At 48.6% G+C, this 56,168-nt stretch carries 54 protein-coding genes and 1 tRNA gene (2 of these 55 cut by a window edge); 28 read left to right on the top strand and 27 right to left on the bottom strand.

Annotated elements, in window-relative coordinates; genetic code table 11:
• The 3 genes from HMPREF2871_RS03075 to HMPREF2871_RS03065 form a co-directional block, all read right to left on the bottom strand.
• Positions 1–81, bottom strand: partial view of an MMPL family transporter gene (locus HMPREF2871_RS03075; RefSeq protein ID WP_049344006.1) — the start only. The gene continues 2,238 nt to the left of window position 1, outside the view; only the first 81 of its 2,319 coding nucleotides appear in the window; its start codon is at positions 79–81; the stop codon falls past the left edge of the window.
• 93 nt (positions 82–174) lie between these two features.
• The gene (locus HMPREF2871_RS03070; RefSeq protein WP_004520076.1) at positions 175–792 is read right to left on the bottom strand and encodes a 4'-phosphopantetheinyl transferase family protein; all 618 of its coding nucleotides are present in this window, start codon (positions 790–792) and stop codon (positions 175–177) included.
• Positions 793–844: 52 nt separating this feature from the next.
• Positions 845–1,357, bottom strand: a complete 513-nt coding sequence (locus tag HMPREF2871_RS03065) for a hypothetical protein (protein WP_224783355.1) — start codon at positions 1,355–1,357, stop codon at positions 845–847.
• 199 nt (positions 1,358–1,556) lie between these two features.
• On the opposite strand from HMPREF2871_RS03065, the gene HMPREF2871_RS03060 reads away from it, so the two are divergent.
• Positions 1,557–1,649 (top strand) — tRNA-Ser (locus HMPREF2871_RS03060).
• Positions 1,650–1,729: 80 nt separating this feature from the next.
• Positions 1,730–2,290, top strand: a complete 561-nt coding sequence (locus tag HMPREF2871_RS03055; RefSeq protein WP_004520078.1) for a pseudouridine synthase — start codon at positions 1,730–1,732, stop codon at positions 2,288–2,290.
• A 55-nt stretch (positions 2,291–2,345) separates the two neighbouring features.
• On the opposite strand, the gene HMPREF2871_RS03050 is transcribed toward HMPREF2871_RS03055, so the two are convergent.
• Positions 2,346–3,152 carry a DUF4198 domain-containing protein gene (locus tag HMPREF2871_RS03050; protein ID WP_003685136.1) on the bottom strand — a complete coding sequence of 269 codons (807 nt, stop codon included), beginning with the start codon at positions 3,150–3,152 and terminating at the stop codon, positions 2,346–2,348.
• Positions 3,153–3,303: 151 nt separating this feature from the next.
• Positions 3,304–4,680 carry a DNA repair protein RadA gene (radA, locus tag HMPREF2871_RS03045; protein ID WP_049344004.1) on the bottom strand — a complete coding sequence of 459 codons (1,377 nt, stop codon included), beginning with the start codon at positions 4,678–4,680 and terminating at the stop codon, positions 3,304–3,306.
• A 79-nt stretch (positions 4,681–4,759) separates the two neighbouring features.
• Between radA and HMPREF2871_RS11855 the strand changes: the two genes are divergently transcribed.
• Genes HMPREF2871_RS11855 through HMPREF2871_RS03030 form a run of 4 tightly spaced genes read left to right on the top strand, consistent with a single transcriptional unit; the run spans position 4,760 to position 9,047 of the window.
• Complete coding sequence (locus HMPREF2871_RS11855; RefSeq protein ID WP_168163337.1) at positions 4,760–4,936, top strand: hypothetical protein; 177 nt, start codon at positions 4,760–4,762, stop codon at positions 4,934–4,936.
• 59 nt (positions 4,937–4,995) lie between these two features.
• Positions 4,996–6,120 carry a DNA cytosine methyltransferase gene (locus HMPREF2871_RS03040; RefSeq protein WP_049344002.1) on the top strand — a complete coding sequence of 375 codons (1,125 nt, stop codon included), beginning with the start codon at positions 4,996–4,998 and terminating at the stop codon, positions 6,118–6,120.
• A complete protein-coding gene (locus HMPREF2871_RS03035) occupies positions 6,117–7,157 on the top strand; it encodes a restriction endonuclease PLD domain-containing protein (protein ID WP_049344001.1) in 1,041 nt (346 codons plus the stop codon). The genes HMPREF2871_RS03040 and HMPREF2871_RS03035 overlap by 4 nt, the downstream gene beginning before the upstream one ends.
• The gene (locus HMPREF2871_RS03030) at positions 7,158–9,047 is read left to right on the top strand and encodes a Z1 domain-containing protein (protein ID WP_049344000.1); all 1,890 of its coding nucleotides are present in this window, start codon (positions 7,158–7,160) and stop codon (positions 9,045–9,047) included. It begins immediately after the preceding gene.
• 69 nt (positions 9,048–9,116) lie between these two features.
• Here HMPREF2871_RS03030 and HMPREF2871_RS03025 read toward each other — a convergent pair whose 3' ends face one another.
• Together HMPREF2871_RS03025 and HMPREF2871_RS03020 are read right to left on the bottom strand one after the other, a co-directional pair.
• On the bottom strand, positions 9,117–10,589 hold the full coding sequence (locus HMPREF2871_RS03025) for a S41 family peptidase (RefSeq protein WP_049343998.1): 1,473 nt from the start codon (positions 10,587–10,589) through the stop codon (positions 9,117–9,119).
• A 215-nt stretch (positions 10,590–10,804) separates the two neighbouring features.
• Positions 10,805–12,625 (bottom strand): murein hydrolase activator EnvC family protein, encoded by a 1,821-nt coding sequence (locus HMPREF2871_RS03020; RefSeq protein WP_049343997.1) that lies wholly within the window; start codon positions 12,623–12,625, stop codon positions 10,805–10,807.
• Positions 12,626–12,799: 174 nt separating this feature from the next.
• Here HMPREF2871_RS03020 and HMPREF2871_RS03015 point away from each other — a divergent pair, with 174 nt between their 5' ends.
• From HMPREF2871_RS03015 to HMPREF2871_RS02985, 7 genes are all read left to right on the top strand, one after another.
• Positions 12,800–13,345: a CreA family protein gene (locus HMPREF2871_RS03015; protein WP_049343995.1), complete on the top strand. Its 546-nt coding sequence runs from the start codon at positions 12,800–12,802 to the stop codon at positions 13,343–13,345.
• A 30-nt stretch (positions 13,346–13,375) separates the two neighbouring features.
• Positions 13,376–13,924 (top strand): YqgE/AlgH family protein, encoded by a 549-nt coding sequence (locus HMPREF2871_RS03010; RefSeq protein WP_049322876.1) that lies wholly within the window; start codon positions 13,376–13,378, stop codon positions 13,922–13,924.
• Entirely contained in the window at positions 13,917–14,372 is a 456-nt protein-coding gene (ruvX, locus tag HMPREF2871_RS03005) for a Holliday junction resolvase RuvX (protein ID WP_003680463.1), read from the top strand. The genes HMPREF2871_RS03010 and ruvX overlap by 8 nt, the downstream gene beginning before the upstream one ends.
• A 170-nt stretch (positions 14,373–14,542) precedes the next feature.
• Positions 14,543–14,965, top strand: coding sequence for a YidB family protein (locus HMPREF2871_RS03000; protein ID WP_049343994.1), 423 nt, complete (start codon positions 14,543–14,545; stop codon positions 14,963–14,965).
• 149 nt (positions 14,966–15,114) lie between these two features.
• Positions 15,115–15,663: a carboxymuconolactone decarboxylase family protein gene (locus tag HMPREF2871_RS02995; RefSeq protein WP_039862234.1), complete on the top strand. Its 549-nt coding sequence runs from the start codon at positions 15,115–15,117 to the stop codon at positions 15,661–15,663.
• Positions 15,664–15,787: 124 nt separating this feature from the next.
• Positions 15,788–16,879, top strand: a complete 1,092-nt coding sequence (locus HMPREF2871_RS02990) for an acyl-CoA dehydrogenase family protein (RefSeq protein ID WP_049336464.1) — start codon at positions 15,788–15,790, stop codon at positions 16,877–16,879.
• An 85-nt stretch (positions 16,880–16,964) separates the two neighbouring features.
• The gene (locus HMPREF2871_RS02985; RefSeq protein ID WP_003747315.1) at positions 16,965–17,135 is read left to right on the top strand and encodes a rubredoxin; all 171 of its coding nucleotides are present in this window, start codon (positions 16,965–16,967) and stop codon (positions 17,133–17,135) included.
• A 53-nt stretch (positions 17,136–17,188) separates the two neighbouring features.
• Here HMPREF2871_RS02985 and dapC read toward each other — a convergent pair whose 3' ends face one another.
• Both dapC and HMPREF2871_RS02975 read right to left on the bottom strand, forming a co-directional pair.
• The gene (gene dapC, locus HMPREF2871_RS02980) at positions 17,189–18,379 is read right to left on the bottom strand and encodes a succinyldiaminopimelate transaminase (protein WP_004520092.1); all 1,191 of its coding nucleotides are present in this window, start codon (positions 18,377–18,379) and stop codon (positions 17,189–17,191) included.
• A 387-nt stretch (positions 18,380–18,766) separates the two neighbouring features.
• Positions 18,767–19,126 (bottom strand): MerR family transcriptional regulator, encoded by a 360-nt coding sequence (locus tag HMPREF2871_RS02975; protein WP_004520095.1) that lies wholly within the window; start codon positions 19,124–19,126, stop codon positions 18,767–18,769.
• 79 nt (positions 19,127–19,205) lie between these two features.
• On the opposite strand from HMPREF2871_RS02975, the gene HMPREF2871_RS02970 reads away from it, so the two are divergent.
• Positions 19,206–19,586, top strand: coding sequence for a carboxymuconolactone decarboxylase family protein (locus HMPREF2871_RS02970; protein WP_004520096.1), 381 nt, complete (start codon positions 19,206–19,208; stop codon positions 19,584–19,586).
• Between the two features lie 115 nt (positions 19,587–19,701).
• Here HMPREF2871_RS02970 and HMPREF2871_RS02965 read toward each other — a convergent pair whose 3' ends face one another.
• From HMPREF2871_RS02965 to HMPREF2871_RS02955, 3 genes are all read right to left on the bottom strand, one after another.
• On the bottom strand, positions 19,702–20,874 hold the full coding sequence (locus HMPREF2871_RS02965) for an NAD(P)H-dependent flavin oxidoreductase (protein WP_004520097.1): 1,173 nt from the start codon (positions 20,872–20,874) through the stop codon (positions 19,702–19,704).
• A gap of 340 nt (positions 20,875–21,214) precedes the next feature.
• Complete coding sequence (locus HMPREF2871_RS02960) at positions 21,215–21,895, bottom strand: YiaD family glycine zipper/OmpA-like lipoprotein (protein WP_004520099.1); 681 nt, start codon at positions 21,893–21,895, stop codon at positions 21,215–21,217.
• A gap of 218 nt (positions 21,896–22,113) precedes the next feature.
• Positions 22,114–22,989: a YoaK family protein gene (locus HMPREF2871_RS02955; protein ID WP_003747306.1), complete on the bottom strand. Its 876-nt coding sequence runs from the start codon at positions 22,987–22,989 to the stop codon at positions 22,114–22,116.
• A 160-nt stretch (positions 22,990–23,149) separates the two neighbouring features.
• On the opposite strand from HMPREF2871_RS02955, the gene HMPREF2871_RS02950 reads away from it, so the two are divergent.
• The 4 genes from HMPREF2871_RS02950 to HMPREF2871_RS02935 all read left to right on the top strand — a co-directional run bounded on the left by HMPREF2871_RS02950 (position 23,150) and on the right by HMPREF2871_RS02935 (position 28,294).
• Complete coding sequence (locus HMPREF2871_RS02950; RefSeq protein ID WP_004520101.1) at positions 23,150–23,539, top strand: hypothetical protein; 390 nt, start codon at positions 23,150–23,152, stop codon at positions 23,537–23,539.
• A 123-nt stretch (positions 23,540–23,662) separates the two neighbouring features.
• A complete protein-coding gene (gene ribF / locus HMPREF2871_RS02945) occupies positions 23,663–24,589 on the top strand; it encodes a bifunctional riboflavin kinase/FAD synthetase (protein WP_004520102.1) in 927 nt (308 codons plus the stop codon).
• Between the two features lie 138 nt (positions 24,590–24,727).
• A complete protein-coding gene (ileS, locus tag HMPREF2871_RS02940) occupies positions 24,728–27,520 on the top strand; it encodes an isoleucine--tRNA ligase (RefSeq protein WP_049336469.1) in 2,793 nt (930 codons plus the stop codon).
• Between the two features lie 78 nt (positions 27,521–27,598).
• A complete protein-coding gene (locus HMPREF2871_RS02935; protein ID WP_210397478.1) occupies positions 27,599–28,294 on the top strand; it encodes a hypothetical protein in 696 nt (231 codons plus the stop codon).
• A 72-nt stretch (positions 28,295–28,366) separates the two neighbouring features.
• On the opposite strand, the gene HMPREF2871_RS02930 is transcribed toward HMPREF2871_RS02935, so the two are convergent.
• The 3 genes from HMPREF2871_RS02930 to HMPREF2871_RS02920 all read right to left on the bottom strand — a co-directional run bounded on the left by HMPREF2871_RS02930 (position 28,367) and on the right by HMPREF2871_RS02920 (position 29,401).
• Entirely contained in the window at positions 28,367–28,759 is a 393-nt protein-coding gene (locus HMPREF2871_RS02930; protein ID WP_004520107.1) for an MliC family protein, read from the bottom strand.
• A gap of 241 nt (positions 28,760–29,000) precedes the next feature.
• Positions 29,001–29,126 carry a type B 50S ribosomal protein L36 gene (ykgO, locus tag HMPREF2871_RS02925; RefSeq protein WP_003685279.1) on the bottom strand — a complete coding sequence of 42 codons (126 nt, stop codon included), beginning with the start codon at positions 29,124–29,126 and terminating at the stop codon, positions 29,001–29,003.
• Positions 29,126–29,401: a type B 50S ribosomal protein L31 gene (locus HMPREF2871_RS02920; protein WP_049328620.1), complete on the bottom strand. Its 276-nt coding sequence runs from the start codon at positions 29,399–29,401 to the stop codon at positions 29,126–29,128. Before HMPREF2871_RS02920 ends, ykgO begins: the two co-directional genes overlap by 1 nt.
• Before the next feature lie 173 nt (positions 29,402–29,574).
• Here HMPREF2871_RS02920 and HMPREF2871_RS02915 point away from each other — a divergent pair, with 173 nt between their 5' ends.
• Complete coding sequence (locus tag HMPREF2871_RS02915) at positions 29,575–31,071, top strand: TrkH family potassium uptake protein (protein ID WP_049336472.1); 1,497 nt, start codon at positions 29,575–29,577, stop codon at positions 31,069–31,071.
• A gap of 54 nt (positions 31,072–31,125) precedes the next feature.
• Here HMPREF2871_RS02915 and galU read toward each other — a convergent pair whose 3' ends face one another.
• The 4 genes from galU to ampD form a co-directional block, all read right to left on the bottom strand.
• Positions 31,126–31,989, bottom strand: coding sequence for a UTP--glucose-1-phosphate uridylyltransferase GalU (galU, locus tag HMPREF2871_RS02910; RefSeq protein ID WP_049336474.1), 864 nt, complete (start codon positions 31,987–31,989; stop codon positions 31,126–31,128).
• Between the two features lie 126 nt (positions 31,990–32,115).
• A complete protein-coding gene (gene ligA, locus HMPREF2871_RS02905) occupies positions 32,116–34,584 on the bottom strand; it encodes an NAD-dependent DNA ligase LigA (RefSeq protein ID WP_049343992.1) in 2,469 nt (822 codons plus the stop codon).
• A 139-nt stretch (positions 34,585–34,723) separates the two neighbouring features.
• Positions 34,724–35,992, bottom strand: coding sequence for a cell division protein ZipA C-terminal FtsZ-binding domain-containing protein (locus tag HMPREF2871_RS02900; RefSeq protein ID WP_004520113.1), 1,269 nt, complete (start codon positions 35,990–35,992; stop codon positions 34,724–34,726).
• A 175-nt stretch (positions 35,993–36,167) separates the two neighbouring features.
• Positions 36,168–36,734, bottom strand: coding sequence for a 1,6-anhydro-N-acetylmuramyl-L-alanine amidase AmpD (gene ampD / locus HMPREF2871_RS02895; protein WP_039862241.1), 567 nt, complete (start codon positions 36,732–36,734; stop codon positions 36,168–36,170).
• Between the two features lie 115 nt (positions 36,735–36,849).
• Here ampD and mltG point away from each other — a divergent pair, with 115 nt between their 5' ends.
• From mltG to HMPREF2871_RS02880, 3 genes are all read left to right on the top strand, one after another.
• Positions 36,850–37,845 (top strand): endolytic transglycosylase MltG, encoded by a 996-nt coding sequence (mltG, locus tag HMPREF2871_RS02890; RefSeq protein ID WP_004520116.1) that lies wholly within the window; start codon positions 36,850–36,852, stop codon positions 37,843–37,845.
• 67 nt (positions 37,846–37,912) lie between these two features.
• A complete protein-coding gene (gene tmk / locus HMPREF2871_RS02885; protein ID WP_004520117.1) occupies positions 37,913–38,539 on the top strand; it encodes a dTMP kinase in 627 nt (208 codons plus the stop codon).
• Between the two features lie 263 nt (positions 38,540–38,802).
• Complete coding sequence (locus tag HMPREF2871_RS02880) at positions 38,803–40,083, top strand: malic enzyme-like NAD(P)-binding protein (RefSeq protein WP_079453975.1); 1,281 nt, start codon at positions 38,803–38,805, stop codon at positions 40,081–40,083.
• A 301-nt stretch (positions 40,084–40,384) separates the two neighbouring features.
• Here HMPREF2871_RS02880 and HMPREF2871_RS02875 read toward each other — a convergent pair whose 3' ends face one another.
• The 7 genes from HMPREF2871_RS02875 to HMPREF2871_RS02845 form a co-directional block, all read right to left on the bottom strand.
• Complete coding sequence (locus tag HMPREF2871_RS02875; protein ID WP_049343990.1) at positions 40,385–41,728, bottom strand: aldehyde dehydrogenase family protein; 1,344 nt, start codon at positions 41,726–41,728, stop codon at positions 40,385–40,387.
• 79 nt (positions 41,729–41,807) lie between these two features.
• A complete protein-coding gene (locus HMPREF2871_RS02870; protein ID WP_004520122.1) occupies positions 41,808–42,467 on the bottom strand; it encodes a MarC family protein in 660 nt (219 codons plus the stop codon).
• 1 nt (position 42,468) lies between these two features.
• Entirely contained in the window at positions 42,469–43,620 is a 1,152-nt protein-coding gene (gene rodA, locus HMPREF2871_RS02865; RefSeq protein WP_049336483.1) for a rod shape-determining protein RodA, read from the bottom strand.
• On the bottom strand, positions 43,613–45,661 hold the full coding sequence (mrdA, locus tag HMPREF2871_RS02860; RefSeq protein ID WP_049336484.1) for a penicillin-binding protein 2: 2,049 nt from the start codon (positions 45,659–45,661) through the stop codon (positions 43,613–43,615). Before mrdA ends, rodA begins: the two co-directional genes overlap by 8 nt.
• A gap of 4 nt (positions 45,662–45,665) precedes the next feature.
• Positions 45,666–46,166 carry a rod shape-determining protein MreD gene (mreD, locus tag HMPREF2871_RS02855; protein ID WP_049336486.1) on the bottom strand — a complete coding sequence of 167 codons (501 nt, stop codon included), beginning with the start codon at positions 46,164–46,166 and terminating at the stop codon, positions 45,666–45,668.
• Positions 46,167–46,170: 4 nt separating this feature from the next.
• Positions 46,171–47,013 (bottom strand): rod shape-determining protein MreC, encoded by an 843-nt coding sequence (gene mreC, locus HMPREF2871_RS02850; protein ID WP_049336487.1) that lies wholly within the window; start codon positions 47,011–47,013, stop codon positions 46,171–46,173.
• 11 nt (positions 47,014–47,024) lie between these two features.
• The gene (locus HMPREF2871_RS02845) at positions 47,025–48,062 is read right to left on the bottom strand and encodes a rod shape-determining protein (RefSeq protein WP_039862245.1); all 1,038 of its coding nucleotides are present in this window, start codon (positions 48,060–48,062) and stop codon (positions 47,025–47,027) included.
• 224 nt (positions 48,063–48,286) lie between these two features.
• Here HMPREF2871_RS02845 and gatC point away from each other — a divergent pair, with 224 nt between their 5' ends.
• The 5 genes from gatC (at position 48,287) to HMPREF2871_RS02820 (ending at position 53,510) form a co-directional block, all read left to right on the top strand.
• Positions 48,287–48,577, top strand: a complete 291-nt coding sequence (gene gatC / locus HMPREF2871_RS02840; RefSeq protein ID WP_003685110.1) for an Asp-tRNA(Asn)/Glu-tRNA(Gln) amidotransferase subunit GatC — start codon at positions 48,287–48,289, stop codon at positions 48,575–48,577.
• 150 nt (positions 48,578–48,727) lie between these two features.
• On the top strand, positions 48,728–50,176 hold the full coding sequence (gene gatA / locus HMPREF2871_RS02835) for an Asp-tRNA(Asn)/Glu-tRNA(Gln) amidotransferase subunit GatA (RefSeq protein WP_049336489.1): 1,449 nt from the start codon (positions 48,728–48,730) through the stop codon (positions 50,174–50,176).
• Positions 50,177–50,273: 97 nt separating this feature from the next.
• Positions 50,274–50,894, top strand: a complete 621-nt coding sequence (locus tag HMPREF2871_RS02830) for a trimeric intracellular cation channel family protein (protein ID WP_049336490.1) — start codon at positions 50,274–50,276, stop codon at positions 50,892–50,894.
• Positions 50,895–50,995: 101 nt separating this feature from the next.
• The gene (gene gatB / locus HMPREF2871_RS02825; RefSeq protein WP_003685244.1) at positions 50,996–52,426 is read left to right on the top strand and encodes an Asp-tRNA(Asn)/Glu-tRNA(Gln) amidotransferase subunit GatB; all 1,431 of its coding nucleotides are present in this window, start codon (positions 50,996–50,998) and stop codon (positions 52,424–52,426) included.
• 79 nt (positions 52,427–52,505) lie between these two features.
• Positions 52,506–53,510 carry an FAD-binding oxidoreductase gene (locus HMPREF2871_RS02820; RefSeq protein WP_004520131.1) on the top strand — a complete coding sequence of 335 codons (1,005 nt, stop codon included), beginning with the start codon at positions 52,506–52,508 and terminating at the stop codon, positions 53,508–53,510.
• A 240-nt stretch (positions 53,511–53,750) separates the two neighbouring features.
• On the opposite strand, the gene HMPREF2871_RS02815 is transcribed toward HMPREF2871_RS02820, so the two are convergent.
• Complete coding sequence (locus HMPREF2871_RS02815) at positions 53,751–55,859, bottom strand: LysM peptidoglycan-binding domain-containing protein (RefSeq protein ID WP_049343989.1); 2,109 nt, start codon at positions 55,857–55,859, stop codon at positions 53,751–53,753.
• Positions 55,860–56,015: 156 nt separating this feature from the next.
• Here HMPREF2871_RS02815 and HMPREF2871_RS02810 point away from each other — a divergent pair, with 156 nt between their 5' ends.
• Positions 56,016–56,168, top strand: partial view of a class I SAM-dependent methyltransferase gene (locus HMPREF2871_RS02810; protein WP_049343987.1) — the 5' end (the start) only. The gene runs 507 nt beyond the window's last position; only the first 153 of its 660 coding nucleotides appear in the window; the start codon lies at positions 56,016–56,018; its stop codon lies beyond the right edge, outside the window.

Below are 56,168 nucleotides of genomic sequence, written 5' to 3'. Positions count from 1 at the left end.
TGAAGCAAAGGCATAAACCAAAAACAGGGTAAGAAACAGGATAAGGGCAGTATAGAGGCGGTTTAGGAGGCGAAGATTCATCGTTCAGACGGCCTTTTGCAAATGCTGCTGTTGGTGTGTGGAATAAGTAAAAGTCCAGTAAATTAAATCAGATTATTATTAGTTTGTCAGTTGTTAGATAGTTTGCCGGTCGGTTAAGTCATTGAGCTTGAGTGAGCCGAAAAACTGCCATTGCAGAGCGACGGTTTTTTCCTTCCAAACGCAGGCAATTGCCATCGTATCCGCCAAAATCGCGCTTGTGCCGCGCCAATCGGTTTGCTTTCCAGCGCGTAAACCGACGGGTTGCCCTGAATCGAAAACATAGCCGACCGATTTCATGTCTGACGGAAAATCCAAATTTGCCGCTTTAATCAATGCTTCTTTGAAACACCATAATCGGTAAAACGTTTCAGACGGCCAGTTTGCCGTTTCCAAATAGTCTTGTTCTTCCTGCGAGCAGATCAAAGCCGACAGCGCTTTAAAATCGCGCGGTCGGATAAATTCGATATCGACACCGGCTGTTAAGGGATGAAGCGCACACAATAAAGCGGCAAAGCCTTGGCTGTGGCTCAGCGATACAGCCGGTAAATCGGTTTGCTGTTTTAATGCTCGGCTGACTTGCCAGTCTTGACGCTGCGCCAGTTGCGGCGTGGCAGCCAAACGTTGTGAATCGGCTGCATTTAGAGACGCATGATCGTAGCAGGCGGCAAAAGACGAATCGGCCAGCAGGCAGTGAAGGGGTGTCGTATCCATAAAATAGAAAAATGCCAAACTTCATATTGAAGTCTGGCATTTTTGACATTGCTTAGTGGAAGCTGCCTTTCAAAACCACACGGCTGTTGAATGTAGCGATGTGGCATTCGTATTCGTTACCGCCTTTGGTTACTTTGTCAAAGTAGCTAACCAGATGAACGGATTTGGCTTTTTTACGAAGTGCAGTGCTTTGGAAGCGTTTAACCGCGCTCAGGAATGCGCGTTGGCAGGTTTCATCAGGGGTTTTGCCGACTGAGTTGGAGATTTGACGGGAAGTCAAAGTCGCTCCGGATGTGCTGCCGTAGTGAACGCGGATACTAGGATCCAAAGCGGATTTGGCTTCGGCAGAGTTCAAAGCTACATCGACTTTACACATATAAATGTCGTTTTGACCTTTGCCATTGACTTTATGGCCTTCACCCATGCTGCGGCAGGCAGAACCGGCGGCAGTTGTTTTTGGAGTAGAAGTTTGAGAGGAGGAAGTAGATGGTTGGGAATTGCCGGATTGTGAGCAAGCGGCAAGCATCAGGGCGGATACGGCAACCAAAGCAGAAAAACGTAACATACGAACTCCTTTGTAATAAGGGGTGTGAAAAAAGGTTTACAGAAAACAAAATCATTTTAACATATATGAAAGAAGTATAAAAATAGGATGATGTAAAAAATATTATATTTTTATTTAAATGATTTCATGGTGTTAAGAAAGTTTGGGGCGGTCATGCTTGACGAAGGAGGGCAGAAAGCGTATATTGCGGTCTTCCTTAGGAGTAATGGCTGAGAGGCTGAAGGCACTTCCCTGCTAAGGAAGCATGTGGGGTCAACCTGCATCGAGGGTTCGAATCCCTCTTACTCCGCCAAATATGAAAGACACCGTTTATACGGTGTCTTTTTTATTATCCGGAATTTCTTGGAATCCAAGGCCGTCTGAAAGTGTGAAATGAACGATTTGATTATTCTAAACAAGCCTTATGGCGTGATTTGCCAGTTTTCTGCACATGAAAAACATCAGTGCCTTAAGGATTTTGTCGAGAAACCGGGATTTTATCCGGCCGGCCGTTTGGATACGGACAGCGAGGGTTTGCTGCTGCTGACCAATAATGGCCGTTTGCAGGCGCAGATTGCCGACCCGAAATTCAAGCAGGTTAAAACTTATTGGGCGCAGGTGGAGGGTTCTCCTGATGAAGCCAAATTGGATTTATTGCGCCGTGGCGTAGATTTGGGCGATTTTGTCACCCGTCCGGCCGAGGTCAGGGTATTGGAAGAAGGTGAAGCGGATGTTTTATGGCCGCGCGTGCCGCCGATTCGCGTGCGTAAGTCCGTGCCTGATTTTTGGGTGGAAATTAAAATTTCGGAAGGGAAAAACCGCCAAGTGCGAAGGATGACTGCGAAAGCAGGCTTTCCGTGTTTACGCTTGGTCCGCGTGGCAATAGGCCGTCTGAATCTGTTTGATTTGAATTTGGAATTGGGACAATGGCGGTTTGCGCCGCATCGTCCTTAAATAGGATGAATAAAGGCCGTCTGAACTATTCAGACGGCCTTTTGTTATGGAAAAATCAATGATGTGAATGACCGATTTGGAAGGTCAAAGTGGTGTAGTTCGCCTGCTTTTGGCACACGCTTTGATCGGGGAAATCGGCTTTGTGTTCTACGCTGGCTTTCCAGAAACCTTGGCGCAATGGAATGATGCTGACTTCGCCTTTGTCATCGGTGGTATCGGAGAAGGCTTGGGCTTCGGTTTTATGGGTTTTGCTGCGGTCGCTGGTGTCGAAGCCGTCAAATGTGGCGGTAACGGTGGCGTTAGGCAGCGGCTCGCCATTGAAGAGGACGCGGACTTTGAAGCGTTCGCCGACGTGGACGTTGGCAGGGTTGTCCAAAGGTACGATTTCCAAATGTTGGCCGACTTGTTTGGTGATGATGGCGGTATCTGCGCTTTCGTGGCCGACATTGACGATGTTTTTGCCGAACATACGGGTTTGTTCGCAATAGCTTGCATCAGGCATTTCTTTGATGCTTGCCTGCTTCCAGCCCGCGCTGTTTTTTGACCAGAAAGTCGGTTGGTATTCGGCGGTTACCAAGTAGCTGCCGTCTTTGACCGGCAGTTTGCTGCGGTATTGGTAATTGTATGTACCTTTTTGAATCATGTTTTCTTTACCTTTTTCAGTCACCAGTTGCATGGGTTTGCTGAAAATGTGCAGGCGGTCTTTGGCGATGGGCTCAAGCTCTGGGAATTCGCCATAGCCCAATTCGGCTTCAAGGTATTCGCCGCCATGTGTGTGGGCGGTTTCAACCCAAACGCGGTGGGCATGTGCGGCAGTGCTGAACAGGAAGGCGGATGCGATAAGCAAAGCGGTTTTTTTCATGATTTCTCTCCGATTTTCGATGTGTAGAAAAGATAGAATAAAATCGTTCGTTATAATATAACAAAATTATTTAAATTTAAAGAGAGGCCGTCTGAAAGTTTTCAGACGGCCTTTTAGCTGATTGTTTTTTTAGGCGGATTATCGAAACGGTTTAGTCCCCGTCACGACAAACATCAATTGCTTCCTGCAAACTGCTGACGCCGTAGATTTTCAGGTTCGGAAACTCTTTGGCGTTGCGCGGCATATTGGCTTTTGGGACGATGGCGCGTTTGAAGCCGAGTTTTTCCGCTTCTTTGAGCCGCTCTTGCCCGCGTGCAACAGGGCGGACTTCGCCACTTAAGCCGATTTCGCCGAAAACCACGGTTTTTTCAGGCATGGGGCGGTTGCGGAAGCTGGAGAGCATGGCGAGGATGACGGCGAGGTCGGCGGCGGGTTCGCCGATTTTGACGCCGCCGACAGCATTGAGGAATACATCTTGGTCGAAGCAGGCAATGCCGCCATGGCGGTTGAGGACGGCGAGCAGCATGGCGAGGCGGTTTTGTTCGAGGCCGACGGTGAGTCGTTTGGGGGTGAAACCGTGTGCGTCATCGACCAGTGCCTGAATTTCGACCAAAAGCGGGCGGCTGCCTTCCTGTGTGACCAAAACACATGAACCTGGCGTGTCGTCGCGGTAGCTGGCAAGGAAGATGGCGGACGGGTTGGATACGCCTTTCAAACCATTTTCGGTCATGGCGAATACGCCCAATTCGTTTGCCGCGCCGAAGCGGTTTTTAATGGCGCGTATCATGCGGTAGTTGGAATGCTGGTCGCCCTCGAAATACAGCACGGTATCGACCATATGCTCCAGCACGCGCGGGCCGGCAATCGCTCCGTCTTTGGTAACGTGTCCGACCAGTATCATGGCGATGCCCATTTGTTTCGCCATGCGTGTCAGTTGGGCGGCGCATTCGCGTACCTGCGATACGGAGCCGGGGGCGGAAGTGATTTGGTCGGAATACATGGTTTGGATGGAGTCGATGACGACGACTTCGAGCTGATGCTGTTTTAAGGCCGTCTGAATCGCTTCCATGCGGATTTCGGCAAGCAGGTTCACACCTTCGGTGGGTAGTTCCAAACGTTGCGCGCGCAGGGCGACCTGTTGGGCGGACTCTTCGCCGGAAACGTACAGCACTTTGCGGCTTCGCGCCATTTTGGCGATGGTTTGCAACAGCAACGTAGATTTGCCGATGCCGGGGTCGCCGCCGAGCAGGATGACTGCACCATCGACCAAACCACCGCCCAATACGCGGTCAAGCTCGCCCATGCCGGTCGGATTACGCGGCACTTCGGTCGCGGTAACGGCGGAGAGGGATTGGACGGTCGAAGTGTCTGCCGCCCAAGATTGGAAGCGAGCATTTTTCGGCTCGGGCGCGGCAAGGTTTTCCTGAAGCGTGTTCCACTCGCCGCAATGCGGGCATTTACCCTGCCATTTCGGGGAAGTACCGCCGCATTCGGAACATTGGTAGATGGTTTTGGGGGCTTTTGCCATGGTGTTTTCCCTGTGGAATATTTGATGTGTGAAAAGGTCGTCTGAAAAGTGAGGAAGGTTTTCAGACGGCCTTGGGATTATGAATACTTTATTTATAATTTCAAGTATTCATCACTTGTTTAATGCAGCGGCATTTGCTGTTTTTTTGCGGCATAATAGGAAAAATTTACATGGAAATTTTAGAAAAATGATTTTATTTCAAAATAACGATGGTAAGCTTGCCTTGCCTTGCCTTGCCTTGCCTTGCCTTGCCTAGTTCTCTATTAAAATCCCTTCAAGGGTTTTTATCAAATCTATGCATAGGAGTGAAATCCTATGCCATCTAAACAAATCGCAAATTTTAATTCTTCTGACAATAAACCCAGAATTCTATCTCTATTTTCAGGATGTGGAGGTTTAGATTTGGGTTTTCACCAAGCTGGTTATGAAACTGTTTGGGCGAACGATTTTTCCCATTGGGCTTGCGAAAGTTTCCGTAAAAATATCGGCGATGTCATCGTAGAAGGTGATATTGAACAAATTGATCCGAATGATCCAACTATTCCCGATTGCGACATCATTTTAGGCGGGTTCCCTTGTCAAGATTTTTCCATGATTTGGAAACAGCCGGGCTTAGAGGGTGAACGCGGCAATCTTTATAAAAGCTTTTTACGTTTTGTAAATGCAAAAAAACCGAAAGTTTTTGTTGCTGAGAATGTGAAAGGTTTGTTGACTGCTAACAAGAAAAAAGCCATCCAGCAAATTATTACCGACTTTGAAAATTGCGGTTATTACGTTCAGGCAAAGCTGTATAACTTTGCTGAATTTGGCGTACCTCAATTTCGTGAACGTGTGCTGATTGTCGGAGTACGTTTGGATACAGGATTTGATTTTCATCATCCAGAACCGACGCACAATGAAACTGGCGAAAATGGTTTAAAACCATATGTAACTGCTGGTCAAGCGATATCTAATATTCCCAAGAATGCCAGTAATAATGAATTGTTGAAAATTAGTGAGCAAACTCGTAAACGTTTAGAACTAATCCCAGAGGGAGGAAACTATAGTGATATTCCTAAAGAACATCCTTTATATGTAAAAAGTATGTTAAGCCTTGTTTATCGTCGAATGCACCGTAATAGACCTTCTACAACGATTATTGCTGCGGGCGGCGGTGGTACTTGGGGCTATCATTTTCCTGAACCCAGAGCCTTTACCAATCGTGAACGCGCAAGATTACAAAGTTTTCCTGATGACTTTGAGTTTGTTGGCTCAACGACAGAAGTTCGTCGTCAAATTGGCAATGCGGTACCGCCTCAAGGCGTGGTTGAATTAGCAAGAACCCTCTTACCAATTTTTTCAGGCAACTATAAAAAAGTAGATTTACATAAGAAATTGAAAGCAGAGAAGGACGTTTTATTTCATGACCGACTAAGCAAAATTCGAGGGGGAAAACGATGAATACTGTTTTTTCTAATATTGCTAATGCACGAATTACAGATAAGCCATTAAATAAAGTTTGGATGGATTTATTTATGTCCGCCAATGAAATTTTAATGGCAACAGGCTATGTTTCTAATGATGCAGTCAAAGAGTTACATAAAATTTTAGAAGATAGCGAACATAACCAGAAAATCAAATTATTGGTTGGTATGCATTATTTAGAAGGGTTTAGTCGTCCTCAATACAACAGTCTTTGTGAATTAAATTATTTTTTGCAAGATAAGCAACGTGGGGCAGTATACGTTTCTCCACGTGTGAAATTTCATGGAAAAATGTATTCGTTTAAGAATCAGAATGAAACTCATGGATTGATTGGTTCTGCTAATCTTACTTGCTTTTGGGATAATACTGAGCGAACCTATGAAACAATGGTTCATTTGAATGATGTTCAGACGGCATCTAAATTACATAAAAATATAGATCAGGTTATCCAGCAATTGGGTGTGGCTATTAATCAAGTAGCAAAACCAACTGATTTTAAAGAACATAATGTTCATTTGGAGAATTGTCTGGGAGTTGAAAAAGTAAATGATTCTATACTTGAGCAACTTTTTTCACAAATATCGACTTATCACTTTGATTTACCAGTTAAAACTTTCCCAGAAAGCAGTTTAAACCGATTTTTTGCCAAAGGCCGTAAAAATAAACGCGGATTTTATTTACCTAGGCCATGGTATGAAGCAGAGTTGATTGTATCAACAAAATTTTTAGGTGCAGAAGGATACCCAAAACAAAAAGAATTTACTGTCATCACGGATGATGGTTGGCAATTTGAATGTAATACCACAGGACAAAATGGTAAAAATTTCAGTTCAAAAGGTGATCAAACCATATTTGGTAAATGGGTTAAAGGACGTTTAGAGGCGGCTGATTGTTTAAGAACAGGGGAACCTGTCACAGAAGAGACTCTACATAAATACGGTAACGATCATTTTGAGTTCCGTTCAACCGACAATCCTGATGTTTGGCTGCTCTCATTTAAGGGGAAAAACTAAATGTTGCAAACCTATTTGAATCAATTGACCCCGCCTGAATTAGCTGATTCTGTTAAAAATACCGTTGATGGTTTTATGGGGAAATTATCACAAACCGAACCGAAAATCGCTCAAAATGTTTTATTGCTGGGCAATGTTCAAAGTGGCAAAACGGCACAGGTTTTGGGTGTATTAAGTGCGCTGGCTGATGATGGCGACCACAAAGTTTTTTTGTATCTTACTACTGACAGCGTAGATTTACAGGAACAGACAGTCAAGCGCGCCGAAGCTAATCTGAAAAATTTTATTGTGTTGTCTGAAAACGATGACCGAAGTTTTATGCAGGTAATGAAGGCAAATAATCCCATCTTGGTTGTGATTAAAAAGAATGCCCGTGTATTGAAACGTTGGCGTAATTTGTTTGCCAGTCAAAGTAGCCTGAAAGGCTATCCTTTGGTTATTGTGGACGATGAAGCCGATGCGGCCAGCCTAAATACTAATGCTGATAAGCCGGATAAAGATGTCAGTACTATCAATAAACTGCTAAATGACATTAAGAATTCTTGTTGTCAAAGCCTATTTATTCAGTTGACCGCCACGCCTCAATCGCTTTTATTGCAAAATGAAGAATCTGATTGGCAACCTGAATTTATCCATTTCTTTGAAGCTGGTGAAAAATACATCGGTGGCAACTTTGTCTTTTCTGATCCTCCAAGCTATATCGTTCGCTTCATTGACAGTGAATTGGACGATATGAAAGATGCGAGTGGTGAAATTGCCGAAGGGGTAAAACAGGCATTGCACAGTTTTCTGCTTACTTGTGCAGAGTTTGCTTTATGCGGTAAAACCAATTGTAATTTTGCTTTACATCCAAGTTATAAAATCCAAGATCATCAAGCCTTTTCTCAAAAAATCCAAGCCTTTTTGAATGATTTGGTACAAGCGATTAATAGCGGGGAGAATTTTGCAGACAGCTTTAAAGAAGATTATTTGGATTTGCAAAAGACTAAGCCTGATATTCATCATTTTGAGGAAATTTATGAAAAACTAACAGAACTTTTAGAAAATAAGCAAATTTATACTCTCGTCGTTAACTCGCAGACAGAATCAGATTTTGATTTAGAAAGAGGCTTTAACATTATTATTGGTGGGAATGTGATTGGACGAGGCTTAACTATTCCAAAACTACAAACGGTTTATTATAGTCGCACTGCCAAAAAACCGAATGCAGATACTTTCTGGCAACATTCGCGTATTTTTGGATATGACCGTGATAAATCATTATTACGACTTTATATTCCGTTTGATGTCTATTACTTCTTTGTACAACTCAATCAAGCAAATAATCTGATTATTGAGCAGGCAAAAAATTCAGACGGCAATATTCAGGTTATTTATCCGAAAAATATTAATCCGACTCGAAAAAATGTATTGAAATTCGACAGTATCAATCAAATTGTGGGTGGGGTGAATTATTTTCCACTTCATCCAAACGAGGATAATTTGTTGGAGATTAACAAGATTTTGCCTTCTATTTTGAAAGATGAAATTCAATCTGATTTATATCAAATAGATATAGAAGATTTATTCTTGGTTCTAGATAAATTGGGTCATTATGTCCCAGACGACTGGAATAAGGAAAAATTTATTGCTGGTGTAGAAGCATTAAAGGCACAACGTCCAAGTTTTAAAACCTATGTTTTGATCAAAACCGGACGTAAACTTTCTCGAGCAACTGGCACAATGCTTTCGGAAGACGACCGTAAATTAGGAGAAAAATATCCTAATGATTTATTCCTTACACTTTATCAAGTAGTAGGAAATAAAGACAAAGGTTGGCAGGGAGAAGATTTTTGGTTGCCTAATATTAAGTTGCCATATAAGGGACTGGTGTATTGGGGAGTGAAATAACATAGAAAAGGTCGTCTGAAAACAATCATATCGTTTTCAGACGACCTTTTTTATTGAGAAATAACTGGTTTATTTTTTGCTGTCTTTATCTGTATCTTTTTTCGGTGCAGGTTTTTTCGCTGCCAAGCCCAAGGATTTTTGCCATTCGGCTGGATTTTTCACCAAGTCTAAGGCTTTGCGGAGCTGATCGTCTTTGGCCGGATTTGGAATACGGCGGCTGGAGATGTCTTCGTCTTTGTCTTTTTTGGACTTGTCTTTATCGGCTTTGGTTTCTGTGTTGGCAGGCGTTTCAGTGCTGCTGTTGACGTCTTGGCCGCCCAACGGATTGCCGATATGGCCGACCAAATCGGCTTCGCGGCTTTCAAAGGCTCGGTCTTTGTCTTTGACTTCAACGTCAGGAACAATGCCTTGCGCTTGAATCGAGCGGTCGTTTGGCGTGTAGTAAAGGGCTGTGGTCAGTTTGACTGCGCTGCCGCCGGAAAGCGGAATCAGGGTTTGCACTGAGCCTTTGCCGAAACTTTGTGTGCCGACGACGACGGCGCGTTTGTGGTCTTGTAATGCGCCGGCAACGATTTCGGAAGCTGAGGCCGAGCCTGCGTTAATCAGGACGGTCATAGGAATGGTTTTCAGCTCGGCAGGCAATCCTGCCAACGGGTCTTTGCCGCTGGTGGTGATGTAGTCTTCGGCAGTTGCTTTGAGTACCATGCCTTCTTTTTTGTTGCGGCCTTTGGTGCTGACAACAGTTACGTCAGGCTGCAGGAAGGCTGCGGATACGCCGACTGCACCGTTGAGCAGGCCGCCCGGGTCGTCGCGCAAGTCGAGGATGATGCCTTTGAGCGGGCCTTTGTTTTCTTTGACGAGGGCTTGTGCGGCTTCGTTGAGCGCGGCAACGGTGCGCTCTTGGAATTGGGAAACGCGGATGTAGCCGTAGTCTTTTTCAAGCAGATGGTGGCGCACGCTTTTGACTTTAATGATAGCGCGGGTCAGGTTGACGACGATGGGTTTGTCGGCATTTTTGCGTGAAAGGGTCAGGGTGATTTTGGTACCCGGTTTGCCGCGCATTTTTTTGACGGCTTCGCTGACGGTCAGGCCGCGCGTAGAGGTATTGTCGATTTTGACGATGAAGTCGCCGCTTTTCACGCCGGCGCGTTCTGCCGGCGTGTCTTCAATCGGGGCAACGACTTTGACGAAGCCGTCTTCTTGTCCGATTTCCATACCCAGGCCGCCAAATTCGCCGCTGGTGGATTCTTTCATTTCGGCATAGCCTTTTTTGTCCATATACTCGGAATGCGGATCGAGATCGGACACCATGCCTTTCATTGCGCCTTCAAAGAGCTCGGCATCGGGTTTGTCTTGGTAATAGTTGGCTTTGATTTGGCCGTACACTTCTGCCATGGTGCGGATGGTTTGCACGGGCAGGGCTTCGTTGTCTTTTTTGTCTTTTTCGGCGGCAAAACTTTGTACACTCAGGCTGAGGGCGATGCCGCTAAACGCGCCGAGAGTGTAGATTGCAACTTTTTTCAAAGTGGATTTTGTTGACATTCGTTTGACTTTCTTTTTGTGTACGGTAAGCAAAGTGGTTTTTGTTTTCTCTGAACCCGTTGACTTTATGTGATTTAAACGCTTGGAACAATAAGTTTAAGGTAAAAGTTTGTTGTTTAATGTGCTAAACAGGCGTGAAAATCGTGTTTTATTGTAGTTTATGATGAAAATTCAGACGGCCTGAAGGGGAAAATTCACTCAGGCCGTCTGAAACATCAGTTAATCCAGGAAAGCGGATTCATGACTTGTCCGTTGTAGCGGACTTCAAGGTAAAGGCCGGTTTCGCCCGACGGCAAAGTGCCGCTGGTGCCAATTTTACTGCCGGCATTGACGGCGTAATTTTGGGCGATGTCGATTTCGCTCAGGCCGGAGTAAATGCTGACATAGCCGTCGCCGTGGTCGAGGACGACCACTTTGCCGTAGCCTTCAAGCTCGCCGGCAAAAGTAACCGTGCCTGAGGCAATGCTGCTGACCGGAGCAGGAACGGTATTGTAGAACACGCCTTTCCAAACTTCGCCATCGCCGCGGTCTTGACCAAACAGGCCCGCCAATGTGCCGTTGACCGGTTTTTTCAGACGGCCTTGCATACGGCTGAAGCTGTTGGCGTTGCTGACGATAAAGCCTTGGGTGTTCGGGGCTTGCAGTTTCATGTCTTCGTCAGTCAGCGTGGACATGGCGGCGCGTTCGGCTTCGGCTTTTTGTTGGGCGGCAGCTTGCTCTTTGCGGGCTTTTTCGGCAGCAGCCAAGCGGGCTTCGGCGGCTTTTTTACGCGCTTCGGCTTCGGCTTTGCGTTGCTCGGCTTTGCGTTTTTCCAAATCTTTCAAGAGATTGTTGAGGCGTTGCTCGTTTTCTCTGTGGTTGATTTTCTTTTGCGCTTCTTTGGCCATTTGTGCGTTTTGACGGCGGCTTTCGGCTTGTTCTGCGGTATTGGTTACGCCTTGTTGACGCAATGAAGCTTGGATATTGGCTTGCAGTTTTTTCAGGTAAGCCAATTCATTGTTGATTTTTTGCTCTTGCGCTGCCAGCTCTTTCTGTTGTTTTTCCAAGTCTCTCATGACTTGGTCGTTGGCGTTGTTGATATAACGCGTGTAACGCAGAAAGCGGGTTTTTTGACCGGACTCGGCGTTTTTCAGGAAGAGGGCAACCGCATTGGGCTGGCTGTTTTTATAGTTGCCGGACACAAAACGCGAAATTTGGGCGCGCGTGTTGGAAACTTCGGCTTTCAACTGGTTGGTATCAGCATTGAGTTTTTGGAATTTTTCCCATGCATCGCGTTGTTTGCGGTTGATGCCGGAGAGGTTGTTGCGTGTTTGTTGCAGCTGTTTGAGCGTGGCATTGACATGGATAATGAAACCCTCGTTGCGTTTGGCAAAGGATTTCTTGGTTTCCATATCGTTGGCGGCGGCAGTTACGGCTGCTTTGAAATCGTTGTCGGCTGAAGAAGCGGCTTTAGGCTCAACTTTAGGCTCGGCCTTTTTGTCTTCGGCTGCTTTTTTTACTGGCTCTTTGGTTTTTTTGCCGTCTTTTTTATCTTCAGCTGCTTTTTTAGCAGGCTCTTTGGCTTTGGTTTCCTTAGGTTCTGCTTTTTTTACGGGTTCTTTGGCTTTGCTGTCTTTTTTATCTTCAGCAGTTTTTTTGTCTTGCTCTTTGGCTTTGCCGGATTTTGCGGCTGCGGCTTTTTTGTCTTTTGCCGTTTCTTTAGGCTCTTCGGCTTTACGGTTGGCCTTTTTATTGTCGGCCGAGGCCTCGGCAGCTTTAGCCGATTTGTTTTTGGCTGAAGCGCGTTCGTTTTTGTCGGCGGTTTCCTTTTCTTTGGAGGCTTTGGCTTTAACCGCTTTTTTGTCTTCCTCTTTTTCTTTTACTGCTTGTTTTTTTGAGGTTTCTTTTTTGATATCTGCCTTAGTGGCTTCTTTCTCTTTTTTCACGGGCGCAGCTTTTTTGACGGTGGCCGCTTTTTCTTTCGGCGCGTCTTTGGCAGCATAGGTTGGCAGGGAGAAACTGAGCAACAGGGCGAGAATGAGGGGTTTGTAACGCATGGTTCGATCTTGCTATCAAAGTAGGAACAATAGGACGGATTATACTGTCTGTCTGGCCGTCTGAAAATAATATCGGGTTGCAATATGGACGAACGGTCTTATATAGTAACGATAGAGTAGGCGGACGGGATTTAAGTCTGCCTGGAAACTGACAGTCTGCATCGACAGGATATTATGAAAAAATATTTATTAGTAGTGTTGGGCGCCATGGTTTTGGCGGCTTGCGGTGACAATACCGACAAAATCGGACGCGCCAGTACGGTGTTTCATATGCTGGGTAAAAACGACCGTATCGAAGTGGAAGGTTTTGACGATCCTGATGTGCAGGGGGTTGCCTGTTATATTTCGTACGCGAAAAAAGGCGGTTTGAAAGAAACGGTCAATTTGGAAGAAGATGCCAGCGACGCATCGGTTTCCTGCGTGCAAAGTGCGGAAGTCATCCGTTATAACGAGGCTGCGGTTTTGAAACCGCGACAAGTGTTCAAACGCAGCGCCAGCATAGCATTTAAGAGCCAGCAGATTATCCGCTATTACGACCCGAAACGTAAGTCTTTCGCTTATTTGGTGTACAGCGATAAAATCGTTCAAGGCTCTCCGAAAAACTCTTTGAGCGCGGTATCGTGTTTTGCCCATGCGAAAACCGATACGCCGGTACCGGCAGGCGGCGCGGTTTACGGTGCGTGCGTGGTGGACGCGTCGGTTGCCGACGGACAAAAATAATAAAATCAGCTTATAGATATTAAGAAGAATATGAATTTAGCCAACCATTTCCTGATTGCCATGCCTCATATGGATGATCCGTTTTTTACGGATACGGTCATTTATGTGTGCGAACACGATGAAGAAGGTGCGCTGGGCATCATCATCAACAAACCTTCGCCGATTACCATGGACATGATTTTCGCCGCTGCCGACCGCAATATCCCGTTGCGCCTGCAACATGAAAACGTGATGATGGGCGGGCCGGTTCAGATTGAGCGCGGCTATGTCGTGCATACGCCGATCGGCCGCTGGCAAAACAGCATGGTGGTAACCGATAACGTCGCGCTGACTTCTTCGCGCGATGTGATTGAAAATTTGTCTAAAGAAGGTGCGGTTGACAAGGCTTTGATCAGCATTGGTTATTCCAAATGGGGCAAAGGGCAGTTAGAGCGCGAACTGGCAGAAAATGTTTGGCTGACCGTCCCTGCGGACGAGCATATTCTGTTTGATGTGCCTTACGAACTCCGTTATGCCGCCGCTTTTGAAAAATTGGGTGTCAATCCGAACGCCTTGGTTTCGGGAGTCGGCCATGCCTGATGCACCAAAAGGCACGGTTTTGGCTTTTGACTTCGGCGAGGCGCGTATCGGCGTGGCGCAGGGCGATGCCGAGTTGGGCATGACCCATCCGCTGGCAACAGTAACCGGCAACAGCAATGATGAAAAATTCGAGGCCATTGCCAAGCTGGTCAAAGAATGGCAACCCAAGTATTTTGTGGTCGGCCTGCCGACGCATACCGACGGCACGGAGCATGAGCTGACCCGTTTGAGCCGTAAGTTTGGCCGCCGTTTGCACGGACGTTTTAATTTGCCGGTTTATTGGGTGGACGAAAGGATGTCTTCCTTATACGCGGAAAGCCTACTTGCGGAAGCCCAAGTATTTGGCCGAAAACAAAAATCCGTGCTTGACCAAGTAGCGGCGCAGGCGATTTTGCAAGGCTTTTTTGAAGGCGGAGCGGCCGAGTATTTCAATGGCCGCGAAGAATAGCACATGGTTCGTTATAGAGGCCGTCTGAAACTTGATTTCAGACGGCCTTGGTTTTATTACGGCTTTGAGATAAAAGAGGTTTAGTTTGGTTAAGCCTGATTTTTTCCGGCATAAATTTTGCTACACTCCGCTTTCTTTTTTTAGACATAAACACACACAAGGAAAAAGTCATGGCACTCATGGACAATCTTTTGAATGCGGCTACCCAAATGTTGGGTGGCAACAGCGGAAACGGCGCACAAGGTTCTCTGACCGATATGGCGATGGATTTGGTGAAACAGCAAGGCGGCGTAGGCAACCTGATCAACCAACTGCAACAAGGCGGTTTGGGCGATGCTCTGAGCAGTTGGGTTTCCAACCAATCCAGCAACCTGCCTGTGTCCGGCAGCGATCTGCAAAATGCTTTGGGCAGCGATACCGTGAACCAAATCGCGCAAAAATTCGGCGTGGATGCCGGCCAAGCAGGCGATTTGTTGGCAAAAGTGTTGCCAGACTTGGTCGATAAAGCGACGCCTAACGGCACGGCTCAAGATGCGGATGGCTTCGGCTTGGACGACATCGCTTCTATGCTACTGAAAAACTTTATGAAATAATGAGTTGAATCATTTGATAAGGCCGTCTGAATCCGTTCAGACGGCCTTATAACTTTTGGTTCGCGGTAAATAACCAATAAGTCTTTTTCTGATGGAGACGGATGGCTTATGATGTGCACTTCATTTCACCAGATAAGAAGGTTATACACATGTCCCGCTTGACCATACACACAGTCGAAACCGCTCCTGAAGCCGCCAAACCACGCATTGAAGCCGTATTGAAAAACAACGGCTTTATTCCTAACCTGATCGGCGTTTTGGCCAATGCGCCTGAAGCTTTGGCGTTTTATCAAGAAGTTGGCAAGCTGAATGCGGCCAACAGCCTTACTGACGGCGAAGTCGAAGTTGTCCAAATTATCGCCGCCCGTACCAACGAATGCGGTTTCTGCGTTGCCGGCCACACCAAACTGGCTACCCTGAAAAAACTGTTGTCCGAACAATCCATCAAAGCCGCACGCGCGTTGGCTGCGGGTGAGTTTGACGATGCCAAACTGAGTGCTTTGGCGACATTCACCCAAGCCGTTATGGCGAAAAAAGGCGCAGTATCCGACGACGAGCTGAAAGCATTCTTCGATGCCGGTTACAACCAACAGCAAGCCGTTGAAGTAGTTATGGGCGTTGCTTTGGCAACCTTGTGCAACTACGTCAACAACCTTGCCAAAACTGAAATCAACCCTGAATTGCAGGCATTTGCCTAATCTCATCAAAGGCCGTCTGAAAATTCAGACGGCCTTTTAGTAAAAAGCAAGGATATCCTTGTTGCCAAGAATAATTCATGAGTAGAACCATCTACGCTTCAAACCTTATTCAGAGGAAAAAATCATGACACGCGAAGCTTTACTGAACAATGTTGCCGAACTCGTTAAAAGCAAGCTGAAACCATTGGTGGACGACATCGACCGCAAAGGCCTGTACCCGAAAGAATTTATGCTGGAATTGGGCAAAATCGGCGGTTTTGCCGCAACCGGTACGGTTGAAGAGGGCGGTAACGGTTTGGGTTTGGCAACGCAAATCGCCGTATTGCGCGAAATCGGTAAAGAATGCGGCGCCACTTCGTTCAGCGCATGGTGTCAGGCGGCTTGCGCGTGGTATCTGCATCAATCCCCCAACCAAGCGGTTAAAGCCAAATATTTGGCCGATATTCTGCAGGGCAAAGTCTTGGCCGGTACGGGCATGTCCAATACCGTCAAACACCTTGCCGGTATCGAAAAACACAATCTGCAAGCCGAACGCGTCGAAGGCGGCTACAAAATCAACGGTGCTTTGCCTTGGGTATCCAATATCGGAGAAGACCACATTTGGGCAAATACCGCCCAAATCGGCGACAGCTATGTGATGTTTATCACCGGCGGTCAATGGGAAGGCGTTACCCTGCAAGATTGCCCTGAGTTCTGCGGTTTGGAAGGCACGCGCACTTACAGCCTGAATTTTAAAGATGTGTTTATTCCCGATGAAGATGTGATCGCTTCGCCTGAGCAGTTCCAGTCTTATATCCCGACCATTAAAGCCGGTTTCATCTTGCTGCAAATAGGTATCGGCGCCGGTGTGATTGACGGTGCGCTCGGCATTATCCGCATGGCCAATGTGGTGAACGCAGAAGTGAACTCATACCTCGACCACAGTTACGATGAGTTGAAAGCTGCGTTGGACGGCGCATGGGCGGAAACCGAACGCCTTGCCGATGATGCGTGGAACAATAAACCTGACACGCTGGCAACCTTGAAACTGCGTGAAGCGGCTGCTGTGTTGGCACTGAACGCCACTCAATCTGCCGCATTGCATGCAGGCGCGAAAGGCTATCTGATGCGCAGTCCGGCGCAACGCCGCGTCCGCGAGGCCATGTTTGTCGCCATCGTAACACCGGCCATCAAACACCTGCGTAAAGAAATCGCCGCTTTGGAAGCAGCTCAATAAATTCAAAATATCAACAATAAAACACACGAAAGGCCGTCTGAAAATACGGTTTCAGACGGCCTTTTTAAAATAGAAGGAATACAAAATGGCTCAATATATGTGCGGCCCTTGCGGCTGGATTTACGATGAAGATGTCGGCGACCCCGAACATGGCCTGCCGGCAGGTACCAAGTTCGAAGACATTCCCGACGACTGGAAATGCCCTGAGTGCGGCGTAGGCAAAGAAGATTTCTACCTTCTGGACTTCACCATATAAATTACCCGATTATTTAATAAAAAGGCCGTCTGAAATTTCAGACGGCCTTTGTTTTATCGGCGGTATAAAGCAACCATGGTTTCAGCCGCTTTGACGCAGCTTTCCACATCGGCAACCAGAGCGATGCGGACGTAGCCTTCGCCCGGATTGCCTTGTTCGGTATCGCGGGCGAGGAAGCGGCCGGGCAACACTTGGATAGCGGCTTTCTGCCACAGGTTGCGCGTAAATGCCAAGTCGTCGCCATCGGGAACTTTCAGCCAAATGTAGAACGACGCGTCAGGCAGTTTGACATCGAATGCCTGTTGCAAAATAGGGATGACGCGGTCGAATTTTTCTTGGTAGAGGCGGCGGTTGTCGATGACGTGTTCTTCATCGTTCCAAGCGGCAATGCTGGCGCGTTGGACGGGAATGCTCATCGCGCTGCCGTGGTAGGTGCGGTAGAGCAGGAAGTTTTTGAGCAACTCGGCATCGCCTGCGACAAAGCCGGAACGCAAACCGGGGACGTTGGAGCGTTTGGACAGGCTGGTGAACATAATAATGTTGCGTGTACCGCGTCCTAATTGCGCCGCAGCCTGCAGGCCGCCGATCGGTTTGTTGTCGTCAAAATAGATTTCGGAATAGCATTCGTCAGAGGCGATAACGAAGCCGTATTTGTCTTGCAAATCAAAAACTTCTTTCCAATCTTCTAATTGCAGGACGCTGCCGCTCGGGTTGTTTGGCGAGCAGACAATCAGGACTTTGGTGCGCTGCCATACGTCTTCAGGCAGGCTGCTCCAATCGGGGTTGAAGCTGGGCGCAGGACAGTTGGCAAAATGGATTTCGCCGCCGCCCAAAATAGTCGCGCCTTCGTAAATTTGATAGAAAGGATTGGGGCTGATAACGACCGGTTTGGGGCCGTCTGAAGCCGGATTTAAAACGGTTTGGATAAAAGAGAACAAAGCTTCCCGGCTGCCCAATACGGGCAGGATTTCATTGTCGGGATTGAGGCTCAAACCATCATAACGGCGGGCCACCCATTCGGCGCAGGCTTGGCGCAGTTCAGGCAGGCCAGCGGTCAGCGGATATTTTTCCAGTTCGTGCAGGGAGGTGGTCAGCGCGTCGGTGATGACTTTGGGCGTCGGGTGTTTCGGCTCGCCGATTTGCAGATGAATGGGCGTCACACCTTCGGGTGCATCAATGCCTTGCATGGCTTCACGCAGGCGGGCGAAAGGATAGGGTTTGAGGTGGTTCAATAATGGGTTCATGATGTTTCTGCCGATAAATTAAGGCAACAATCTTAGCATTTTTTAGATAGATTGGGACAAAAAGGCCGTCTGAAAACAGGGTTTAAATGTTTTCAGACGGCCTTTTGAATGCAGTCAAAACGGTCCCGTCATCACCAACTATTACAGCAACGTCTGCTACGGCCAGCACAGCGACCGCACCTTTTTCACCAATTCGGAAGACATCATCATCGATTATCACTGGGCGCTCAGCAATTCATGGCGTGTGAATTGTAATAATTATGTTTTGGGACGCTCGCCCCGATAAGGCCGTCTGAAAGCGCGAGCTTTAACGAAGTTGGAACACAAAAGCAGCCTGCACTTGGGCTTTCCCAAATGTGCAGGCTGCTTTTCACGCTTTTAGGCTGCTTATCCCTGCCCGCCCATCTTCTCACGATACCACGCCAGCTTCCGCTCCAAAAACGCCCAATGAGCGTCCAATTCCTGCCGTTTGCGTTTCAAAGCCGCCTGATGTTCCTGCAAAATCCGGTAACGTTCGGGGACGGTTTCATCGCCCAAATGCCGCAGCCGCGCGTATTCCTTGATTTGCGCCAGCGGCACGCCCATGTCTTTCAGCCGAAGGATGAAACCCACCCATTCCAAATCGCGCGCACCGTATTCGCGGTAGCCGTTGGCGTTTCGTTCGGGGCGCAGCAGCCCTTCCTGCTCGTAGTAGCGCAGCGTGGCGGCGGACAAACCCGTTTGCGCGGCAAATTCCTTGGTCTGCATCAAATCTCCTTGCTATAAAGTGCGCTTGATAGTTTAACCTGTCCGTGCAATTTTGCAAATTTGAGTATGGAGACGAAAAATGTTGAATCATCAGGATTTAATGGCACGCGGCTTAGCGAAGCTGAACGAAATCGACGGCGAGCAGGGCGACAAGGTGAGGCAGGCGTTGGCGGATATTTCGCCCGATTTGGGCAAATACATCATTGGTTTCGCGTTTGGCGAGATTTACCAGCGCCCGCAGCTTGATGTGCGGCAGCGCGAGCTGGTAACGCTGGCGGCTCTGGCGGCGCAGGGCGGCTGTGAAAACCAGTTGCGCGTGCATATCCACGCTTCGCTGAACGTGGGGCTGACGCGCGATGAAATTGTGGAGGCGTTTATCCAATGTATCCCGTATTTGGGTTTTCCGAAGGTGCTGAATGCGGTGTTTGTAGCGAAGGAGGTGTTTGCGGCGGCGGAGTGATGCAGGCTGCCTGAAACCTAAAAAGGCTACCTGAAAGCGCAGCTTCAACGAAGTTAAAACGGAGTTCCTGAGAAACGAAAAGCAGCCTGCACATCCACAAAACAAATTGATGCGTTTATTTGGCAGGGACGACGGGCAGGGAACCGTTCAAAAGATAATGAATGGTTTCTTGAACCGTACGGATGGCGTTGCCAAACGGCAATGGGTCTTTGCCGCGGAAAAACAGGCCTTTATCGACCTCGCCGCGGAATGCGGCGGAAAGTTGGATGTCGATACAGAATTGACCGGCTTTGGCCAAACCGTCGCGCAAGCCGCAGCTGGTCAGGCAGTTCAGGCCTTGGGTGCAACGGCGCGGATCGTTTTTGGCGTTGGCTTGCAATTTGGCCTCGCGTTTGATGTAGTTGTCGAGGAATTTGGTGCGCACGCCGCGTGCAGGCAAACCGGCAACAGACATGAATTCAACCACTTTTTCGGTTTCCGCACCGGCCAGCGTTTTCTTGAAGTTGATGTGGGCATCGCCTTCTTCGGTCACGGCAAACGCGGTACCGATTTGAACGGCGGACGCGCCCCAGTTTTTCAAGGCTGTTTTGACTTTTTCAAAGTTTGCCATGCCGCCGGCGAGTACCAACGGGATTTTTTCGCTTTCCAAGCCCAAGTTTTTGAATACTTCAAACGTTTCTTCAATAACGCGTTTGAACTCGAATTTGGCATCGTTCACGCCGTCAACGGTTGCCGCACCCAAGTGGCCGGCTGCGTGGGCTGGGTGTTCGATAACGATGGCATCGGGCAAGATGCCTTTTTTCATCCAACGTTTCAAAACGATGTTGATACCGCGTGATTCGGACAAAATAGGGAAAAGGGCGACATCTTTGTGATAGCCCTCGGCCATTTCCGGCAAGTCCAAAGGTAAACCTGCGCCCATTACAATCGCGTCTGCACCGGATTCGCAGGCCTGACGGACGTAGGCGGCATGGTCTTTGACGGCTTTCATGACGTTGACGGCGATCATGCCTTTGCCTTCTGAATCGGCTTTGGCTTTTTTGATTTCACGGTCAAGCGCGATGCAGTTGAGGCGGGTGTATTTTTCTTCGCTGGAATCGATTTTTGATTCAGCCAGCAAATCTTCGTGCAAGTGGCGCAAATCGACGCTGGCGATGGTACCTACGCCGTTTTCGCGCGCAACCGCGCTAGAGAGTTTTGATGCGGAAACGCCTACACCCATACCGCCTTGTACGACGGGGATCAGTGATTTGCCACGGATAATCAATGGGTCAAAGTTGTTTTGCATGGATGCTCCTTCATAGATTCTGGATAGTGCCGTCTGAAATCCTATGAAATGGATTGGATAACGGGCTGATGTGTATATAAATAAGTGTGTTTTTCGCCGCCGTTTTTCAGACGGCATGAGGCGTGTTTTTAAAATTTTAGGAATTATACTCTAAGTTAGTGTAAAAATTAGAGTATTAATACAGTTTTTTTAAAGAAAAAATTGAAAAGTCTTGTTAATAAAGGAATAAATTTTATGATGGGTTGGATTGAGGAGGCGAAATTGCAAACAAAATCTACAAAGAAAAAGGCCGTCTGAAATTTCAGACGGCCTTAAGTATGGGAATCGGACAGATGTCGGATTACATTTGTTTTTTAGCGGCATCAATGGCGCGTTGGTCAGGGTTGATCAAGATTTCAACGCGGCGGTTTTGTGCGCGGCCTTCAACAGTAGCGTTGGAGGCGATTGGTTGACGGGAGCCGTAACCGAAAGTGCTCAAACGGGTGCTGCTTACGCCACGGGATTGCAGGAAAGTGGCAACAGATTCGGCGCGGTTGCGAGACAATGGCTCGTTGATGGCGTCGTTACCGGTGTTGTCGGTGTGGCCGTTGATGGTCAAAGTGGTGTCAGGATATTGAACCAAAGTTTGCGCAGCGGCAGATAGGGCGCTTTGAGCATGGCCGCTCAGGGCGGCGCTGCCGGTAGCGAAGGTTACGTTTTCAGGCATAACCAGTTTGATTTGGTTGCCTTGACGTTCAACTTCGATGTTGGTGTTGGCCAGGCTTTGACGCAGTTTTTTCTCTTGGTAGTCCATGTAACCGCCGATACCCGCACCTACTGCACCGCAAGCCAATGCGGAGTTACGCGCGCCTTTACCGCCGTGGGTCAGTGCACCAACGATGCCGCAAACAGCCGCACCGCCCAAACCGTACATAGCGGTTTTGCTGGCGGATTGTTGGCCGGTAACAGGATCAGTTACACAGCCGGTGAGCGCCAAAGGAATTGCAGTGGCAATAACGGTCAGGGGTTTCAAGAATTTCATGTCGTATCCTCTTTATTAGATGACGGCCCGGGCCGTCTGAAAAAATGAATAAAAACCGCGTGGATCATTACGGATTTATGATACTCAATATCCGAAACGCAAAAGAATGGGTTTAACCCGATATTACGAAAATATTTGCCAGTTAACATAATTCTGAAGCATTTCTGCATTTCTCCGACAGTTTGGCCGTTTTGTCGCGAAATAACAAGCAAAGTTTTTTACAGTTTCTTCCGTTTTTTCTGCTTGCGGCGATACCAGTTGACGAATGCCCATTTCAATCTGACCTTGACATCGTATCCCACTGAACCTGCACCCAGTATGAGCAAAACGGCGGAAACGGGCAGGGCGAAATGATGGCCGACCAGATGATAACCCCATGCGCCAACCACGCCGCCCAGTAAAAACGACAGCATCAATCCGCTTAAAAGCCACATTTTCGGTTTGTTAACTCGGACGTGCGGTAGGCGCGGATGATGCTGTTTGGAGTAATAAAGCGCGCGTGAGATTTCAATGCCCAAGTCGGTCGCCGTGCCGGTCATGTGGGTGGAACGGATGGCGCCGCCGGAAAGAAGCGTGATAACCGTATTGTGCATACCCATAATAAAACATAATAAAAACAATGCTAAAGACGGCATAATAAAATCAGAGCCGCCAAAATCCCACTCCATCGCAGCAATACCGAACCAGCCGAATATCAACAGATAAACTGCTTCCAGCCACATGGAAAACCCAAAGCTGCCACGGAAACGCATCTGCTGCGTCCATAAAATTACCCAACCCGAATGCGCGGCACCGGCAACAAAACACAACACGCTGATGAAAGTCACCGCGGCAGACCACCAGTCTTGGAGATACAGCACATCAGCCAAAAGAGACATGGAGCCGGTTACGTGGGAAATATAGCGCGCAAAAGCAAAAAATCCCCCCGCATTAATCGCACCGGCAAGAAAGGCCATGATATAGCCCAGCCGTCTGAAACGGGCATCGGAAATATTGTGCTCGTGCAGATAAGGGCGGTCCGCCTGCCAAAACGGCGGCGTGTGTTGCCTGTGGTGGCGCAATCGGTAGGAGTGGGGCGGTTTGTCAGCGTTCATCGAGTGGGTTTGGAGTTAAACATTCATACAGGGTGTATTTTATATGCAACTGTCTGCCGATAAGAACAAATAATCTAAAGTGTTCCCAAGTTGCCACACTTGCCCATTACACAATGAGGGCGTACATTAATAGAAAGATATAAACATAAGGAAACATCCGATGAATCCTATCCGTCTGACCTTATTGTTTGGCGCCGTTGCATTGCTGGCCGCCTGCGCCACCACGCCCGAGCAAAAAGCCGCACGCGCCCAAGCGCAGAAACGCTATGAGCAGGATCTTCAAGTCAATCTTGCCGCCCAATGCGATCAGGAAACAGCCGCACTGATCCGCCGCAAATTTGACGAAGAAGGCAAACCCGGTGTGGCAACTGCGGAACAAAAAGCCTTCCGCCTCAAATATATCGACAAAGTTTCCGACCCGATGTTCCAAGCCTGCTACAAAATGGCATGGCAAAACTATATTTCCCAAGAACAGCTGCGCGAAGCCCGCTACTATCGCTATTACGACGATTGGGGTTATCCGTTTGGCCGTTATCCTTGGTGGTGGTAAGGTATTAACAAACCTTAGGGCCGTCAGAAAGCATATATTTATTGGTTTCAGGCGGCCTAAGGTTTATTGAAACGGCAATAACGTTTACAATAGCCGCCTATTCAAACACACTACCAACTACCCATGAACATCTGGCTTGGACAGCGACATCCGCCCCAATTTCCGCAAGGAGCCGCCGTAACCATTGGCAACTTCGACGGCGTACACCTCGGGCACAAACATATCCTGCAAAAACTCAAACGAGAGGCAGACCGGCGCGGTCTGCCTGTTGTCGTTGTTATTTTTGAGCCTCAGCCCAAAGAGTTTTTTGCGCGTAAAGCCGGGAAAAAGCTGCCTTACCGCATCAGTCCGCTGCGTACTAAATTGCGCCTTTTGCGTGAAACCGGCTGTGTGGATGCCATTTGGGTTTTGCGCTTTAACCAAACTTTCTCCGAGATGAGCGCACAAACGTTTATCGACCGGCTTTTGCGAAAAACGCTCAATACGCGTTATCTGCTGATTGGCGATGATTTCCGTTTCGGTGCGGGTCGGGAAGGCTGTTTCGAACTTTTGGCACAACAGCCTGATATGCAAACCGAGTGCACACCGTCCGTTATCGTTGAAGACATCCGCACCAGCAGTACCGCCGTCCGCCAAGCCCTTTCAGACGGCAAGTTGGAATACGCCAAAAAACTGTTGGGGCACGATTACGTGTTAAGCGGCAAGGTCAAGCACGGGCAAAAACTCGGCCGCACCATCAACTCGCCTACCGCCAACGTCCAGCTTCCCCCGTATCATTATGCGCTAAGCGGCGTATTTGTCGTCGAAGCTGACGGCGCATTCGGTACGCGCCGGGGCGTGGCCAGCTTTGGTTTTAACCCCACTGTCAGCAACAACCGTTCGCAAAAGTTGGAAGTCCACCTGTTCGATTTCAACGGCGATTTGTACGGCCAGCGCATCTTCGTCCGCTTCCTGCACAAACTGCGTGACGAGAAAAAATTTGAAAGTATCGAAGCATTGAAAACCCAAATTTTGCAAGATATGGAAGATGCAAAGGTTTGGAAACCATAGAAACGCTTCTATACGCTTATAAAATCAAGACAATTGGGCTACAATAAGTCCTTTGAATTCTTTCAGACGGCCTGTTCTTTTTAAAATGAGCAATCAGGCCGTCTGAAACCGAAATACCGCAACAATAGAGATTAGAAAATGACCGATTACAGTAAAACCGTAAACCTGCTCGAGAGCCCGTTTCCAATGCGCGGCAATCTTGCCAAGCGCGAGCCTGCATGGCTGAAAAGCTGGTACGAGCAAAAACGCTACCAAAAACTGCGTGAAATCGCCAAAGGCCGTCCGAAATTTATTCTGCACGACGGTCCTCCGTATGCCAACGGCGACATCCACATCGGTCATGCCGTCAATAAAATTCTCAAAGACATTATTATCCGCAGCAAAACCCAAGCCGGTTTTGATGCGCCTTATGTGCCGGGCTGGGACTGCCACGGCCTGCCCATCGAAGTGATGGTAGAGAAGCTGCACGGCAAAGACATGCCCAAAGCCCGTTTCCGCGAATTGTGCCGCGAATACGCCGCCGAACAGATTGCCCGTCAGAAAAAAGACTTTATCCGCTTGGGTGTGTTGGGCGATTGGGACAATCCTTACCTGACCATGGATTTCAAAACCGAAGCCGATACCGTGCGTATGCTCGGCGAAATCTACAAATCCGGCTATCTCTACCGCGGCGCGAAACCGGTTCAGTTCTGCTTGGACTGCGGCTCTTCACTGGCGGAAGCAGAAGTGGAATACAAAGACAAAGTATCGCCTGCGATTGACGTTGCCTATCCGTTTAAAGACAATGCCGCGCTTGCCGCCGCATTCGGTTTGTCCGACATCGAAGGCAAAGCGTTTGCCGTTATCTGGACAACCACGCCTTGGACTTTGCCTGCGAGCCAAGCTGTTTCAGCTGGCGCAGACGTGGTGTATCAATTGATTGATACGCCTAAAGGCAAATTGGTGTTGGCCAAAGATTTGGCAGAAGATGCGCTCAAACGCTACGGCTTCGCTTCAGACGACCTGAAAGTATTGGCAGAAACCACCGGCGACAAGCTGGAAAACCTGCACATGAACCATCCGTTCCTCGAACGCGATATCCTCATGCTCAACGGCGAACACGTTACCACCGACGCCGGTACCGGCTTGGTGCACACTGCGCCTGCGCATGGTCTGGAAGACTACGCTGTCTGCAATAAATACGGTATCGAGCTTTACAACCCTGTCAACGCCGAAGGCAAATACATCAGCGAAACACCTCGTGTCGCTGGTATGAGCGTTTGGGAAGCCAATCCCGTCATCCTGCAATGGCTGGGAGAAACCGGCAACCTTTTGGCAAGCAGTAAAATCGAACACAGCTACGCCCACTGCTGGCGCCACAAAACGCCGTTGATTTACCGTGCGACCGGCCAATGGTTTGTCGGTATGGACAAAGCAGGTGCTGACGGTAAAACCCTGCGCGACAAAGCCATCAAAGCCGTTGATGACACTGAATTCTTCCCGTCATGGGGTCGTGCGCGTTTGGAAGCCATGATTGAAGGTCGTCCTGACTGGGTGGTTTCGCGCCAACGCTACTGGGGCACGCCGATGACCTTCTTTGTTCACAAAGAAACCGGTGAGCTGCATCCGAACTCTGCTGAGCTTTTGGAGAAAGTAGCACAACGCATCGAAGAAAAAGGCATCGAAGCATGGTTCTCTCTTGATAAGAGCGAACTCTTGAGCGCGGAAGATTGCGAAAATTACGACAAACTTTCCGATACCATGGACGTATGGTTCGACTCAGGCTCGACCCATTATTCCGTCTTGAAACAGCGCGAAGAATTAGACTGGCCTGCCGACCTCTACCTCGAAGGCAGCGACCAACACCGCGGCTGGTTCCAATCCTCTATGTTGACCGGTTGCGCCTCATCCATGGGTCGTGCACCATACAAACAGCTGCTGACCCATGGTTTCGTGGTTGACCAAAACGGCCGCAAAATGTCGAAATCCATCGGTAACGTTGTTGCACCGCAAGAAGTTTACAACGAATTCGGCGCAGACATCCTGCGCCTGTGGGCGGCATCTACCGATTACAGCGGCGAATTGGCGATTTCCAAAGAAATCCTTAAGCGCGTAACTGAAAGCTATCGTCGTATCCGCAATACCTTGAGCTTCCTGTTTGCCAACCTCAGCGACTTCAATCCTATTGAAGATGCCGTGCAGCAGGCAGACATGGTGGAAATCGACCGCTACGCCGTGGTATTGGCACGTCAGCTGCAAGAGCGTCTGGCAGGAGATTACTATCCGCGTTATGCCTTCCACTTTGCCGTAAAAGACATTGTTTCTTTCTGCTCGGAAGACTTGGGCGCGTTCTACCTCGATATCCTGAAAGATCGCCTCTACACCACCAAAGCAGACAGCCATGCTCGCCGCAGCGCGCAAACTGCCCTGTATCACATCACACGCAGTTTGGTTCTGCTGATTGCTCCGATTTTGTGCTTTACCGGCGAGGAAGCATGGGACATCATCGGTGGCGGCGAAGAAGACAGCGTCCTCTTCCATACATGGCATGAGTTTCCATCTATCAATGAAAAAGCCGAAGCCGAATTGGTGAAAAAATGGACGGCAATTCGCGAAGCACGCGAAGCAGTAACTGCTGCCATCGAGCCTTTGCGTACGGATAAAACCGTCGGTTCTTCATTGCAAGCCGAAACCGAAATTACGGCTCCGGAAGAAATTGCCGATTATCTGAACACTTTGGGCGAAGAATTGCGTTTTGCTTTGCTGGTGTCTAAAGCAGAAGTGAAAGTAGGTGATGAACTTGCTGTGACCGCTAAAGCCAGCGATGGTGAAAAATGCGAACGCTGCTGGCACTATACCCACGATGTGGGCGCAGTTGCAGGCCATGAAACCATCTGTAAACGTTGTGCCGAAAACGTTGACGGTAAAGGCGAAGAAAGACATTACGCTTAATTGTTTGGTCTAAGATAAAGGCCGTCTGAAAACTTTGGAAATAGGTTTTCAGACGGCCTTTGTTTGACAAAAATGGAGATGAAGATGAAACAGAGGATGTTGCTTTTCGCCATAAGCCTATTGTCTGCCTGCAATAATCAGCAACAACAACCGGTTGAACCGTTACAGGAAACAATCCAGGTTCACAATATTTCGATTAATGTGATTACTCCTCAAAATGGCGTACCGATTGATTTTGAAAAAAAAGAATTTCAAGAAGTAAAAAAATTTTTCGACCAGATTCAGCAAGTAGGGAAGGTTGCGAGGGCATATTATATTTATCCCGAACCATCATGCAATACAAGGGGAAGCGGACGCTACTCTACGAAAGTATGTTCCCCGGGCTTGGTTGAAAAAACATGTTTTTTAGTGAGTATGGAACTACTCAATCCTTCTTTAATAAAACTTCCAAACGAACAGCGGTTATCGGGAAGCCTCAAATATATCGAACATCAGAAAAGAGAACTTAAGAAAAATGCCATGCCTATCGTAACATTCGATATTTTGGATGAAGGGGTAAATTATATTGTCTATGCAAAGAAATTTAGAAAATATGCCCATTCCAAACCAGAAGTTACCGCCAACCTAGCTTTAAACGGATTATTGTTTGAAGGCGTATGTATGAACAACTCTCCCACGGCAAAATTTACCTCTTGGGAAAGTACTGCAACAGTCGATTGGGTACGGGAACTGATAAAAATTAACCAACAAGCCCCCAAGCCCGATCAGCCATAAAATTAAAGGCCGTCTGAAAACCTGAAATCCGGGTTTCAAACGGCCTTTAGCTATTCTATTGCTAAGTAGAAATTAGCGGGCAGAGCAAGAAGTTTCTACTTTGTTGCCGTATGGGTCAGTGAAGCCGAAGAATGCTTCGCTGCCTTTTTGATGCCATTCAGCGCCTTTGCCGAACAGGCCTTGGTTGGCAACATAGCGTTCGCCTGAACCTGCAACGGCAGAAGACAGGGTGGCAACTTTGTCGTCAAGGCGTAATTCAACTTGATCGGTGCTCAGGTTGCGGATTTGTACAGACAGGCCGTTTTCGCAGCTGAATGATTGAACACGGGCATCATGATCGTGTGTACGGCCGTGGTCATGATTGTGCTCGTGACGGTGACCATGGTCATGTTGATGGGCTTCGGGTGCGGCACAGGCAGCGAGGCTCATGGCGGCGGCAATTGCAAGCAGGGCTTTTACTTTCATTTTTGACTCCTATGGTCAGTGTTGAAGGAAGAATGTAGCGGCATGTTATAAATATCTTTATGGCTTCACAATAGGGATAACCATTATTTACTTTTTCTTCCTGTTTCCGGGAGTATGGCAGGATTCTTTGTAGTTTTGATATAAATGATTAATGCCGTTTGAAAAAAAGCCGCACTTGCGCTAGAGGTAAACGAAAGTGCGGAAAATTCAGAGAGTTACATTGAAAGAAGGATAGGACAGCTTAACGCTGGCGTGCTTTAAAGCGGGGGTTGCTCTTGCAAATAACGTACACTTTGCCTTTTCGGCGGACAATTTGGCAGTCGCGGTGTCGTTTTTTTGCAGTTTTCAGGGATGAGAGGACTTGCATCATTTATCCTTTCTGAAGGAAGACATCATGGATTGGTAACGTTGGTTGAACTTGCTGGCGCGGCCTTCGATATTGACGTTGCGTTGTTTGCCTGTGTATACGGGGTGGGACGCGGAAGAGGTATCAAGAGAGAAGAGGGGATACTCTACTCCGTCTTTCCAAACCATGGTTTTGCCGTGGGTATTGGCACATGAACGGATGAGCCATCCTTGGTCTGCACCGCTGTCGTAAAACAGGACGGTACGATAGTTGTCTGGGTGGATATCGGGTTTCATTTCTTTCTCCAGTAAGTGTTATGGTATAACATTATACTCTTAGAAAAAGAGCAGGCAAGTGTTTTTTGGTTTTTCTTTATCACGGGGTTGCGGCATTTTGATAAAATATGCGGTTTCAGACGGCCTTTTTTTCATGAGGCCGTCTGAATATTTTATTTTCTGATGATAGGGATATGATGTATTTGTATAAGGGTTTCAGATTGGGCGGTGCGGTAAGCAAGGTGATGCCGATTGTCCATGTATTGTCCAAGCTGGGGCTGTTGTTTTCATTACTGTTGGCCGTGCCGACACTGATGTCGTATTTTTATCACGACAGCGCGTTTATCGTGTTTGCCTATACGGCTTTGACGGTATTGTTGGTGTCGTGCGTTACTTGGGTGCTGACTTTGCGTTTCAACCGTGAATTGCGGCCGCGTGACGGATTTACCCTGGTATTGATGCTGTGGCTGGCCTTTGCCGTCGTGGCGGCGATGCCGATTTATTTCTATATGCCGTCCATGAGTTTCACCGATGCGTTTTTTGAAGCGATGTCGGGGCTGACGACAACGGGGGCAACAGTGATTTCCGGCTTGGATACGCTGGATCCGTCGGTAAATTTTTGGCGGCACATGCTCAACTGGCTTGGCGGTATGGGTATTATCGTGCTGGCTGTGGCAATTTTGCCAATGTTGGGCGTGGGGGGGACGCAGCTCTTCAAAGCGGAAATTCCGGGTATGGATAAAGAAAGTAAGATGGCGCCCCGCATTTCGCAAGTGGCCAAACGGCTGTGGTTTGCTTATGCGCTGACAACTGCTGCCGCCTTTGTATCCTTGCATATTGCCGGTATGGGTTGGTTTGATGCCTTGTGCCATGCGATGTCGGCAGTGGCCTTGGGCGGTTTTTCGACACATGATGACAGCGTTGCCTATTTTGATTCTGTGGCAGTCGAATGGACGTTGATGTTTTTTACTGTCTGGGGCGGTATCAATTTCGCCAGCCATTTTACTGCGCTGGGCAACCGCTCTTTGCAGGTGTACTGGAAGGATGAAGAATGCCGCACCATGCTGCTGGTTTTGTCGGGCAGTATTTTGATTTCGGCATTGTATCTGTGGCAGCAGGACGTGTACCAAAGCCTTGGCGAAGCTTTGCGTTTTGTCAGCTTCAACTTTGTGTCCATCGGATTGGCCAGCGGTTTCTCCAATGCCGACTTTGCACAATGGCCGCTGATTGTGTCGTTGTGGATGTTTTTCCTGTCGAACGTCTTGGCAAGCTCAGGCTCTATGGGCGGCGGTATTAAAAACGTGCGTGCGTTGGTATTGTTTAAATTCAGCTTGCGCGAAATGTTGATTTTGCTGCATCCGCGTGCGGTTCGTACGGTAAAGGTCAACAATCGCTCCATTCCGGATCGCATGGCGTTGACCGTCATGTCGTTCATCTTTATTTACTTTATGACGGTCATCGTATTCAGCTTTTTACTGATGGCGGCAGGCTTGGACTTTTTATCCGCCTTTACGGCAGTCATTGCTTGTATTACCAATGCAGGGCCGGGCTTGGGTGCTGTCGGTCCGTCGCATAATTATGCCGCGCTGAGCGATGTGCAGAAGTGGCTGTGTACGGCTGTGATGTTGTTGGGACGTTTGGAGATTTTTACCGTTTTAATTTTGTTTACTCCGGCGTATTGGAAGAAATAAGTGTGAGAAAAAGGCCGTCTGAAATTTCAGACGGCCTTTTTATAATGGCTGGGCTTAAGCGTATTGCTTGAGTAATTCTTTGAATTGTTCGCCGGTTTCATGGTGTTTCAAACCGTAAGCCACGGTTGCTTCAAGGTAACCCAATTTACTGCCGCAGTCGTAGCGTTTGCCATCAAATGCATGAGCCAACACAAACTCATGGTCGAGCAGGCGCGCAATACCGTCTGTCAGTTGGATTTCGTTACCGGCGCCGCGAGGCAGGTTGGTTAATAAGTCAAAAATACGCGGAGTCAGGATGTAGCGGCCGACAACAGCAAGATTGGAAGGCGCTTCTTCCGGTTTTGGTTTTTCAACAATATTGACTACACGTTGATAGCTTTTCAGGTTTTCAACTTCAACGATACCGTAAGAGCCTGTTTGGGAAGGGTCAACGGTTTCAACGCCTAAAACGCTGTTACCGCTTTGATTGTACACATCAACCATCTGTTTCAATGCACCTTTAGGCGCATCAATCAAATCGTCTGCCAAAATAACGGCGAAAGGCTCGTTACCAACGGCAGCCTGTGCGCACAATACGGCATGACCCAAACCCAATGCTTCAGTTTGACGGATGTACATGCAGGTAATGTTGGAAGGCAGGATGTCGCGAACGTGCGCCAACAGTTTGTCTTTTTGACGCAATTCCAATTCGGTTTCCAACTCGTATGCTTTGTCGAAGTGATCTTCGATACTGCGTTTGTTACGGCCGGTGATAAACACCATTTCAGTACAGCCGGCTTCAACCGCTTCTTCAACTGCATATTGAATCAGAGGTTTGTCCACGATAGGCAGCATTTCTTTGGGGCTGGCTTTGGTCGCAGGCAAGAAACGGGTGCCCATACCGGCAACGGGAAAGACGCATTTTTTAATGGGTTTCATATTATTATCCTATTTTAACTATGGGTTTATACCCGAAAAGTGTAAAGATGTAGTCGTATGTAACAATAATACCACATGATAAAGTATCAGGCGGTTTGAAAAGGAGGATTGGTCATAGATACTGTCTTATCCCAGCAATGTCAGCAATTCTTCTTCGGTTAATATGGCCACGCCCAAAGTTTGGGCTTTTTCCAATTTACTGCCTGCAGCTTCCCCGGCGACAACGTAGTCGGTTTTTTTGGATACGCTGCCGGAAACTTTACCGCCAGCAGCCTCAATCATGGCTTGGGCTTGGTCGCGTTTGAGTGTGGGTAAAGTCCCTGTTAATACAAAGGTTTTACCTGCCACGGTTTCATTAATGCCGTCTGAAATCGTTTCATCTTGAAGCTTAGACAGCGTTTGAGCAAAGAAAGTTTTCATATTTTCAAGCAGGGCTGCATTTTGCGGTTTACTGCGCCATGTCTGCCAATCGGCAGGCAACGCTTTGTCGGTTTGCAAACCTTCTATGCTTTGTCCGGCAAGCTCCCACAATGCCAGTGCTTTGGTTTCGCTGATTTTAAAATCGGGCAGGCGGGCAATCCAGCGTTGCGGCTCGGCATGGCGCAGAGGAGGGATAGTGACAGCCTGGCTTTGCGGGGTAACACCTACAGCCAGCAGCTCGTCTATCATCGCCTGTTGTGCTTCTTGGGCAAAAAAGTGAGCGATGGAGCGAGCAACCACCGTGCCGATATCGGGCAGGCAGGCGAGGATGGGTTCGGGTGCATGGCGGACGTGTTTCAGTGTGCCGAATGCCTGTGCCAACGTTTTGGCGGTGCGTTCGCCGACGTGACGGATGCCGAGGGCAAAAAGGAAGCGGGCAAGTTCGGGCGTTTTGCTGGCTTCTATGCCTGCAAGGATGTTTTCCGCCCATTTGGTCGGCTGTTTTTTATTGTTTTTGGCAAGCAGAGTATTGCCGGTCTCGCCTTCCAAGTTTTCAATTTCACCATTTGATGGTTCTTTCTCATTAGCCGATGCTTTATCCGCTGTTTCCTTCATTTTTTGCAGGGTTGGAATATCGAGGCGGTAGAGGTCGGCGAAATGACGAACCAAATCTTGGGCAACCAGCTGCTCGATTTGTTTTTGTCCAAGTCCGTCAATGTCCATGGCTTTGCGTGAGGCAAAGTGAATTAAACCTTGCGCGCGTTGTGCTTGGCAAAGCATACCGCCGCTGCATCGGGCAACCGCTTCGCCTTCTTCGCGTTCGATTTCGCTGTGACAGATAGGGCAATGGGTAGGCAGGCGGTAAGGTTTGTGAAGCGGTTCGGCTTGCGCTTTAGAAGGTGTTTCGGCGAACAAATCGTCTTGCAGGCCGTCTGAAACGGAAATGTTGGTTTCCTGCATTGGGCGGCGTTCAAAAATGACGCGCACCACCTCGGGAATCACGTCTCCGGCACGGCGCACAACGACGGTATCGCCAACGCGTACGTCTTTACGCGATACTTCGTCCTGATTGTGCAGGGTAGCGTTGGTAACGGTAACGCCGCCGACAAATACAGGCTGCAGGCGGGCGACGGGGGTTACTGCGCCGGTGCGCCCGATTTGTACATCAATGGCTTCGACAATGGTCAATGCTTCTTCGGCAGGGAATTTGTGGGCAATGGCCCAGCGCGGTGCGCGTGAGATAAACCCCAGTTTTTCTTGTTGCGCCAAGCTATTGACTTTGACCACCATACCGTCGATTTCGTACGGCAGAGTAGGGCGTTTTTGCTGCATTTGCTCGTAAAACGCCAATACTTCGTCAATATTTTTGAAACAGCCGAAATTACCGTCAGGCAGGCTGAAGCCAAGCTCTTTACAGTAGCTCAACTCTTGCAGGTGTTCTTCCGCGACAAAACCGCCTTGTTGTCGGGCGATGGAATAGGGGAAGAAATGCAGTTTGCGCTGTGCCGTAATGCGTGAATCGAGTTGACGCAGACTGCCGGCGGCGGCATTGCGCGGATTGGCGAAAGGTTTTTGTCCGTTTTCAGCCTGTCGTGCGTTTAAGGCGGCAAAATCGGCTTTAAGCATCAGTACTTCGCCACGTATCTCGATAAGCTCGGGAATGTTTTCTCCATGCAGGCGCAGGGGGATGTTGGATACGGTTTTGACGTTTTGGGTAACGTCTTCGCCTGTGGTGCCGTCGCCACGGGTTGCTGCTTGAGTCAATACGCCGTCGCGGTACAGCAGGCTGATGGCCAGACCGTCAAATTTAGGTTCGATAACGTATTCTGGTTTTTCTCCGTTTAATCCGCCACGAACGCGTTCATCAAAAGCGTACATTTCGGCATGGTCAAACACGCCGTTTTCGTCTTGTGGCGAAAAGGCGTTGGTCAGTGACAGCATCGGTATTTCGTGGCGTACTTCGGCAAAGCCTGCTAAAGGCTCGCCACCGACACGTTGGGTCGGGCTGTCGGGCAGTTTGAACTCGGGGTAGTTTCGCTCCAATGCCTCGAGCTCGCGGAACAATTTGTCGTATTCGGCGTCGGGTACGCTGGGCGCATCTAGGGTGTAGTATTCGTAGGCGTAGCGGTTGAGGAGGTCGGTCAGGTATTTGATACGTTGTGCGGTCGGATTCATGAGCAATCGAAATAGAGTTTTCAGACGGCCTGATGATAGAGAGGCCGTCTGAAAATCGATGAATATTGAAGATGAAGGGATTTTACCTGAAAAAAGCGGATATGCCGTCATTGCATATCCGCTTTTTGATTGGGGAAGTTTAAGAGAACAGGCGCAGGGCTTGTTTGCTGCCGGGTTTGATACCGACTTTAAGCATTTCTTCCTGACGGGCCAAAACGTAGTTGCGTACGTCTTTGAGCCATTGGGTGGAAACTTCTTCCATTTGGTCGTTAACCAAATCTAAGCTGAGTTGGCCGGAAAGTTTGACAGCCAAGTCCATAAATTTGTCGAAAGTTTTTTCGCCGGCAGGAACATGCGGAATATCCAACAGCATGCTGAAGCCGCGGTAGGCTTGGTTGTCCAACAGAGGATTGGTAAACGGTTTGTTGTCCAAAGTATGGATGGAGAACAATTGAGGGTTGTTGTTGTCGCCGAAGTGGAACGCGCCGTCTTCACCCAGTTTGAAACCGGTTTCTTCCACGGCGGCACGCAATTCTACGCCGCTGATGTTGGAATGGGAAACCAAGTGAATGGCGATGGTTTGGTCAACACGCGCACAGAATTGGTCGAGAGCTTGTGCGACTTCGGTGAACGCATCCAAGTCGGTATGCAAAACTTTGCCGTCCATCAGTTGGGCAAAAGCATCAACCTGTTGGTCGAAGTGTTGCAGCTCTTCACGCGCTGCCAAACCGTTGCGGCTGACAGCTTGCAAGCCTATGACGAAGCCTTGGTAGTAAACGCCCGGAATCGGCTCGGCAACGCGGAAATGGTCGTCCATAGTGCAACCGATGATTTGGAAGCGGTGTGTGCCGGAAAGGCGCGGCAGGGCGTGCAATTCTTGGGCTTGTTTCAGGGAGATGTAGGCCATGTAGTCGAAGCGCGGGTCAAACCAAGGCAACTCGACTTGCGACAATTCGTCCAAGCTGATCAATGGTACTTGTACCACAGGTTCGGAAGCGGTTTCAACCGGAGCAGAAGCGGCTTCGGCAGGGCTAATGGTAATTTCGTTGTTTAAGCCGATAACAGTGTGTTGGATTTTTTCTTCTGCGGAAAAGTCGTCTTCCACAGTCAATTCGACATCGGTTTTAAGTTGGGCAGGATGAGCCAGTTTGGCTTTTGCCGCGTAGATTTCATCTTGCTCTTGCAGGTTGCGTAATGCCTCTTCGGTTTTTTTGTTTTTCTTGATAAACAAACCTTGGCCGCCAGTTTCTTTGCTGTCGCGGACGTGCTTGGTTTTGCTGGTCAAAAGCGCATCCTTATCGGAATGGCCGAATTGTTCGCGCACTTGTTTGCGGTATTGGTTTTCCTGGTACATGTTGTAACCGATGACCGCCAAAAGAGCGGCGAGGGCTAAGACGATGAAAATCATGGAGTAATCACTTTTTAAAAAGGCAGCATTCCGTCTTTTTCAGGGTGCGGAATCTTGCTGCATGGGAAGTTCGTTGGAGCCGGACTTTATGCGTCCGAATGAATAGCTGAATTATAACGAAAATAAACGGTTGTGACAGCATTATGTCTGCCAATCATTTCAGGCCGTCTGAAAGTTATCCGCGCCGGATGGGGAAACCTGCTTTTTGAAGGCGTGGCCAATCGAAGAAATGCCCAGGATCGGTTTTCCTGTCCGGCGCGATGTCTTGATGGCCGGTAACGGCCTGAATCGGGTAATGCTCGGAAATGGCGGTCAGCAAGGCTTGTAGGCTGGTGTATTGTGCTTCGGTAAAAGGCTCGAAATCGCAGCCTTCCAATTCGATACCGATGGAAAAGGCATTGCATTTTTCTCTGCCTTGAAACGACGATACGCCGGCATGATAGGCCATGTCGTCGCAGGAAACGAATTGGACGGTTTCGCCCTTACGGCTGATGAAAAAATGGCTGGAGACGCGCAAGGTGTGGATGATGCTGAAAAAAGGATGCTCGTTAGGGTTGATTTGGTTGGTAAACAATTTTTCCACTGCCCCTGTGTTGTACTCAAAAGGAGGGAGGGAAATATTGTGGAGGACAACCAATGAGACGTTTTCATCCGGTTCGCGCGGGCTGAAATTGGGCGAATGAGTTTGGCGTGCATTCAGCCAACGGCCGTTTTGCCAAGTGTTTTTTGAAGGGGAATTCATGGTTTCAGACGGCCTTTCGGGATAGGAAAACATACGTTGGGGAAGGTGGCAGGCTTAATGTGCTTGTTTTCGGTTATACTGTTGCCCGACACGTTCACAAACCAAGAATCCTACCATGTTGAAAAAATTGTTGAAATGGCTGGCCGTATTTTTGACGGCATTTGCCGCCGTGGTTGCCGCATTGTTGTTTGTTCCGAAAGACAACGGCAAACCATACCGTATTACCATTACCAAAAACCAAGGTATCTCTTCCGTCAGCCGCAAACTGGCTCAAGACGGCATTGTTTATAACCGTTATGTGCTGGTAGCTGCCGCATATGTGATGGGCGTGCACAACCAACTCAATGCCGGCTCTTACCGCCTGTCTGCCAAAGTATCGGCTTGGGACATTTTAAAACGCATTAAAAAAGGCCGTCCTGATTCGGTCAGCGTGCAAATTTTGGAAGGCGCGCGTTTTGCCCAAATGCGCCGTATTATCGACAATACTGCCGACATTGCCCACGATACGCGCGGTTGGAGTAATGAAAAACTAATGGCTGAAGTGGCGCCCGATGCCTTGAGCAGCAATCCTGAAGGACAGTTTTTCCCGGATAGTTACGAAATTGATGCTGGTGGCAGCGATCTTCAAATTTACAAAATCGCCTACCGTAAAATGCGGGAAAACCTGCAAGAAGCATGGGACGACCGTCAAAGCGGCCTGCCTTATAAAAATCCGTACGAAATGCTGATTATGGCGAGTCTGATTGAAAAAGAAACCGCACACGAAGACGACCGCGCCCATGTGGCCGCAGTATTCGTCAACCGCCTGAATATCGGCATGCGCCTGCAAACCGACCCGACCGTTATCTATGGCATGGGCGATGCGTATAAAGGCAGAATCCGCAAAGCCGACCTGCAACGCGATACGCCTTACAATACCTATACGCGCAGCGGTTTGACGCCGACGCCGATTGCGCTTCCCGGCAAGGCCGCGCTTGAAGCAGCGGGTCATCCGTCTGATGAAAAATATCTGTATTTCGTCTCAAAAATGGATGGTACGGGCTTGAGCGAGTTCAGCCACAATCTTTCTGAACACAACGCTGCCGTGCGCAAATATATTTTGAAGAAATAAACCGAATAGGCCGTCTGAAACATTTATAATCCCAGTTTCAGACGGCCTTTAAATTGACGATATCCATATGAAACCTAGATTTATTACCCTTGACGGCATAGACGGCGCAGGCAAGTCCACCAACCTCGCAGTAATGAAAGCATGGTTTGAGAAACACCAACTGCCCGTATTGTTTACGCGCGAACCGGGGGGTACTCCGGCCGGAGAAGCATTGCGTGAAATCCTGCTCAACCCTGCCACCCAAGTCGGCCTGCGTACCGAAACCCTGCTGATGTTTGCAGCCAGGCAGCAACACTTGGAAACAGTCATTCTGCCTGCCCTGAAAAACGGCACGCATGTCGTTTCCGACCGCTTTACCGATGCAACGTTTGCCTATCAAGGCGGTGGACGCGGTGTTCCCTTGCAAGATATTGCCACGCTTGAGCATTGGGTGCAGGGCGATTTCCGTCCAGATTTAACTTTGCTGTTGGATGTGCCTTTGGAAGTATCGATGGCGCGCATCAACCAAACGCGTGAGAAAGACCGCTTTGAACAAGAAGAAGCCGAGTTTTTCAATCGGGTGCGCGAAGTGTATCTGCAACGTGCTAACGAACAGCCGGAACGCTATGCCGTCATCGACAGCAGCCAAAGTCTGGACGCGGTAAAAAATCAGATTGAAACCGCGCTGGACAGTCATTTTGGATTGAATGTTTAAGTTTAAATAAAATGCCGTCTGAAAGAAGGGTAGTGTGGCGAAGAAATATTATTACAGAAGTTTTTAGACATAAAACCAAATAAAACGAAATATCAAAACAAATGTAATAAATATCGGTATGCGCCACCAAAAGAACATGATAAAATTACGGTCCCTTACAAAGCCGGACTGTTAACAACCCGACTTTAGAAAATTTAAACGTCTGAAGCAGCCTGTTTCAGACTTATTCGCTGTAAAATCTCTCTCGCAAACAGGATCGATAAATGGAAAATTCATTAAAAGAAGCCGCCCTGCAGTTCCACGAATTCCCCGTGCCGGGCAAAATCTCCGTTACCCCAACCAAATCTCTGGCCACGTCTAAAGATTTGGCGTTGGCGTACTCTCCGGGCGTAGCCGCTCCTTGTATGGAAATCCATGCCGATCCGCAAACTGCCTACAAATACACTGCCAAAGGCAATTTGGTTGCCGTGATTTCCAACGGTACAGCAGTGTTGGGTTTGGGCAACATCGGCGCATTGGCCGGTAAACCTGTAATGGAAGGCAAAGGCGTATTGTTCAAAAAATTCGCCGGTGTTGATGTATTCGACATCGAAATCGATGAAAAAGACCCTCAAAAATTGGTAGACATCATCGCTTCTTTGGAACCGACTTTCGGCGGTATCAACCTCGAAGACATCAAAGCGCCTGAGTGCTTCTACATCGAACGCGAATTGCGCAAACGTTGCAAAATCCCCGTATTCCACGACGACCAACACGGTACTGCCATCATTACCGCTGCCGCTGTACTGAACGCTTTGCGTTATACCGGCCGCAAAATTGAAGAAGCGACTTTGGTGTGCTCCGGCGCAGGTGCGGCCGCGATTGCCTGCTTGAACCAATTGCTGGATTTGGGTTTGAAACGCGAAAACGTGACCGTTTGCGACTCCAAAGGCGTGATTTACAAAACCCGCGAAGACAAAGACCGTATGGACGAGTCCAAACAGTTCTACGCCATCGAAGACAACGGTCAACGCGTATTGGCTGATGCCGTTAAAGGTAAAGACATCTTCTTGGGTCTGTCCGGCGCAAACCTGCTGACGCCTGAAATGCTGAACACCATGAACGAAAAACCAATCGTGTTCGCCATGGCAAACCCGAATCCGGAAATCCTGCCTCCATTGGCAAAAGAAACCCGTCCGGATGTGGTCATCGGTACCGGCCGTTCAGACTTCCCGAACCAAGTGAACAACGTATTGTGCTTCCCATTCATCTTCCGTGGCGCATTGGATGTCGGCGCGACCACCATCAACGAAGAAATGAAACGCGCCTGCGTGTATGCACTGGCTGACTTGGCAATGGAAGAGGTAACTGAAGAAGTGGTTGCTGCTTACGGTAAGAAATTTGAATTCGGTGCGGAATACCTGATTCCTACCCCATTCGATTCCCGCCTGTTGCCTCGCGTTGCTACAGCTACTGCTAAAGCAGCAATAGAAAGCGGCGTGGCTACCCGTCCAATCGCTGATTTGGATGCGTATGCTGCTAAACTGGCCGGTTTGAAATTGTAATCCGGTAAGTAGTATTTGATTGAAAATGCTGTCTGAAAGTTGTATTTCAGACGGTATTTTTGTTTATTGGGTATTTTATAGAGGGTTTAATGAAACGGTTGGAATGATGAACATGGTAAGCTGCCGATTCAAAATAGGCGTGGAAATATGAATTGCTTTCTAAAATAGGTTTCTTATTTTTGAGCCGCTTTGATTTTGCAGAATTTGTATGGGATTAAATACAATATTTTTGCCAGCTTTTTAAACAACATCAGGCCGTCTGAAATCGGGTTTTTCAGACGGCCTGAGTTAATGAAACGGTTTATTTTTGCCAATAGGTTTTGACGTTGACGAACTCGTACAGCCCGAATTCTGATAGCTCGCGTCCATAGCCTGAAGCTTTGACGCCGCCAAAGGGGAGGCGCAGGTCGCTGCTGGTGTGACGGTTGATAAAGACAGAGCCTGCTTGGATTTTTTCGGCGTATTGCCATGCGTTTGCTGTGTCTGCTGTGTAGATACAGGCGCCGAGGCCGAAAGGTGTGTCATTGGCAAGTGCGACGGCATGATCCGGATTGTTGGCGCGTAAGATCATGGCAACCGGGCCGAAGACTTCTTCGTGCCAAACGCGGCAGTTTGGATTGACTTGATCCAATACCGTGGCAGGGTAAAACCAGCTTTCTCCCTCAGGGATATAGCCGCCGCTTAAGCATTGCGCACCGTGTGTAACCGCATCTTCAACCTGCTCGTGTACGGTTTGACGCAGGTCTTGGCGGTGAAGTGGGGCAAGGGTGGTGTTCGGATCTTTGGGATTGCCGGTTTGCAGTTTGGCGCACTCGGCAAGGAAGAGTGGGATAAATTGTTCGGCAATATCTTGGGTAACAACGATGCGTTTAGCGGCATTGCAGGATTGTCCGGCATCGCGAAAGCGCGAATAGCAGGCATCGATGGCTGCGCGTTGCAGATCGGCGTCGGGTAGGATGATAAACGGATTGCTGCCGCCCAATTCAAGGACGTTTTTTTTCAGATGTCTGCCTGCATGTGCGGCCAGCAAGCGGCCGGTATGGGTCGAACCGGTAAATGCCATGGCATCGGTATCTTTAATGGCTTTAAGCGTGTCTTCATGGTTTAACCATGCGCCGATAAGCGGCAAACCTTTGGGGATGAGGCTGAAGAGGGTTTCGCTGACGCGGGCGACACTGGGCGCAGGTTTGACCGCGCAGGCATTGCCGGCGCACAGGGCAGGGATGGCAAATCGTAAAATCTGCCAAACAGGATAGTTCCACGGCATGACTGCCAAAACAACGCCCAAAGGCTCGAAACGGACTTGGCTGAGGCTGGCTTGGGTGGCGATGGTTTTATGGGCAAGCAGTTCGGGGGCAAGACGGACGTAGTAGCGGATAAGCTCGATGGATTTATTGATTTCGGCACGGCATTCGTGCAGGCAGCGTCCGACTTCTTCGCAAACCATTTCAGCAAGGCGTTCTTGGTTTTGGGTAAGGCTGTCGGCAAATTGCTGTAAGAGGGCGGTGCGCTCGGTAATGCTTGATTGAGCGAAGGTTTGCTGAAGGGTTTGGAGGCGGTTTAATTCGTCGGTAAATTCAGTGTAGTTTTGTGCCGGTCGGCGGCAAATGGTTTCACCGGTAAAGACATGGGTGCTGTGAAACATGGTTGGCTCCTTTGTTTTTATGTTTTTATGAGGCCGTCTGAAAATGTTTCAGACGGCCTTTTATTGTGATAATTGTACTTCAAGCGACCAGTTGGGGAAAAATAGATTTTAAGCCGGCAACAATAATCTCTACGGAAATGGCAGCAAGCATCATGCCCATGATACGGTTGAGGATGGTCAGGCCGGTCGTGCCCAAGCGTTTACTGATGCGTCCGGCAACGATCAGGATGAGATAGCAAATCAGGCTGACCAGAAAGCCGGAGATGATAATTAGGGCAATATCGCTGTAATTTTTGGCGGCAGAGGAGTAAATAATGACGGTAGAGATACCGCCGGGGCCGATGGTAATCGGAATGGCAATGGGTACGACGGCAATGGCTTTTTCATTGCGGCGGACTTGTTGCGCACTTTGATGTTCTTCTGAATGGGAATCAATTTTGGGTTTGGCAGGATTATCGTTGCCGTTCATTAAGGAGATGGCAATCAGCAAAACCAGAATACCGCCGCCGACTTGGAAGGAGCCGACGCTGATGCCGAGTACTTTCAACAAGATACCGCCGCCCAGTGCAAAGACGACAATCACGATGAAAACAGCCAATGCGGCAGTACGCGCGATTCTGCGCTTTTCTTTGGTGCTGTGGTTTTGTGTCAGGTCAAGATAAATTGAGAGCGCGCTGAAGGGGTTGATCAGTACAAGAAGTGCAACGAGAAGTTTGCCGATTTCTACACCTAATTCCATATTATTCCTTGCTTGCAGTTAGGTCGTCGTTGTCTATATTACGACGGCGGAGGTTTTTGTGTTCATTGGCAATACCCATCAACAGGGCGAGTACCACCATGATGGAAAGTGTAGCTGTACCGCCGTAGCTGACCAGGGGAAGGGGGACGCCGACAACGGGCAAAATACCGCTGACCATGCCCATGTTTACAAAGGCATAGCAGAAAAAGGTCATGGTCAACGCGCCTGCCAGAGTACGGCTGTAAAGGGATTGAGCTTGCGCGGCAATCCACAATCCGCGTGCCAGAATGATAAGGTAAACCAGCAGTAAAAGGATATTACCAATCAGGCCGAATTCTTCGCCGAATACTGCGAAAATAAAGTCAGTCGTTGATTCGGGAATATAGTCCAAATGGGTTTGCGTACCGTTGAGCCAGCCTTTGCCCCATACACCGCCCGAGCCGATGGCAATCATGGATTGGATGATGTGGTAGCCTGCACCTAACGGGTCTTTGGTTGGATCGAGCAGGGTGAGGACGCGGGTTTTCTGGTAGTCGTGCATGCCGTAATTCCACAAGAGCGGCAAGGCGGCTACAAAGGCAATAATAGCGGAAAAAATGGCTTTCCAAGGCAGTCCGGCAAAGAAGATGACAAAAATACCTGAAGCCATAATCAGCGCGGCCGTCCCCAGATCTGGCTGCTTCAAAATCAGGGCGACAGGAACAAGAATCAGCACGAGGGCGACAATATAATGTATCCATTTCAGACGGCCTTCATAGCGTTGGAAATACCACGCGACAGTCATGGGAATACCGATTTTCATGATTTCGGAAGGTTGGATACGGGTAAAGCCGATACTCAGCCAACGGGTCGAGCCGTTGACGGTAACGCCGGCGACTTCGACGCCAATCAACAGTAATACGCCGACAATGTAAACAGGCAGGGCGACTTTGGCAGCCGTTTGCGGCTTGAATACGGCGATAATCCATAAAAGGGCAAATCCCAAAACAGTATGGATGGTTTTGTTTTCCAATTGTCCGAACTCTTGCCCGTCTGCAGAATAGAGCAGGAACAGGCTCATGATGTAGATGGCGAGCATGGCAAAAAACAGCCAAGGGTCAATCGGGGCTGCAATGGTGGATTTGAAATTTTTCCACGCTGATGTGTTATTCATGATGAACCTCCGGCTGTGAGGCAGGGCTTGTCGGCGTCAGTCCGTAGGCAGATTGGAAAATGCTGGGAATAGGCTGATGTTTGTCCGTTGTTTCAGTTTTGGCTAAATCTGACTCAAGGCCGTCTGAAAACTGTTGCGGCTTGACGTGAAGCATATAAAAATCAGTCATTTCACGAGCCAATGGCGCGGCATACGCACCCCAACCGCCGTTTTCCAAAATAACGGCAATGGCGATTTCAGGTTTTTCCAATGGCGCAAACGAGATAAACCATGCGTGGTCGCGGTGTTGTTCGCGCAGGGCTACGGCGTTGTAGCGGCCGCCCTGTTTGATTTGTACGACCTGGGCCGTACCGGTTTTACCGCCCATCGTATAGGCGAGTCCGCCACTGATACGGTGCGCCGTACCGCCCGGTTTCAATACCTTTTCCATTGCGCGTTTGACGTATTCGAAGTTGTCTGCTTTGAACGGAATTTGACGCTCGGGATTGGGGTTGATACGGGTAATTTTGCGTGCGCCGAAATCCAATACTTCTTTGACCAAATGCGGCTGATGGACGACACCGTCATTGGCAAGAGAAGCTGTCGCATGTGCCATTTGCAAAGGCGTGTAGGCGTTGTAGCCTTGGCCGATGCTGACAGAAACCATTTCGCCGGCGCGCCATTCTTTGGCGGTAGGGTCGGAAGATTTGGCAAAGCGTTTGGCTTTCCATTCGCGGCTGGGCAAAACGCCTGCGTATTCGCTGGGCAGGTCAATGCCGGTTTTTTGGCCGAAACCGAATTGCGCCAGATACGGAGAGGCTTTATCGATACCCATTTCGTAACCCAAACGGTAGAAGAAGGTATCTGAGGATACTTGAATGGCTTTGCTCAAGTTGGCCGAGCCGTGACCGCTGCGGACGGAGTCGCGGAAGATATGGCGGCTGCCGGGTATGCTCCATGCGCCGGGAGCGGGGACGATGGTGTTTTGAGTGATTTTGCCGCTTTCCAACAAAGCCATGCCCATAAAGGGTTTGAATGTAGAACCCGGCGGATAAAGGCCTTGGGTAACGCGGTTGATCAAAGGCTTTTTCCAATCGTCATTCAGCATTTTCCAAGTGTCGCTGTCGATGCCATCAATAAAGAGGTTGGGATCGAAGGAAGGTTTGGAAACAAATGCCAAAACAGTACCGTCTTGCGGATTGATGGCCACCAATGCGCCACGGCGGTCGCCCAAGATGCGGTCGGCTTCCTGCTGCATGCGGATATCCATGCCTAGGCGCAAGGTTTGCCCCATTTTGGACGGGACATTTTTCAATATGCGGACGATATTGCCGTAAGCGTCTTTTTCGACTTCCTGATAGCCTGGGATGCCATGAAGCTGGTGTTCGTAATATTTTTCCAAGCCTGATTTGCCGATATGCGTACTGCCGCGATAGAGGGCAGTCAGGCCTTCTTCTTCCAGAATTTCTTTGTCTTTATCGCTAATACGGCCGATGTAGCCTAAGAAATGGGAGGTCAGCTTGCCGTAAGGATATTCGCGAAATGTGCGTGAGTTGACCTCTACGCCTTTGAATTCGCGCAGATGCACGGACAAACGGGCTGCCTCTTCATCGGTCAGCCTGAGCTTGAGTGGGATATTTTCAAATTTTCGATAGCTTTCGCGGTATTTTTTGAAGCGTTTTAAATCTGTCGGCGTGATATCGACGTATTTTTTCAATGCTTCAATGACATCTTCCATCTTACCTTCGATGCGGCTGGGAATAACTTCGAGCGAAAAGACTGGATAGTTTTTGGCCAAAGGAACGCCGTTGATATCGACGATTTCGCCACGTACGGGCGGAGTTGGAATCAGGGTGATGCGGTTACTCGATGCCTGACCGGAAAACTCATTGTGTTGAGTCACTTGCAAGTAAAAGAACCGCGCCAGCAAGATGGAAAAGAAGATGACAATCAGGACAAAAGCAACGAGCAGGCGCAATAAAGCGTCGGCTTGTGCAGCCTGAGCAGAAGGTTTTTTGGTATGTTGACCACCGGAAAGACGGCGTGGAAGAATCGGTTTCATCTTTTCAGTGGGAGCGGTAAATACGGGTCACAATCAGCATCAGCTGGCTGAGTATCGGCCAAAGCAATGCGCCGACAAATGGGGCAACAAAGCCTTGCAAAGTAATGACCTGATGATTGAGGAACAGACGGGCAACAGTTAAGACGGCCTGATTGAGAAGCAGCGCAGCCAAGACAGCGGCCAATTGCATAATATGGCCGTAAAGCATGATTTGGCGGCGGCGGTTTAAGATGAAATAAGTCATCACGACGTAAGACAGGGCATGTAATCCCAAAGTCGCGGCGGTTGCTGCATCGACAATCAGACCGATGGCAAAAGCCAGTCCCATGCCTGCGCGTTGCGGTTGGTGCAATGCCCAATACAGTAACATCAGTGCCGTCATTTCAGGCAGCCAGAAGAATCCGTCAAAGGAAAACGGCATAAAGTCCAGTATCATCATCACAATGAGACTGGCCGCCATGATGTGCAGCGGTACTGCACGGTAAGAATCGTCAAAATCGTTCATGAAATCAGCGTGGGGAAGAAGGGCCGGAAGAAAGTACCAAGACAAAACGGCTGCTGCGTAAAGCGGCCAAAGGCGTCAGTTGCGTATCGTAATAAGGCGTTCCCGATGCGCGAACAACCTTGCTGACGGTTGCAACGGGAATCCCCGCCGGATAAGTACCATCCAAACCAGAAGTCAGCAGAATATCGCCGGGTTTCAAGTCTGAGCCGGTTGGGAAATAGCGCAAATCCAAACCGTTGCCATTGCCGTATGCCAAGTTGCGTTCGCCGGTACGGCTGACGGCTATGGGGACAATGCTTTGTCCGCTTGAGATCAGTTCAATTTCCGCGCTTTGTGTGTGGACTTGTGTCAACAGGCCAATCAAACCGCTTTGATCGATGACCGCATCGCCAACTTTCAAGCCATCTTGGCTGCCCTTGCCGATAATCAGTCTTTCGGAAAGCGGATCTTTACCATTGGAAATGACTTCCGCACCGATAACGTTGTGAATGCCTTTTTGTTGCAAACCGTACAGTTTTTTCAATTCGCGCAATTCATCGGTATTGACTTTATCCCGCTGCAAATCGATTTTCAGACGGCCATTTTCTTCCAAAAGCCGGCGGTTCTGTTCCAAGAGCTCAGATTTGGACTGGGAGAGGTCGGCAAAATATTGATAAAGTTGAACAGGTTGATTCGCCAGCCATTGAACAGGATAGAGCATGGGCATTACTGCCGCACGTACAGGCTGCATCAATGAAAAGCGGTAATCGGCCACCATCAGGCCGGCAGCCAGCGTGATATAAACGACAAAACGAGGCAACAGCTTAGGGCCTTTTGCCTCGTCAAAGCGCAAAGAAGAGCGTTCCATAACCATCTACCTTATGGGTTTTCCGTGAATACGGTATCCCATTTGCCGATATAGTCCAAAGCCTTACCGGCGCCATAGGCAACGCAGTTCAGAGGCTGGTCGGCAATACCGACGGGCAGGCCGGTTGCATCGGCTAAGACGGTATCAATACCGTGCAGAAGCGCGCCGCCGCCGGTCAGCATAATGCCTCGGTCGGCAATGTCGCCGGCCAGTTCGGGTGGAGCCTGTTCCAAAGCCAGACGGACGGCACGGATGATTTGATTTACCGTTTCACTCAATGCTTCACGGATTTCATTTGATGTAACCGCCAAGGATTTAGGCGTGCCTTCAGCCAGATCACGGCCTTTAATGCGCATGGCTGTTTCGGTTTCAAAGCCCGATGCAGAGCCGATTTGTTTCTTCAATTCTTCTGCCGTAGCTTCACCAATCAAGACACCGCGATGACGGCGCAGGTAATGGATGATGCTTTTATCGAATTCATCGCCGGCTGCGCGGACAGAAGCAGAATAGGCCATGCCGCCCAGTGAAAGAATACCGATTTCAGTCGTACCGCCGCCAATATCGACAATCATCGAACCTGCCGCATCTTCAATCGGCAAGCCTGCGCCTAAAGCGGCAGCCATCGGTTCTTCAATCAAATGTACGCTTGCCGCGCCGGCGGCAAACGCTGAATCCAAAATCGCTTTACGTTCCACTTGGGTAGAGCCGCCCGGAACACAGATAACCACACGAGGCGGAACCAAAGACCGTCCTTCGGTGGCTTTTTTAATCAACATACCCAGCATACGCTCGGTAATCACAAAATCAGCAATCACGCCGTCCCTCATCGGGCGGACGATTTCAATATTGCGCGGCGCACGGCCCTGCATTTTTTTGGCTTCCGTGCCCACAGCCATAATTTTACTTTTATTGCCTGCGCCGGATTGAATCGCAACCATAGACGGTTCATCCAAAACAATCCCTTTGCCGCGTACAAAAATCAGCGTGTTGGCCGTGCCCAAGTCGATGGCAATATCATTGGAGAGGAAACGAGATAAAAGACGAAACATAGGATTCCTGAAATTCCGGCCCAGCCCGGATGTGTTTAGCATTATTTAAAATAAGAAAAACAGGTACACGGTTTAAGACGGATAAATGCCCCCTTAAAAGGCCGTCTGAATTAAAACACCATGCCAACCTGTTTGGTTTTCGGTTATAATTCTTCGCTTCATAGAAGACGAAATGCAATGATACCCCAAACCTAAGAGGCATTGCTATCAGACAAGGATTTTTTATGGCTTTAAGCTTAAATGATGTGGAAAAAATCGCAAAACTCTCGCGCCTCACTTTAACGGACGAAGAAAAAAACAAAACGCTTGCCGAGTTGAACGACATTTTCGCCATGGTTGAAAACATGCAAAGCGTCAATACCGACGGCATTGAACCCATGGCGCATCCGCACGAAGCCGCTTTGCGCCTGCGCGAAGATAAAGTGACTGAAACCGATCATGCCGCAGAATATCAGGCTGTTGCCCCCGAAGTGCGCAACCGACTGTATATCGTTCCTCAAGTGATTGAAGAATAAGGTTTCAGATGGCCTTTGCTTATCGGCAAGCCCCTATTGCAAGGCCGTCTGAAAGGATACTTTGTTCAGACGGCCCGATTTATTGATTTAAACGGATGTTTTCAATATCTGTTTTGAAAGCAAAAACTGTTTTATAGAAAGTACGGCACAATGACCGCTTACACGCTCAAACAAGCCAGCAGCCTGCTGCAATCCAAACAAATTTCCGCAGTCGAATTGGCGACCGAATATTTGGCCGCTATTGCTGCGAAAAACCCTGCCATCAACGGCTATGTGACCATCGATCAAGATAAGACCCTTGCTGAGGCCAAAGCAGCCGATGCGCGTATCGCAGCCGGCAATGCAACGGCTTTGACCGGTGTGCCGGTTGCTTATAAAGATATTTTCTGCCAAACAGGTTGGCGCAGTGCATGCAGCTCCAAAATGTTGGATAACTTTGTTTCTCCTTATACTGCCACTGTGGTGCAAAACCTGTTGGATGCCGGCATGGTGACTCTCGGCCGTACCAATATGGACGAATTTGCCATGGGTTCGACCAATGAGACTTCATTCTACGGCGCAACCAAAAACCCATGGAATCTTGAGCATGTTCCCGGCGGTTCGTCAGGCGGTTCGGCTGCTGTGATTGCGGCGCGTTTGGCACCGGCTGCGTTAGGTTCGGATACCGGCGGTTCTATCCGCCAGCCAGCATCGCATTGTGGCATTACCGGCATCAAGCCGACTTACGGTACGGTTTCACGCTTTGGTATGGTTGCTTATGCTTCCAGCTTTGACCAAGCCGGTCCTATGGCGCAAACGGCCGAAGACTGCGCGATTTTGTTGAACGCCATGGCCAGCTTTGACGAGCGCGATTCCACCAGCTTGGAGCGCGACAAAGAAGACTACACCCGTGATTTGGACAAGCCGCTCAAAGGTTTGAAAATCGGTTTGCCTAAAGAATATTTCGGCGAAGGCGCGGATGCCGATGTTCAGACGGCCTTGCAAAGTGTTATCGATTTGCTCAAAGCTCAAGGCGCAGAGACTGTTGAAGTTTCCCTGCCGCAAACATCATTGTCGATTCCTGCTTATTACGTTCTCGCCTCTGCGGAAGCAAGTACCAACTTATCCCGTTTTGACGGCGTACGTTATGGCCACCGTGCGGCGCAATTCGGCGATTTGGAAGAAATGTATAGTAACACCCGTGCCGAAGGTTTCGGCAGCGAGGTTAAGCGCCGTATCATGATCGGTACTTATGTATTGAGTCATGGTTACTACGATGCTTATTATCTGAAAGCGCAAAAACTGCGTCGTCTGGTTGCCAATGATTTTCAGACGGCCTTTGGTCAATGTGATTTCATTTTGGCGCCGACTGCACCGACTGCCGCGCCAAAACTCGGCAGCGACATTCACGACCCTGTACAAATGTACTTGTCCGATATTTACACCATCGCCGTGAACCTTGCCGGTTTGCCCGCATTGACTCTGCCAGCCGGTTTCAGCGCAAACGGCCTGCCGATTGGTGTGCAATTTATCGGCAACTATTTCTCCGAAGCCAAAATTTTGGGTGCTGCACATCAGGTTCAGCTGAGCAGCGATTGGCACACCAAAGCGCCGGAATAATGTTTTAGGGCCTTGATGATTCAAGGCCGTCTGAAAATAAACCATATAAAAGCGCCTGAATGTATTGAGGTGCTGCATATTGTAGATATTTAAAAACATGACAGCCACCGACTTCATTCAAATCATTGGGACAGCTGCGTTTGCCATTTCAGGCTATTTGGTCGGCTACAACAAGCGGTTGGATGTGCTCGGTGTCGTCATTACTGCGTTACTGACGGCTGTCGGCGGCGGCATGATACGCGATGGCTTGGTTGGCCGGATTCCGCAAGTGTTTTTGCAAACCGATGCGCTGATTGTTGTGTTTGCTACGCTTGCTATCGCATGGTTGATAAGGGTGCAACGTTATCGCAGCACCTATTTGGCCGCTGCTTTTATTATTGCCGATGCCATTGGTTTGGCAGCGTTCAGCATTACCGGTGCACAAATCGGTATGGCTTTGCAGCTTAATCTGTTCGGCGTTATTTCTTTGGCTTTTGTGACTGCCGTTGGTGGCGGTATTGCGCGCGATATTTTGGTCAATGATGTACCGATGATTTTGCGTACCGACCTTTACGGCAGCGTGGCTATTTTGATTGGCGGGCTGATTTATCTGTTCGGGCATTTGGGCTGGATTAATATTTTTACGTTAAACCTGCTCTTTGCCGGCGGATTGTTGTTCCGTCTGACTGCATACCATTTCCATTGGCAACTGCCCGGTTTCCAACGCCGCAGGAAATAAACTTATCTTACAGGCGGCCTGTTATGGTTTTTTATTCAGGCCGTCTGAAAAACGAATCACTCATTTAACCGATTAACTTTTTTTTCGACAGAAAGACCCTTATGACTTGGGAAACCGTAATCGGACTGGAAATCCACGTCCAACTCAACACCCAATCCAAAATCTTCAGCGGCGCATCCACTGCATTCGGTGCCGAACCTAATGCCCATGCCAGCGTGGTTGAGTGTGCGTTGCCGGGCGTATTGCCGGTAATGAACCGCGAAGTCGTCGAAAAAGCCATCAAACTCGGTTTGGCTTTGGATGCGAAAATTAATCAGAAAAACGTGTTCGACCGTAAAAACTATTTCTATCCTGATTTACCGAAAGGCTATCAAATCAGTCAGTTGGATTTGCCGATTGTTGAGCATGGCAAATTGGAAATCGTAGTGGGTGACGAGGTTAAAACCATCAATGTTACCCGTGCGCACATGGAAGAAGATGCGGGTAAATCCGTACATGAAGGTTTGAACGGTGCTACCGGTATCGACTTGAACCGTGCCGGTACGCCTTTGTTGGAAGTTGTCTCCGAGCCTGAAATGCGTTCCGCAGCCGAAGCTGTGGCATATGCTAAAGCGTTGCATGGTTTAGTGACTTGGCTGGATATTTGCGACGGTAATATGGCGGAAGGTTCGTTCCGTGTTGATGCCAACGTTTCTGTACGTCCAAAAGGTCAGGCCGAGTTCGGTACACGCCGTGAAATCAAAAACCTCAACTCTTTCCGCTTCTTGGAACAAGCCATCAATTATGAAGTGGAAGCGCAAATCGAAATTTTGGAAGATGGTGGTAAAGTACAGCAGGCAACCATGCTGTTTGATCCTGAAAAAGGCGAAACCCGTGTGATGCGTTTGAAAGAGGATGCGCACGATTACCGCTATTTCCCGGATCCGGATTTGCTGCCGGTCATTATTTCAGACGGCCAATTGCAAAAGGCCAAAGAGCAAATGCCTGAGTTGCCGCATGAAATGGCGGCGCGTTTTGTTGCCGATTACGGCGTGTCTGACTATGATGCGCGCCTGTTGACTGCCAGCCGCGCCCAAGCTGCCTATTTTGAAGAAGCGGCCAAAGCCTGCGGCCAAGGTAAATTGACGGCGAACTGGATGAACGGCGAGCTTGCCGCTACCTTGAACAAAGAAGGTTTGGAATTGGCTGAAAGCCCGATTACAGCTCCACGCCTTGCCGAGTTGGTTGCTAAAGTTGCAGATGGAACATTAAGCAGCAAATTGGCGAAAAAAGCTTTTGAAGCGATGTGGGCTGAGCCTGAAGCAGGTATTGCCGAAATCATCGAAAAACATGGTTTGCAACAGATTACTGACACTGGCGCAATTGAAGCGATGGTGGATGAAGTGTTGGCAAACAATGCGAAAGCCATTGAGCAATTCCGTTCCGGTAATGAAAAAGCCTTAAATGCGATTGTCGGCCAAGTGATGAAAGCAAGTAAAGGCAAGGCCAATCCGGCTCAGGTTCAAGAGTTGATTAAAGCCAAATTGGCTTGATAGATAGGATAGGCCGTCTGAAAACAGGTTTTATTTTCAGACGGCCTTTGTTTTTGATAATAAATTTATTCTAAATACCATGACACATACCATTACCTTACCAGATCAAACTACATTTACGGCGAATGAGGACGAAACTGTTCTTGCTGCCGCAACCCGTCAGAATTTAAATTTGCCTCATTCTTGCAAAAGTGGTGCCTGCGGGCAGTGTAAGGCTGAGTTGATTAGTGGCGAATTTGAAATGGGCAAACATATTGATAAAGCCATCAGTGAAGAAGAAAAAGCACAAGGTAAAGTGTTATTGTGCTGTACCACTGCAAAGAGCGACCTCAAAATCAATGTGCCGGGTTTTAATCAAAATGCTTTGCCGGTGCGCACTTTGCCTGTACGCATTGAAACGATTGAAATCAAACATGATGTTGCTTTGTTGCGATTGGCTTTGCCTAAAGCGCCGTCATTTGCATTTTATGCCGGACAATATATTGATTTGCTGCTTCCCGGCAATATCAGCCGCAGCTATTCAATTGCCAATTCTCCTGACCAAGAAGGTGTTTTGGACCTGCATATCCGCAAACGTGAAAACGGCGTATGCTCAGAAATGATTTTTGGTGCCGAGCCTAAAATCAAAGAAAAAGGCATTGTCCGCGTTAAAGGGCCATTAGGTACATTCACTTTGCAACAGGACAGCAATAAACCGATTGTTTTGTTGGCAACGGGTACAGGTTACGCACCTATCCGCAGCATCTTGCTTGATTTGATTCATCAGAATAGCGAACGTCAGGTTCATTTTTACTGGGGAGCACGTCAGCAGGAGGATTTGTACGCATTGGAAGAAGCAGAAGCATTAATAGACCGTCTGAAAAATGCGAAATTCTCGCCTGTTCTTTCTAAGCCTGATTCCGATTGGAAAGGGGAGAATGGGTACGTGCAAAATGTTGCCGCACAAAATTATCCTGATTTGAGCCAATACGAAGTTTATGCTTGTGGGTCACCAGCTATGACCGAGAGTGCGCAAAGTTTGCTGACTCAAAATTGCGCTTTACCGGAAGATGCCTTCTTCTGTGATGCTTTTTCACCGGCATAGGAATATATTTTACGGAATTCATATGTTTGGATAAGGGTATTTAGCATAGGGTTTGACGACAATTCGTTTGAAGAAGAGAGTGTGTTTTTGCACACTCTTTTTTTATACAGTAATTTTCAAAAAATATTTTTATCTTTAAGTAAAGACTATTCTGTTTGTTATCAAACATTAACTTGATTATCTATCATCAAGAAAAAGGCCGTCTGAATCTTTCAGACGGCCTTTGTTTTAAAGATAATATTAGCTACCAATCAGTTTCAAACGTTGACCGGGAGATACGGTACGGGTATTGCGGTTCCAACGGCGGATATCGTTAATATCAACATTGAAACGGCTGGCGATGGTGTTCAGGGTATCGCCTTTACGTACAGTGTAGGAAACGTTTTGAACCGGGTTGCTGCGGACTTTTGCCGGAGTAGCTGTAACACGGAGGATTTGGCCTTTTCTGATATTGTTGCCTTTGATGTTGTTGGCAATAATCAAATCAGCTACGCTCAAGTTGTAACGTTTGGAGATATTAAACAACGTATCACCATCTTCCACACGGTGTGTGCCTGCTGCAAGTGCTACAGTTTGTGTGTTTTGTTGGCCATTTACACGGGCAAGACGCGCATTGATGCGTTGTTGTTGTTTAGCGGTATTGGCTGCGATACGTGCTGTACGAGCGCTTTCGGCAGTCACAACAGTTTGAACTTGTTTGGCTTCAGAAGTCGCTTCAGCAACAGTCGCTGCAGGTTCCTCCGCAGGTTGGCTTTGTACCAAAGCCATCAGGTCATCATGCTCTTCTTGAACCGGAGCAACAGCAACAGATTCAACTGCTGGAGTAGGGGCTACATCGTTTGCGGCAACAGTCGGTGCAGTCAAGTCGGCAGGGATAGCTGCTTTTGGTGCTTCAGCAACATTTGTGGCAGCAGGCTCAGCAGTAATATGGGTCATGGCTACAATAGGGGCGGCTACTTCCGCACTTGCAACTTGAGGCTGCGCCTTGGTTTCTGTTACCGCTACGGAAGTAACGTTTTCAGTTTTGCTGCGTGCAATAAAGTCAACCGGTTTGCTGGACTGTGGAACAACAGGAGCAACAATATTGGTCACGGTAGTTTGAGCAACTTTAACCGGTTCTGCTACGCTTGAAGCAATAATCGGCGACATAGCCGGCATATTGGATTGGTAAGTATCCGGCGTATTGTCTTTGTCGATAAAGTTAATAATGTCTTGACTTTGGGTAACTGAGTTTTTAGCCACCAAAATGCTGCGGCCTTCAGAAATGGCGCTACCGCTCAGGCCGTTGAGGCGTTTGAGTTCGGCTACGCTCATGCCGGTATCGTTGGCAATGGCGTTAAGCTTCTTGTTGCCCAAAGAAGTATAAATATCCCAAGACATCAGGGTATCTGGATTGGCATTGCGGTAGTTCTTTTCAAATGCAGAAACCGCAGCAACCGGCAACAACAGACGACGGTTGTTTTTAGGGATGAATACAGGCGCATTGAAACCCGGGTTGAGTGCCAACAATTCGCTTTCGCTGATGTTTGCAAAGCGGGCGATTGTGCTGTTATCAATAGGTTTGTCGATGCTAATAGATTTGAAATACGGCTGGTTGCTGATTTCGCTGATATTCATGCCGAAGGTTTGCGGATTGGCAACGATATTGCGGACGGCCAAAAGTTTGGGAACGTAATTGCGTGTTTCGTTCGGCATACGCAGGTTTTCGTATGTCGGCTCCAAACCTTGCGCGCGGGCGCGGTTGACGGCGCGTCCGACATTGCCTTCGCCCCAGTTGTAAGCGGCAAGCGCCAAAGACCAGTCGCCGAACATGCCGTGCAGGTATTGCAGGTAGTTCAATGCGGCATCGGTAGCGGCGTAAATATCGTGGCGGCCATCATACAAAGGTGTCTTTTCCAAGCCGAAATGGCGGCCGGTAGCCGGCATAAATTGCCACAGGCCGGATGCGCCGACGTGTGATTTGGCTTTGGTTACGAATGCGCTTTCAATGAAAGGCAGCAAAGCGATTTCGGCGGGCATATTGCGTTTTTTAACTTCATTGGCAATATGGTACATATAAGGTTTGCTGCGTGAGATGGTGCGGTCGAAATATGCGCTGTTTGCAGCAAATTTGTTTTCATGGCGGCGAACCAGTTCTGTGTTGACTTCGTTGATGCGGAAGTCTTTACGCAACGATGCCCATAAACTGCCGGAGCCGAAGGTTTGTGCTTTGGCTTGGTCGAGCAGGGCGGAGTTGAGGCGCATCATGGCCATGCCGACTTGGTTGGGTGTAGCGTTTTGTGCGTAGGCTGTGGCGGAAACCGCCGACAGGCTTGAAACGGTCAGAGCGATGGTTTTTAGTTTTGCCATAGTAAATAAAGTTATCAAATATATAATAAAATTTCGTCTTTTTGATAGTATCGTTTCAGCATTTAAACGTCAAGTCGGGCAGGGAATTTGCTTGTGAGATGTGGCCGTGGTGTTAAAATTCTGTCACACAAGTCGGGATGCATAGGGGAGCCTTGAATGGAAGTTTTTTTTATGCAAACGCCAATGGGGCAATATCTTGCTCAAAAAGAGGCGGATTTTTTCAGACGGCATTTGCAGTATTTGAATAGGCAGGTGGCGGTTCAATTGGGCGGTGTATGGACTAGGCCGTCTGAAAACATGCTTGTAGTG

Source organism: Neisseria sp. HMSC067G12 (assembly GCF_001812725.1).
GTDB classification, from domain to species: domain Bacteria; phylum Pseudomonadota; class Gammaproteobacteria; order Burkholderiales; family Neisseriaceae; genus Neisseria; species Neisseria perflava.
This window is presented reverse-complemented; position numbering and strand designations above follow the sequence as displayed.

What these genes read in the sequence shown, in the direction of transcription:
- galU (WP_049336474.1), bottom strand. Translation starts at nt 31,989, where the DNA reads ATGAAACCCATTAAAAAATGCGTCTTTCCCGTTGCCGGTATGGGCACC.
- rodA (WP_049336483.1), bottom strand. Translation starts at nt 43,620, where the DNA reads ATGAATAACACATCAGCGTGGAAAAATTTCAAATCCACCATTGCAGCC.
- HMPREF2871_RS02965 (WP_004520097.1), bottom strand. Translation starts at nt 20,874, where the DNA reads ATGCAAAACAACTTTGACCCATTGATTATCCGTGGCAAATCACTGATC.
- HMPREF2871_RS02975 (WP_004520095.1), bottom strand. Translation starts at nt 19,126, where the DNA reads ATGCAGACCAAGGAATTTGCCGCGCAAACGGGTTTGTCCGCCGCCACG.
- HMPREF2871_RS02995 (WP_039862234.1), top strand. Translation starts at nt 15,115, where the DNA reads ATGTCCCGCTTGACCATACACACAGTCGAAACCGCTCCTGAAGCCGCC.
- HMPREF2871_RS02815 (WP_049343989.1), bottom strand. Translation starts at nt 55,859, where the DNA reads ATGGCAAAACTAAAAACCATCGCTCTGACCGTTTCAAGCCTGTCGGCG.
- HMPREF2871_RS03050 (WP_003685136.1), bottom strand. Translation starts at nt 3,152, where the DNA reads ATGAAAAAAACCGCTTTGCTTATCGCATCCGCCTTCCTGTTCAGCACT.
- HMPREF2871_RS02915 (WP_049336472.1), top strand. Translation starts at nt 29,575, where the DNA reads ATGATGTATTTGTATAAGGGTTTCAGATTGGGCGGTGCGGTAAGCAAG.
- HMPREF2871_RS03055 (WP_004520078.1), top strand. Translation starts at nt 1,730, where the DNA reads ATGAACGATTTGATTATTCTAAACAAGCCTTATGGCGTGATTTGCCAG.
- mreD (WP_049336486.1), bottom strand. Translation starts at nt 46,166, where the DNA reads ATGAACGATTTTGACGATTCTTACCGTGCAGTACCGCTGCACATCATG.
- HMPREF2871_RS03065 (WP_224783355.1), bottom strand. Translation starts at nt 1,357, where the DNA reads ATGTTACGTTTTTCTGCTTTGGTTGCCGTATCCGCCCTGATGCTTGCC.
- HMPREF2871_RS02820 (WP_004520131.1), top strand. Translation starts at nt 52,506, where the DNA reads ATGACACATACCATTACCTTACCAGATCAAACTACATTTACGGCGAAT.
- tmk (WP_004520117.1), top strand. Translation starts at nt 37,913, where the DNA reads ATGAAACCTAGATTTATTACCCTTGACGGCATAGACGGCGCAGGCAAG.
- mreC (WP_049336487.1), bottom strand. Translation starts at nt 47,013, where the DNA reads ATGGAACGCTCTTCTTTGCGCTTTGACGAGGCAAAAGGCCCTAAGCTG.
- HMPREF2871_RS03015 (WP_049343995.1), top strand. Translation starts at nt 12,800, where the DNA reads ATGAAAAAATATTTATTAGTAGTGTTGGGCGCCATGGTTTTGGCGGCT.
- HMPREF2871_RS03070 (WP_004520076.1), bottom strand. Translation starts at nt 792, where the DNA reads ATGGATACGACACCCCTTCACTGCCTGCTGGCCGATTCGTCTTTTGCC.
- HMPREF2871_RS02875 (WP_049343990.1), bottom strand. Translation starts at nt 41,728, where the DNA reads ATGTTTCACAGCACCCATGTCTTTACCGGTGAAACCATTTGCCGCCGA.
- dapC (WP_004520092.1), bottom strand. Translation starts at nt 18,379, where the DNA reads ATGAACCCATTATTGAACCACCTCAAACCCTATCCTTTCGCCCGCCTG.
- HMPREF2871_RS02960 (WP_004520099.1), bottom strand. Translation starts at nt 21,895, where the DNA reads ATGAAATTCTTGAAACCCCTGACCGTTATTGCCACTGCAATTCCTTTG.
- ribF (WP_004520102.1), top strand. Translation starts at nt 23,663, where the DNA reads ATGAACATCTGGCTTGGACAGCGACATCCGCCCCAATTTCCGCAAGGA.
- HMPREF2871_RS02985 (WP_003747315.1), top strand. Translation starts at nt 16,965, where the DNA reads ATGGCTCAATATATGTGCGGCCCTTGCGGCTGGATTTACGATGAAGAT.
- HMPREF2871_RS02930 (WP_004520107.1), bottom strand. Translation starts at nt 28,759, where the DNA reads ATGAAAGTAAAAGCCCTGCTTGCAATTGCCGCCGCCATGAGCCTCGCT.
- gatA (WP_049336489.1), top strand. Translation starts at nt 48,728, where the DNA reads ATGACCGCTTACACGCTCAAACAAGCCAGCAGCCTGCTGCAATCCAAA.
- HMPREF2871_RS02970 (WP_004520096.1), top strand. Translation starts at nt 19,206, where the DNA reads ATGTTGAATCATCAGGATTTAATGGCACGCGGCTTAGCGAAGCTGAAC.
- HMPREF2871_RS02950 (WP_004520101.1), top strand. Translation starts at nt 23,150, where the DNA reads ATGAATCCTATCCGTCTGACCTTATTGTTTGGCGCCGTTGCATTGCTG.
- HMPREF2871_RS02935 (WP_210397478.1), top strand. Translation starts at nt 27,599, where the DNA reads ATGAAGATGAAACAGAGGATGTTGCTTTTCGCCATAAGCCTATTGTCT.
- HMPREF2871_RS02830 (WP_049336490.1), top strand. Translation starts at nt 50,274, where the DNA reads ATGACAGCCACCGACTTCATTCAAATCATTGGGACAGCTGCGTTTGCC.
- HMPREF2871_RS03000 (WP_049343994.1), top strand. Translation starts at nt 14,543, where the DNA reads ATGGCACTCATGGACAATCTTTTGAATGCGGCTACCCAAATGTTGGGT.
- HMPREF2871_RS02880 (WP_079453975.1), top strand. Translation starts at nt 38,803, where the DNA reads ATGGAAAATTCATTAAAAGAAGCCGCCCTGCAGTTCCACGAATTCCCC.
- HMPREF2871_RS02870 (WP_004520122.1), bottom strand. Translation starts at nt 42,467, where the DNA reads ATGGAATTAGGTGTAGAAATCGGCAAACTTCTCGTTGCACTTCTTGTA.
- HMPREF2871_RS03020 (WP_049343997.1), bottom strand. Translation starts at nt 12,625, where the DNA reads ATGCGTTACAAACCCCTCATTCTCGCCCTGTTGCTCAGTTTCTCCCTG.
- ileS (WP_049336469.1), top strand. Translation starts at nt 24,728, where the DNA reads ATGACCGATTACAGTAAAACCGTAAACCTGCTCGAGAGCCCGTTTCCA.
- ampD (WP_039862241.1), bottom strand. Translation starts at nt 36,734, where the DNA reads ATGAATTCCCCTTCAAAAAACACTTGGCAAAACGGCCGTTGGCTGAAT.
- HMPREF2871_RS02955 (WP_003747306.1), bottom strand. Translation starts at nt 22,989, where the DNA reads ATGAACGCTGACAAACCGCCCCACTCCTACCGATTGCGCCACCACAGG.
- mrdA (WP_049336484.1), bottom strand. Translation starts at nt 45,661, where the DNA reads ATGAAACCGATTCTTCCACGCCGTCTTTCCGGTGGTCAACATACCAAA.
- HMPREF2871_RS11855 (WP_168163337.1), top strand. Translation starts at nt 4,760, where the DNA reads ATGAATACTTTATTTATAATTTCAAGTATTCATCACTTGTTTAATGCA.
- ligA (WP_049343992.1), bottom strand. Translation starts at nt 34,584, where the DNA reads ATGAATCCGACCGCACAACGTATCAAATACCTGACCGACCTCCTCAAC.
- HMPREF2871_RS03025 (WP_049343998.1), bottom strand. Translation starts at nt 10,589, where the DNA reads ATGTCAACAAAATCCACTTTGAAAAAAGTTGCAATCTACACTCTCGGC.
- gatC (WP_003685110.1), top strand. Translation starts at nt 48,287, where the DNA reads ATGGCTTTAAGCTTAAATGATGTGGAAAAAATCGCAAAACTCTCGCGC.
- HMPREF2871_RS02845 (WP_039862245.1), bottom strand. Translation starts at nt 48,062, where the DNA reads ATGTTTCGTCTTTTATCTCGTTTCCTCTCCAATGATATTGCCATCGAC.
- HMPREF2871_RS03035 (WP_049344001.1), top strand. Translation starts at nt 6,117, where the DNA reads ATGAATACTGTTTTTTCTAATATTGCTAATGCACGAATTACAGATAAG.
- HMPREF2871_RS03030 (WP_049344000.1), top strand. Translation starts at nt 7,158, where the DNA reads ATGTTGCAAACCTATTTGAATCAATTGACCCCGCCTGAATTAGCTGAT.
- mltG (WP_004520116.1), top strand. Translation starts at nt 36,850, where the DNA reads ATGTTGAAAAAATTGTTGAAATGGCTGGCCGTATTTTTGACGGCATTT.
- gatB (WP_003685244.1), top strand. Translation starts at nt 50,996, where the DNA reads ATGACTTGGGAAACCGTAATCGGACTGGAAATCCACGTCCAACTCAAC.
- HMPREF2871_RS03040 (WP_049344002.1), top strand. Translation starts at nt 4,996, where the DNA reads ATGCCATCTAAACAAATCGCAAATTTTAATTCTTCTGACAATAAACCC.
- HMPREF2871_RS02900 (WP_004520113.1), bottom strand. Translation starts at nt 35,992, where the DNA reads ATGATTTTCATCGTCTTAGCCCTCGCCGCTCTTTTGGCGGTCATCGGT.
- radA (WP_049344004.1), bottom strand. Translation starts at nt 4,680, where the DNA reads ATGGCAAAAGCCCCCAAAACCATCTACCAATGTTCCGAATGCGGCGGT.
- HMPREF2871_RS02920 (WP_049328620.1), bottom strand. Translation starts at nt 29,401, where the DNA reads ATGAAACCCGATATCCACCCAGACAACTATCGTACCGTCCTGTTTTAC.
- HMPREF2871_RS03010 (WP_049322876.1), top strand. Translation starts at nt 13,376, where the DNA reads ATGAATTTAGCCAACCATTTCCTGATTGCCATGCCTCATATGGATGAT.
- HMPREF2871_RS02990 (WP_049336464.1), top strand. Translation starts at nt 15,788, where the DNA reads ATGACACGCGAAGCTTTACTGAACAATGTTGCCGAACTCGTTAAAAGC.
- ykgO (WP_003685279.1), bottom strand. Translation starts at nt 29,126, where the DNA reads ATGCAAGTCCTCTCATCCCTGAAAACTGCAAAAAAACGACACCGCGAC.
- ruvX (WP_003680463.1), top strand. Translation starts at nt 13,917, where the DNA reads ATGCCTGATGCACCAAAAGGCACGGTTTTGGCTTTTGACTTCGGCGAG.